The organism is Mesorhizobium sp. WSM4844, assembly GCF_055811775.1.
The window spans coordinates 1-41,233 of sequence record NZ_JBVVQB010000056.1 but is presented as its reverse complement, the minus strand read 5'-3'; the positions used below and the strand labels follow the sequence as shown (position 1 = coordinate 41,233).

Annotated in this window: 35 protein-coding genes and 1 tRNA gene; 23 read left to right on the top strand and 13 right to left on the bottom strand. The window is 63.2% G+C overall.

The window, feature by feature from the left end; genetic code table 11:
- Positions 1-118 precede the first annotated feature (118 nt).
- Positions 119-994: a tRNA glutamyl-Q(34) synthetase GluQRS gene (gene gluQRS, locus AC0L2A_RS29630; protein WP_473611817.1), complete on the bottom strand. Its 876-nt coding sequence runs from the start codon at positions 992-994 to the stop codon at positions 119-121.
- Positions 995-1,085: 91 nt separating this feature from the next.
- On the opposite strand from gluQRS, the gene AC0L2A_RS29625 reads away from it, so the two are divergent.
- Together AC0L2A_RS29625 and AC0L2A_RS29620 are read left to right on the top strand one after the other, a co-directional pair.
- The gene (locus tag AC0L2A_RS29625) at positions 1,086-1,727 is read left to right on the top strand and encodes a DNA-3-methyladenine glycosylase family protein (RefSeq protein WP_473611815.1); all 642 of its coding nucleotides are present in this window, start codon (positions 1,086-1,088) and stop codon (positions 1,725-1,727) included.
- Positions 1,728-1,955: 228 nt separating this feature from the next.
- Positions 1,956-2,513 carry an HNH endonuclease gene (locus AC0L2A_RS29620; RefSeq protein WP_023797250.1) on the top strand — a complete coding sequence of 186 codons (558 nt, stop codon included), beginning with the start codon at positions 1,956-1,958 and terminating at the stop codon, positions 2,511-2,513.
- A 163-nt stretch (positions 2,514-2,676) separates the two neighbouring features.
- Here AC0L2A_RS29620 and AC0L2A_RS29615 read toward each other — a convergent pair whose 3' ends face one another.
- Positions 2,677-3,195, bottom strand: coding sequence for a disulfide bond formation protein B (locus AC0L2A_RS29615; protein WP_419697156.1), 519 nt, complete (start codon positions 3,193-3,195; stop codon positions 2,677-2,679).
- Positions 3,196-3,287: 92 nt separating this feature from the next.
- On the bottom strand, positions 3,288-3,875 hold the full coding sequence (locus tag AC0L2A_RS29610) for a YqaA family protein (protein ID WP_473611814.1): 588 nt from the start codon (positions 3,873-3,875) through the stop codon (positions 3,288-3,290).
- 287 nt (positions 3,876-4,162) lie between these two features.
- Between AC0L2A_RS29610 and AC0L2A_RS29605 the strand changes: the two genes are divergently transcribed.
- Positions 4,163-4,247 (top strand) — tRNA-Leu (locus tag AC0L2A_RS29605).
- A 135-nt stretch (positions 4,248-4,382) separates the two neighbouring features.
- Here the strand turns inward: AC0L2A_RS29605 and AC0L2A_RS29600 are convergent.
- The 5 genes from AC0L2A_RS29600 to secA form a co-directional block, all read right to left on the bottom strand.
- The gene (locus tag AC0L2A_RS29600) at positions 4,383-6,023 is read right to left on the bottom strand and encodes a P-loop ATPase, Sll1717 family (protein ID WP_473611813.1); all 1,641 of its coding nucleotides are present in this window, start codon (positions 6,021-6,023) and stop codon (positions 4,383-4,385) included.
- Positions 6,024-6,696: 673 nt separating this feature from the next.
- Entirely contained in the window at positions 6,697-7,305 is a 609-nt protein-coding gene (locus AC0L2A_RS29595; protein WP_473611811.1) for a hypothetical protein, read from the bottom strand.
- 542 nt (positions 7,306-7,847) lie between these two features.
- Positions 7,848-9,128 carry a GNAT family N-acetyltransferase gene (locus AC0L2A_RS29590; RefSeq protein WP_473611810.1) on the bottom strand — a complete coding sequence of 427 codons (1,281 nt, stop codon included), beginning with the start codon at positions 9,126-9,128 and terminating at the stop codon, positions 7,848-7,850.
- The gene (locus tag AC0L2A_RS29585) at positions 9,128-10,528 is read right to left on the bottom strand and encodes a lipopolysaccharide biosynthesis protein (protein ID WP_473611818.1); all 1,401 of its coding nucleotides are present in this window, start codon (positions 10,526-10,528) and stop codon (positions 9,128-9,130) included. The genes AC0L2A_RS29590 and AC0L2A_RS29585 overlap by 1 nt, the downstream gene beginning before the upstream one ends.
- Positions 10,529-10,938: 410 nt before the next feature.
- Positions 10,939-13,671: a preprotein translocase subunit SecA gene (gene secA / locus AC0L2A_RS29580; RefSeq protein ID WP_473611809.1), complete on the bottom strand. Its 2,733-nt coding sequence runs from the start codon at positions 13,669-13,671 to the stop codon at positions 10,939-10,941.
- Between the two features lie 252 nt (positions 13,672-13,923).
- On the opposite strand from secA, the gene AC0L2A_RS29575 reads away from it, so the two are divergent.
- On the top strand, positions 13,924-14,856 hold the full coding sequence (locus tag AC0L2A_RS29575; protein ID WP_473611807.1) for a peptidylprolyl isomerase: 933 nt from the start codon (positions 13,924-13,926) through the stop codon (positions 14,854-14,856).
- 200 nt (positions 14,857-15,056) lie between these two features.
- Here AC0L2A_RS29575 and AC0L2A_RS29570 read toward each other — a convergent pair whose 3' ends face one another.
- A complete protein-coding gene (locus tag AC0L2A_RS29570; protein ID WP_473611806.1) occupies positions 15,057-15,698 on the bottom strand; it encodes a TetR/AcrR family transcriptional regulator in 642 nt (213 codons plus the stop codon).
- 194 nt (positions 15,699-15,892) lie between these two features.
- Here AC0L2A_RS29570 and argJ point away from each other — a divergent pair, with 194 nt between their 5' ends.
- The 5 genes from argJ to AC0L2A_RS29545 all read left to right on the top strand — a co-directional run bounded on the left by argJ (position 15,893) and on the right by AC0L2A_RS29545 (position 19,064).
- Positions 15,893-17,134: a bifunctional glutamate N-acetyltransferase/amino-acid acetyltransferase ArgJ gene (argJ, locus tag AC0L2A_RS29565; protein ID WP_473611805.1), complete on the top strand. Its 1,242-nt coding sequence runs from the start codon at positions 15,893-15,895 to the stop codon at positions 17,132-17,134.
- Positions 17,134-17,913: a GNAT family N-acetyltransferase gene (locus tag AC0L2A_RS29560; RefSeq protein ID WP_208602559.1), complete on the top strand. Its 780-nt coding sequence runs from the start codon at positions 17,134-17,136 to the stop codon at positions 17,911-17,913. The genes argJ and AC0L2A_RS29560 overlap by 1 nt, the downstream gene beginning before the upstream one ends.
- The gene (locus AC0L2A_RS29555) at positions 17,910-18,332 is read left to right on the top strand and encodes a (deoxy)nucleoside triphosphate pyrophosphohydrolase (RefSeq protein WP_023797288.1); all 423 of its coding nucleotides are present in this window, start codon (positions 17,910-17,912) and stop codon (positions 18,330-18,332) included. The genes AC0L2A_RS29560 and AC0L2A_RS29555 overlap by 4 nt, the downstream gene beginning before the upstream one ends.
- A 112-nt stretch (positions 18,333-18,444) precedes the next feature.
- Positions 18,445-18,786, top strand: coding sequence for a hypothetical protein (locus tag AC0L2A_RS29550; protein WP_473611803.1), 342 nt, complete (start codon positions 18,445-18,447; stop codon positions 18,784-18,786).
- Between the two features lie 98 nt (positions 18,787-18,884).
- Positions 18,885-19,064 carry a Flp family type IVb pilin gene (locus AC0L2A_RS29545; RefSeq protein WP_023797290.1) on the top strand — a complete coding sequence of 60 codons (180 nt, stop codon included), beginning with the start codon at positions 18,885-18,887 and terminating at the stop codon, positions 19,062-19,064.
- Between the two features lie 28 nt (positions 19,065-19,092).
- Here AC0L2A_RS29545 and AC0L2A_RS29540 read toward each other — a convergent pair whose 3' ends face one another.
- Complete coding sequence (locus tag AC0L2A_RS29540) at positions 19,093-19,995, bottom strand: methyltransferase domain-containing protein (RefSeq protein WP_473611802.1); 903 nt, start codon at positions 19,993-19,995, stop codon at positions 19,093-19,095.
- 53 nt (positions 19,996-20,048) lie between these two features.
- Between AC0L2A_RS29540 and AC0L2A_RS29535 the strand changes: the two genes are divergently transcribed.
- The 4 genes from AC0L2A_RS29535 to AC0L2A_RS29520 are packed head-to-tail and all read left to right on the top strand — an operon-like array spanning position 20,049 to position 22,445.
- Positions 20,049-20,834, top strand: coding sequence for a ComF family protein (locus tag AC0L2A_RS29535; protein ID WP_023797292.1), 786 nt, complete (start codon positions 20,049-20,051; stop codon positions 20,832-20,834).
- 27 nt (positions 20,835-20,861) lie between these two features.
- A complete protein-coding gene (grxC, locus tag AC0L2A_RS29530) occupies positions 20,862-21,131 on the top strand; it encodes a glutaredoxin 3 (RefSeq protein ID WP_473611801.1) in 270 nt (89 codons plus the stop codon).
- A 10-nt stretch (positions 21,132-21,141) separates the two neighbouring features.
- A complete protein-coding gene (locus AC0L2A_RS29525) occupies positions 21,142-22,023 on the top strand; it encodes a carbon-nitrogen hydrolase family protein (RefSeq protein ID WP_473611799.1) in 882 nt (293 codons plus the stop codon).
- Positions 22,020-22,445, top strand: coding sequence for a DUF1178 family protein (locus tag AC0L2A_RS29520; RefSeq protein ID WP_473611798.1), 426 nt, complete (start codon positions 22,020-22,022; stop codon positions 22,443-22,445). The genes AC0L2A_RS29525 and AC0L2A_RS29520 overlap by 4 nt, the downstream gene beginning before the upstream one ends.
- Before the next feature lie 4 nt (positions 22,446-22,449).
- On the opposite strand, the gene AC0L2A_RS29515 is transcribed toward AC0L2A_RS29520, so the two are convergent.
- Positions 22,450-22,935, bottom strand: a complete 486-nt coding sequence (locus AC0L2A_RS29515) for a MarR family winged helix-turn-helix transcriptional regulator (RefSeq protein WP_473611797.1) — start codon at positions 22,933-22,935, stop codon at positions 22,450-22,452.
- 114 nt (positions 22,936-23,049) lie between these two features.
- On the opposite strand from AC0L2A_RS29515, the gene AC0L2A_RS29510 reads away from it, so the two are divergent.
- Positions 23,050-23,979 carry a DMT family transporter gene (locus AC0L2A_RS29510; RefSeq protein ID WP_473611795.1) on the top strand — a complete coding sequence of 310 codons (930 nt, stop codon included), beginning with the start codon at positions 23,050-23,052 and terminating at the stop codon, positions 23,977-23,979.
- 19 nt (positions 23,980-23,998) lie between these two features.
- Here the strand turns inward: AC0L2A_RS29510 and ubiG are convergent, their stop codons facing one another.
- Positions 23,999-24,748, bottom strand: a complete 750-nt coding sequence (gene ubiG / locus AC0L2A_RS29505) for a bifunctional 2-polyprenyl-6-hydroxyphenol methylase/3-demethylubiquinol 3-O-methyltransferase UbiG (protein ID WP_091600073.1) — start codon at positions 24,746-24,748, stop codon at positions 23,999-24,001.
- Between the two features lie 358 nt (positions 24,749-25,106).
- Here ubiG and AC0L2A_RS29500 point away from each other — a divergent pair, with 358 nt between their 5' ends.
- From AC0L2A_RS29500 to AC0L2A_RS29460, 9 genes are all read left to right on the top strand, one after another.
- Complete coding sequence (locus tag AC0L2A_RS29500; protein WP_091600071.1) at positions 25,107-26,360, top strand: aspartate kinase; 1,254 nt, start codon at positions 25,107-25,109, stop codon at positions 26,358-26,360.
- Positions 26,361-26,541: 181 nt separating this feature from the next.
- A complete protein-coding gene (gene ptsP, locus AC0L2A_RS29495; protein ID WP_023797302.1) occupies positions 26,542-28,812 on the top strand; it encodes a phosphoenolpyruvate--protein phosphotransferase in 2,271 nt (756 codons plus the stop codon).
- A gap of 139 nt (positions 28,813-28,951) precedes the next feature.
- Positions 28,952-30,031 (top strand): peptide chain release factor 1, encoded by a 1,080-nt coding sequence (gene prfA / locus AC0L2A_RS29490; protein WP_473611794.1) that lies wholly within the window; start codon positions 28,952-28,954, stop codon positions 30,029-30,031.
- Positions 30,024-30,902: a peptide chain release factor N(5)-glutamine methyltransferase gene (prmC, locus tag AC0L2A_RS29485; protein WP_091600069.1), complete on the top strand. Its 879-nt coding sequence runs from the start codon at positions 30,024-30,026 to the stop codon at positions 30,900-30,902. The genes prfA and prmC overlap by 8 nt, the downstream gene beginning before the upstream one ends.
- A gap of 303 nt (positions 30,903-31,205) precedes the next feature.
- Positions 31,206-32,165, top strand: coding sequence for a DUF4167 domain-containing protein (locus AC0L2A_RS29480; RefSeq protein ID WP_473611792.1), 960 nt, complete (start codon positions 31,206-31,208; stop codon positions 32,163-32,165).
- A 224-nt stretch (positions 32,166-32,389) separates the two neighbouring features.
- Positions 32,390-34,996, top strand: coding sequence for an ATP-dependent chaperone ClpB (clpB, locus tag AC0L2A_RS29475; protein WP_473611791.1), 2,607 nt, complete (start codon positions 32,390-32,392; stop codon positions 34,994-34,996).
- Positions 34,997-35,040: 44 nt separating this feature from the next.
- Positions 35,041-35,406: an MmcQ/YjbR family DNA-binding protein gene (locus AC0L2A_RS29470; protein ID WP_027153335.1), complete on the top strand. Its 366-nt coding sequence runs from the start codon at positions 35,041-35,043 to the stop codon at positions 35,404-35,406.
- Positions 35,407-35,658: 252 nt separating this feature from the next.
- Positions 35,659-37,137 carry a L,D-transpeptidase family protein gene (locus AC0L2A_RS29465; protein WP_091600064.1) on the top strand — a complete coding sequence of 493 codons (1,479 nt, stop codon included), beginning with the start codon at positions 35,659-35,661 and terminating at the stop codon, positions 37,135-37,137.
- 137 nt (positions 37,138-37,274) lie between these two features.
- Positions 37,275-38,825 (top strand): MFS transporter, encoded by a 1,551-nt coding sequence (locus AC0L2A_RS29460; protein ID WP_473611789.1) that lies wholly within the window; start codon positions 37,275-37,277, stop codon positions 38,823-38,825.
- 25 nt (positions 38,826-38,850) lie between these two features.
- Here the strand turns inward: AC0L2A_RS29460 and AC0L2A_RS29455 are convergent, their stop codons facing one another.
- Positions 38,851-40,812, bottom strand: a complete 1,962-nt coding sequence (locus AC0L2A_RS29455; protein ID WP_023797309.1) for a M23 family metallopeptidase — start codon at positions 40,810-40,812, stop codon at positions 38,851-38,853.
- Positions 40,813-41,233 lie beyond the last annotated feature (421 nt).

The window sequence follows — 41,233 nt, the reverse complement described above, 5'->3', positions numbered from 1 at the left end:
CCCCCCTTGTGGGGGAGATGTCCGGCAGGACAGAGGGGGCGCGAAGGATCGCTACAGAGCACTTTTATTTTGAGCCGTTCGCTGCCAGATCGGCTCGACCTGTCAAAAACGTCTGGGACTAAATCCCAACCAGTCGCCGGACGTCTTCCGGTGATGCGCCGGCCTCGCGCAAGGCGGCAAGGCCGGTATCGGCAAAACTCTTCGACAGCTTTCGTCCGTCCGGGCCCAGGACCAGACGATGGTGGAAGTAGCCTGATTGCGGCAGGCCGAGGAGTTCCTGGAGCAGGCGCTGCACGCCGGTGGCGGAATAGAGGTCCTGGCCGCGCACCACATGGCTGACGCCTTGCAGCGCGTCGTCGACGACAACGGCGAGATGATAGCTTGTCGGGATTTCACGGCGCGCCACGATCACGTCGCCCCAGTCCTGCGGCCGGGCTTCTATCGTGCGTGTCGCGGAAAGGCTTTCATCGGAAAATTCCAGCCATGACAGACCCGCGCCGACGCGCGCCACCGCAGCATCGACGTCGAGCCGCCAGGCGAAGGGCACATTCTCAGCCATTCGTTGCTGGCGTTCGTTCATGGTCAGCGCCTTGTCGACGGCGGGATAGAGCGGCACCCCGTCCGGGTCGCGCGGCCAGTCGCGGCCGCGCCTTTCGCGGTCGGCAATGAAGGCGCGGATTTCGCCACGGCTCATGAAGGCCGGGTAGACGAGTTCCTCGCTGATCAGCCGATCGAGCACCGCCTGATAGTCCGAAAAATGCTCGGACTGACGGCGCACCGGTTGTTCCCAGCCAAGCCCGAGCCATTCCAGGTCGCGAAAAATACCGGCCTCGAATTCCGGTGTGCAGCGCGTCATATCGATGTCCTCGATGCGCAGCAACAGCCGCCCGCCGGTTGCGCTGGCCAACTTTTGATTGAGCAGCGCCGAATAGGCATGGCCGAGATGCAGTTCGCCATTCGGGCTCGGCGCGAAGCGGAATGTCAGGAGTGTCATCGTTCGGCGGCAATCGGGTTGTGCGGCGCTTTCGCCAGTTGCTATTTTGCGCCTGATTACATCTGCCACTTTGCGCCGGGAACAAGCAGACATGCAACGCATCGCCACGCTCGACGACGTCTCGCAAGGGCTCGACGCGCTCTGCCTGCTCGACCCGCGCCTGGAAAAGGTGCGCGGCATGGCCGGCGAGGTGCCGCTTCGGCTGTCCGAGCCGGGGTTCAGAAGCCTTGCCTCGATCATCGTCTCGCAGCAGGTATCCCGCGCCAGCGCCGACGCGATCTTCGGGCGGCTGACAAAACTCGTCGATCCGCTGACGCCGCAAGCCATCCTTGCCGCTGACGAAGCCATCTTTCGCGAAGCCGGACTGTCGCGGCCGAAACAGCGCGGGCTGATCGCCGTCGCCCAGGCGGTGGTCGATGGGCTCGACCTCGATCATCTCTGTTTGCTCGACGCCGCGGAGGCGGTCGCGGCGATGACCAAGGTGTCAGGCATCGGTCCGTGGACGGCGGAAGTCTATCTTCTGTTCGCCGCCGGCCACCCCGACGTCTTCCCGGCACGCGACGTTGCCCTGCAGAGCGCGGTCGGCCACGCGCTCGGCATCGACCCGCGTCCGCCCGAGAAAACGCTGATCAAGCTCGCCGAATCATGGAGCCCGTGGCGCGGTGTCGCATCACGGCTTTTTTGGGCGTATTATCGTGAAACCCGGGGCAGGGACGCCGCGCCGCCTGGCTGAATCCGCAAAAAAGCATGAAAATCATGCATTTTTAGCGCTGCGATTGATCGACAAGCCGCTTCACATCCCTGTCATGTCGGGCTTACAGTATCCGCGCCGACAGGCTACAGCGCCGCGCATCCAGTTGGATGCGCAAAGACGCTGTAGGACTTTTTGAAGCTGCGCATGATCCCTTCCGAAAATCGAACCGATTTCGGGGTCATGCGCTGAACCAAGGAGGTCAATGACGTGACGGTTGCCGTATCTCCGGATGGGCTTCCAGCACTGGTGCTGAACGCGGATTACCGTCCGCTCAGCTATTACCCCCTGTCGCTCTGGTCGTGGCAGGACGCCATCAAGGCGGTGTTCCTCGAGCGGGTCAACATCGTCGCCGAATACGAGCACGCGGTGTCGTCGCCGACCTTCTCGATGAAGCTGCCGAGCGTCGTCAGCCTGAAAGCTTATGTGAAGCCATCGCGGCATCCGGCCTTCACCCGCTTCAACGTCTTCCTGCGCGACCGTTTCCAGTGCCAGTATTGCGGCACGCCGGAGGATCTGACCTTCGACCATGTCGTTCCCCGCCATCGCGGCGGCGCAACGACGTGGGAGAATGTCGTCGCCGCCTGCTCGCCCTGCAATCTGAGGAAGGGCGGCATGATGCCGGCGCACGCCAAGATGTGGCCGCTGCAGAAACCTTTTCAGCCGACGGTGCACGACCTGCACAACAATGGCCGCTTGTTCCCGCCGAACCATCTGCATGAAAGCTGGATGGATTATCTCTACTGGGATGTCGAACTGGAGCCTTGAGATCATTCGATAATTCGGGAGGCTGGCCGTCTGAAGCGATTTTCTGCGCTTCCGGTGCTCACGTACTTTAGTACGCTCCGCTCCGGTTCTCGAAAATCACTTCATACGACTCAGCCTGCCGAATTCTTGAATGATCTCGCGTCGGCCCAAAAGGGTGAAGCGCTCAGTCGCGGGCAAAGGCGCCGCGGAAGGCGATGACGGCCAGGACAAAACTGGCGATGGCGTTCCAGCCGGCCAGCGACAGGCCAAGGATGCGCACGGCCGCCTTGTCGCAGGAGGGCGGGACGAATCTGTCGAGCGCATCGAGCACGCCCTTGCCGCCGGTATCGACCGGACCGGCAGCCGCTGCACAGTCGGTCGGCCCCGGCCACCACGCCCATTCGACACCGGAGTGATAGACACCGAGATAGACGCCGTAGACCATCAGCAGGCCGCCGACGGCCAGCAGGCCGCGTGTCAGCCACGCGGGGGCGCGCAATGTCGACGCAGCCGCCGCCAGCAGCATCAGCGGCACGCCGATGTAATAGGGGGTGCGTTGCTCCAGGCAGAGCTTGCAGGGGATGTAGCCGCCGAGATGCTGGAAGGCCAGCGCTGAGCCGACGGTGGCGGCCATGGCGGCGGCGAGGAACAACGCCGTCCGCATGCGCTGGCGTCCAGGGTCGGCATTCACGGTCGCTGTCATCGATCTGCCGTTCGCCTTGTTGTTGAGCATGATCTTTTCCGAAAGCCGGCGCCCACTTTTTGCTACGCTGACCTTCGGTTCGGGATCATGTTCTAAAACGCGTATTTGGCGACGATATAGAGCGAAATCAGGGCAGCAGCGCCAGCGCCGGCGATCATGCCAAGGCGTTTTTCGATGAACTCGCGGATCGGTTCGCCATAGCGGCGCAGCAGCCAGGCGAGGAACAGGAAGCGGGCGCCGCGCGCTACGATCGCCAGCACGATGAACAGCAGCAAAGGCGTGCCGATGACGCCGGACAGGATCGTCACCACCTTGATCGGCGGCAGATGGGCGAGGCCGGAGGTGATCAGCATCAGGACGATGAATCCGGTGCCCGCCGAGACGCGCAGTGTCTCGAAGTCGTCATACTTGCCGTAGAATTCAAGGATCGGCCGCGCCACCGAGTCATAGGCGTAGTGGCCGATGTACCAGCCGGCTATGCCACCCAGAACGGAGGCCAGCGTGGCGACCAGCGCGTAGCGATAGGCGCGATCCGGCCGCGACAGCGCCATAGGCAGATAGAGCACGTCGGCCGGCACGAGAAACACCGAGCTTTCGACGAAAGCGATGAAGGCCAGCCACCATTCGGCGGATTTCTTCGCCGCCAGCGATAAGGTCCAGTCGTAAAGTCCGCGAAGCATCGGCACTCCTGATGCACGTCGCCCAAAATGCGCAGCGCCTTTGGGACAACAATGCATAAAAACCAAGACCAAAAGCGCGCCAGATGAATCTCTCCAGACGCGACGCGCTTCAATGCGCTGCCTGTCTAGAAAGATTTTTCGCGCCGCACAATGGCCGTAGCTTCACGAAATCGAAAGGCCGCGGCCGAGCGAAAGCCACATGCCCGGAATTGGCCACCCCGATTTGGCCAGTTGACGAACAGGCCCCCAACCGTATAGTCCGCGCCCATCCAGGCCGCCCGGCCTGAGCCCCTATGGCGGAATTGGTAGACGCGCTCGACTCAAAATCGAGTTCCGCAAGGAGTGCTGGTTCGATCCCGGCTAGGGGCACCATTTCCCACCCGAACTGAAGCGGAGCGTATGGGAGCGACGAGGCGCGACTTAGGGTGTCGATGGGGCCCATGCTGGCTTTGGGACGCCACAAGTGCGCCTTGGCAGAACAAACCATCAGGGTCCGCCAATAGGGCGCTACGCACGCGACTTCACGCGAGGCTTTTCATTGATACGGAAAAAGGAGTGCAGCATCTTGACAACTCTAACACCGGTCTCCTCGCCAACCTCTTGTACACCGATGATGGGGCGGCCGCGATGAGAATACATCACGGGCTCATCAGGAGAGAGTTTTAGCCCTATGGCCCCGACCCTGTACAAGACCGCGGCAACAGTCCTCACAAATTGCTTCCGGCTGAACACCGTGTAGGCATCACAGTGGCCCGCTGCCGATCTTGTGAGGGGGTCCGTAGCCGTCTTTCCCTGTCCCACCGCCTCCAGTGCTATGTGGTCAACTTCGGCGTCGTCTAGGCCCGATAGTTTGAACGAGACCTCTTTGGCGCGAAGTATCTCAAGCGTCGCAGCCAAAGATGGAAAGGCAACTCTCCATTCGTCCACCAAGGCTTCATACCTGAATTGAGAGTAGCTAATTTCAGCGGAGTAGACATCGCTTGGCGAGATGCTGCTTTTGTTTTCCGCCACTTTGAAACATTCGTTTACAAACGATATTAAGTCTCTCGGCCGCAAGAGTGTTCGATCCAGTATATAGTCGTATGGTATCTGGCCACGAATTTTATCCGAAAATATGTCATCAAAAAGAACCTGTCGCTGCGGCGAATATTTCCGCCGGAAGGTCAGACCTATGCGCTTGTCAATAAGTTCCTTAAGCTTCTTTTCATCCCATTCTATGGCGACCACATAGTCTCGGAACTTCTCCCTTTGAAATCCGCTGTCCGCGTTTTCTTGGATCGACCTTTCTATCACATCCGACCTAAGGGCCACTATGACCTTCAGGTTTCGTATCGTCCTAAATTTGGTAAGGGCCTCGACAAGCGAGTTAATCATCCGGTATTTCAGGCTATCGTCTATCCACCGCTCATCCAGATGATCCACCAGTATGTAGTAATTGTCATTATCGGTCCGTTCGGCAAGCAGCGCTATAACCCTCGATAGGTCTTGCAGCTGCTCGGAGTTCATGATTTTTCTAACCCGTGCTATATACTCGCTCTTATTCTGTTGGCTTAAGTTTGCGCCGTAGCCTGCTTTTGTTGCGAATTTCGAAATGTCGATGCCCAACTCTGCCAGAAATCGCTTCTCGTAGGTCTGGGTGAATTGGCGAACGTTCTCGTCCATCTCAATCCAAAGACTTCCAGCATATTCGCGAAGGTATTCTATTGCGCGTCCCTTGCTCCTGTCGCCTTTTACGCGATCGATAATCAACGAAAACCAGTTTCGAGACTGTTGCTCATCCTTGATTTTGTAGCGCAACCTAATGAATTCTACCAAAAGCGCATGCTTCCATACGGCCTGGAAGAAAAGGTTTAAATCTGCCCCTATGTCGTGGAGAAACCTTAGTACATCAGAATTCGCGATATGGGTCATCGCCATCTCACTTGGCGATATAAAGGCGGAATTCTTACTTCGTGTTATATACTGGACAATGGCGCTTTTCCCGGACCCAGTTCTTCCCGATAGTATCGAGGCATTCCTTGTGACGTCGAGCGCCTCGGTCAAAGCCGTGTTACCTACAAAACACTCATACAGAAGGTCCTCGTCTTCTTCGGCTGCATTTTTTCCAACTCGGATGTCTCTCGTTATGAGATGATTATTTCGTGCCACTGCCCATCACTCCGCCCAAACGAGCATAATGCACCTGAGCTGTTAGGGGGGGCAACTGTCCCGGTTACTTCCGCACACCCTTTTCACTCCCAGCCGTAGTATCTTGTTTCAAACTGACGGAAAAATCCGAGAGGTCGAACTCGACGGTTGTTGATCGCGCGGACCCCCCGTAGGGTCGGGCTTTCAGGGGAGGGGATGGAATGAGAATACTGGGAATGATTTTGCTCTTGGCTCTTAGCGGCCCGGCATCCGCGGCGGTCTATTTGTCAGACCATGCCAACGCCGCAGCCGATGTGTGGGCCATAGTCACGGACAATCCGGGGGCGGTGGACTGTTGGTTGCTCCGATCCGACATCACCTCCGTTCCGTCGCCTGGGGACGTATGGGCACAGATCACCGACGCTCCCGCCGCTGCGGACAAGTGGGTTATCATAACCGACAACCCAGGTATCGCCGACCCTATAGAATGCCTGATGAGAAAGGACTAGGAACTGTCCGTTAGGGGTTTACTTCTACTAACGGACACCGTGATCAGCGTACATCACGCTAACGGACACCCGAGAGACCTTGAAAGCTCGGTGGGAGGTTATCCCAGGCGCACCCGGGATAACACCAATTGAAGGCCCGGGCCGGTCCTTCCTGATTAGATCGGACTCCGTAGCTCAGGTCGCCCTTACATCGGCCCCGGCACCATCTTGGTCGGCTGCTCCGGCATCGGAAACGCGTAATTGTCGCATTTCACGTCGGGGTTCGTCGGGCTGAACATTCCAAGTGGGTTGTCTTTGAACAGCCAGACGTGAAGATCGTAATGGTAGAACTCCACCGGAATAAGCGGATAATGCCCCTCCATCGGCCCCTGGAACGTCTGTCCAAACAGTTTCGGCGGCTCCTTGGTGTCGGGCGTCAGCGGAACAAGCCATTCCACGGCCACCAGGCGCAAGCCGCCGTCGACCGGCTCATAGATAAGGACATTGGGGCGCGTCGGATCTGGTGTCGGGCTGACGCTCGCGACGTTGACGAAATGAATGCCCATCGCGCCCTTCGGGTAATCCATAGCTCCAGCCACTTTTTCGCCGCTGTAATAAACGCATCCGACCGTCGACAGGTAGAGGTCGCGAATGGCGGCCTTGTAGTCTTCGTACTTCGAAAGCGATTGTTTCAGGGCATCGATCTCGACCTTGCCGGGCTCGGCGGCCTGACCCGCGGCCGCAGTCAGGCAGGCGCCGATGAGGCCAGTCAAAGCGAGAATACTGCGTCGCCTGAAGTAAGTTGTTTTCGTCATGCATTCCTCCCAGTTTTTTTGTTCTGGCCGTGCAGGACTGAGGCGGCAATGATGCTGGTTGCGCGGCCGAGATTATCGCCGATGCTAATCCTTTCCGCTGGTTGGGAGAATTAAACCTGATGACCTAGGCCTTCGACACAGTTCTTCGACCGAGTCTGAAAGGGACTGTGGACGGTCGCTGCCGTCCGGCCTGCAGCTGCCAATTTCCAGCGCTGGTGATTAGCGTAAGCCCCTGCGCCTTCGTCATTCCCGGGCCGGAGCAAGGAGCGAAGCGACGCGGTGGCGCGGTAGACCAGGCGATGGTACTGGATGATGCGCCGCGACCACCAGCCGTCGCTGCCCCTCTCTGCCTTCTCCCCATGTCGGGCCCGAAGGGCGGGCGAGGCCCGTGACTCGCCCCGGGCGATGGATTGGCGCGCAGCGCCAAGACGGTTACTGGACGGAGCGCTGTTGGGTGCCACTGGAGCACCCCCTCATCCGACCTCGCTTCGCGAGGCCACCTTCTCCCACAAGAAGGGGAGAAAGAAGAGCCGCACTTTGCCCTACCGTCGTCCCAGCAAGCTCTTCACCCGGTTGCGCAGCAGGCGCGCCATGTTGCGGGTTTCGCGGTAGAGGTGGATTTGCGACGCCGCCTGGCGGGCGAGGCGGTCGGCGTCCGGCGTCAGGCCGAGGACCAGCGTGCCGATCGGCCGGCGCTCCGTCCATAGCCGGCTCATCACCGGATGGTCGGGCACGGCGCAGGAATCGGTCATCATGATGTTGGGATCGTCGAGATGCTGCCTGGTCACCTCGATCATCAGCAGCGTGCCCGGCGAATAGGCGGCGAGCGTCTCGTCATAGGCCGTCTTCCAGGTGTAGGCGACGCCGGCCTCGACGAAGACGACCAGGCAAGCGATGGTGCGGTCATCGAGCGTCAGTGAATGGATGCGGCACAGGTCCCGTTCGGCCAGCCGGTGCACGGCCTCGCGGGCAAAGGCGGCGCGGTAGCGGTCGATGGCCATGGCGGTGCGCTCGCGGCCTTTCCAGCCGGCGGCCTCGATCGTCAAAAAACGCTCGATGGCGTGGCGGATGTTTTCCGGTCCGCGCGCCACCTGATGCTCCAGCCTGCCCAGGTCGGCGAGGCGGCGCTTCAGGCGGCGGAACTCGCGATAATGGTGCGAGCGCAGCGAGGCCTTCAGATACTCATCGCCGTCGATCTCGCTTTCGAGCATCGGGCGTTCGGCCTTGCCGGTGGTGACCAGCGTCAGGCCACGCGTCTCGGCGACGGTCGCCAGCAGGCTGGCCACCGGGCCGTCGAGCCGGATGTCGGGCAGCACGAAGACTTTTGGCAGCTTGAGATGCGGCCGCGACAGCATCGCGAAGAAATCCTCCATGACGCCGACGGGATCGTCACGGTCGACCAGCGGCGTGCCGATCGGCCCGAACGGGCTCGACCATGTGCGCATCACCCGCACGCCGAGCGGCGTCGCCGGCCGCTCCACCGAGAACGGCACCAGCAAGCGCAGCCGGTTGCGGTATTCGTCGCCGTCGCGGATGACCGCCAGCCGCACCTCGCGGTCTTCCAGTCGCGGCATGGCGGGTGCCAGGAAGCGCGGGTTGAAGAACACGTTGGGCTCGATCGTGCGGGCGCAGAGATAGTCGAGTTCCTCGACCAGGTCGAAGCCGGCGGAGGCGGCGTAAATTGCCAGTTTGCGCTGGGGCCGGCCGTTGGCCAACAATTCGATATGGGCGGGATCGGCTTCGCGGGCGAGCCCGGCGAGGCCCGACACCAGGGCGCCGGCCGGGCCGCCGCTGGTTTCCTCGAGCAACGGGATGGCAGCCATCACGCGGCTCCTTTGGCGGCTACGAAAATGACCATGACGATGCCGAGCCTGCGCCAGACCGTGAAGGACAGCGCGCCGGCTTCGAAGATCATCGCGAAGGCTGTGGCCATCGCCGCGCCCCACAGGCCGAAAAGCGGGATCAGCACCAGATTGAGGCCGATGTTGAAGGCCAGCGTCATGGCGTAGACGGCGGCGCAGATATTCTGGTTGCCGCTCATGGTGAGCAGGCTTTCGCAGGGGCCGACGGCGGCGCGGGCGACGACGCCGAAGACCAGCAGGAACAACAGCGGGTAGCCGGCAACGAATTCAGGCCCGAATAAGCTCAGCATCGGCTCGCCCAGCACCAGCACCAGCAGCGCCATCAACAGCGATGGCCAGAACGTCCACGACACGGTTTCGCGGGCGAAGGCGGCGAGCTTTTCCGGCTCGCCATGGGTGAATTGCGCGTAGCGCTGGGCAACGCCCGCCTTGACCGCAAAATAGACGAAATGCACCAGCGCCAGCGTCTTGACCGTGGCGAAATAGACGGCGACGTCGTTGGGATTCATATAGGCGCCGACCATCAGCACGTCGGCATTGGTGAGCAGGAAGAAGAAGCCTTCGACCAGGAAGATCGGCAGCGACACGAGGAACCATTGCGCGAAATGCAGCTTCCTCGGCCCGGCTGGGATTTTTTTGCCGATGCGCGCAGTGATGCCGATGAGTTGGCCGAGCGTGGTGGCATAGGCAGCGGCGATCGAGGCGAAAATCGCCGTCCTGGCATCGGGCGCAAAGCCGACCAGAAGCATCAGCGCCATCAGCGCCAGGATCAGCACCGGCCGCACCAGGTAAGTCGGCGCCAGCGCAAACAGCGCCCACGAGTTGGCCCGCGCCAGCCCCTGCAGCAGATCGGACATGGCGATCATCGGCATGCAGATGAGGCCGAGAATGAACGGCACGACATAGTAGTTCTCGATAAAGGGCGAGAGCAGCCAGACGCCGAGCGCGCCCAGCCCGGCGATCGTCGTCGAGGCGACCAGCACGAACAGGCGGCTGGTCAGCACGATGCCGCGCAGTTCGGCCAGCATGTTGCGCTCGCGATATTCGGGAATGAAGCGGATGACCGAGGTGTGGAAGCCGAGGCAGGCGAGGTTGCCGACGATGACCATCGTCACCCAGACAAGGACAAAAATGCCATACTCGAACGAGCCCATCCAGCGCGCCATCAGCACCTGGCTGACAAAAGCGATGACGGCGCTGACGATGCGGATGGAAAAGGCGATCAGCGACATGCGGCTGGCTTCGCCGCGCTCGTCGGCGGTGAACAGCACGGCATCGATGCGGCCAAGCAGCGGCTTTGCGCGCAGCGCAAGGCGCTGCGGCAGAAACCGCCCGGCTGTCGTCGCCGCGGAAAAGCGCACCCTGATCACACTCCGTTTTCGGCTTCTTTTCGGGTCTGGGTGTAGTCAAAACACATTAAGAAACGGTTGGGTGGGAGGTGGGAGTGCGTCCTTCTCCCCGTTCACGGCGAGAAGGTGCCGGTAGGCGGATGAGGCGCGGCGCCGGCTTTGTGCCATGTTCACCGTTCGCGGCAGGCCCATTTCCGGTGTCGGCGGGACAGCGCCCCCCTCTCGCCAGCCGACCATCCCCCCACGGGTGGGGAGATTGGCTAATCGTGGGCGTTGGCGTCGCCCCTCATCCGCCCTTCGGGCACCCAGGCCCTTCGCTGTCGCTACGGGCGTTCGTCGTTCGGAAAGCCAAGCAATTGGCTTTCCGTCCGCTTCGCGGACCACTTCTCGCCCCCGTGAATGGGGAGAAGGGAAGTGGGTGCTTACGCGAACGCCCCGTGGCAATGCTTGTACTTTTTCCCTGACCCGCACGGGCAGGCCTCGTTGCGGCCGACCTTGCCCCAGGTGGCGGGGTTTTGCGGGTCGCGGTTTTCGGGGGCGACGGTGGCGTGGGTCTCCTGGCGAACCAGAAGGCCGGTCTCGCCGCCATCAAAATCGTCCTCGCCGGTGGTGCCGTCGAGATGACTGCCGAACATGTCGGGCGCCTCGGGCGGCGGCGCTTCGGCGGCCTGGCGGACCAGCTCGACGCGCATCAATTGCGCGGTGACGGCCTGGCGCAGATTGCCCAGCATCGCCTGGAACAGCTCGAACGCCTCGCCCTTGTATTCCTGCAGCGGATCGCGCTGGGCGTAGCCGCGGAAGCCGACGACCGAGCGCAGGTGGTCGAGGTTGACGATGTGCTCGCGCCACAGATGGTCGAGCGTCTGCAGCACCACGGAGCGCTCGACATAGGCCATCACGTCGGGGCCGAAGCGCTCTGCACGCTCCTTGGCAGCGGTCCCGGCGGCCTGGCTGATGCGCTCGCGGATGTCGTCCTCGGCAATGCCCTCTTCCTTGACCCAATCCTCGATGGGCAGGTCGAGATTGAGGAATTCGGCGACCTCGGCCTTGAGCCCGGCGACGTTCCACTGCTCGGCATAGGCGTTTTCGGGAATGGCCTTGGCGACGACCTCCTCGATGACGCCCTCGCGCATTTCGGCGATGGTCTCGGACAGGCCTTCACCGTCCATCAGCTCGAGGCGCTGCTCGAACACCACCTTGCGCTGGTCGTTCGAGACGTCGTCATATTTCAGCAGGTTCTTGCGGATGTCGAAGTTGCGCGCCTCGACCTTCTTCTGCGCCTTTTCCAGCGCCTTGTTGATCCAGGGGTGGATGATCGCCTCGTCTTCCTTGAGGCCAAGCTTCTGCAGCATGCCGTCCATGCGCTCGGAGCCGAAGATGCGCATCAGATCGTCCTGCAGCGACAGGAAGAATTTTGAGCGCCCGGGATCGCCCTGGCGGCCTGAGCGGCCGCGCAACTGGTTGTCGATGCGGCGCGATTCATGGCGTTCGGTGGCGAGCACGTAGAGGCCGCCGGCGGCGAGCGCCTTCTCCTTCAGCCGGGCGACGTCGTCGCGGATGGCCTTTTCCCTGGCGTCGCGCTCGGGGCCGGCCGGCATGTCGCCAAGCTCCTCGGCGATGCGCATGTCGGCATTGCCGCCGAGCTGGATGTCGGTGCCGCGGCCGGCCATGTTGGTGGCAATGGTAATGGCGCCGGGTTTACCCGCCTGGGCGACGATCGCCGCCTCACGCTCATGGTGGCGGGCGTTCAGCACCTCGAAATCGGCAAAACCTTCCTTGCGCAGGCGTGCGGCCAGCAGCTCGGATTTCTCGATCGAGGTGGTGCCGACCAAGGTAGGCTGGCCTTTTTCGCGGGCTTCCTTGATCTCCCTGACGATCGCCTTGTACTTCTCCTCGACGGTCCGGTAGACCTCGTCGTCCTCGTCAATACGGATGACCGGCAGATTAGTCGGGATCTCGGTGACGTCGAGATTGTAGATGTTGGCGAATTCCTCTGCCTCGGTCAGCGCCGTGCCGGTCATGCCGGCGAGCTTCTTGTAGAGGCGGAAATAGTTCTGGAAGGTGACGGAGGCGAGCGTCTGGTTCTCCGGCTGGATCGCCACATGCTCCTTGGCCTCGAGCGCCTGGTGCAGGCCTTCCGAATAGCGGCGGCCCGGCATCATGCGGCCGGTGAATTCGTCGATGATGACGATCTCGCCGTTGCGCACGATGTAGTCCTTGTCCTTCTGGAACAGCTGGTGCGCCTTGAGCGCATTGTTGACGTGGTGGACGATGGCGACGTTCTCGACGTCGTAGAGCGACTCACCCTTGAGCAGGCCGGCGTCGCGCAAAAGGTTTTCCAGCTTCTCGGTGCCGTCCTCGGTGAAGATCGAGGTCTTCTGCTTCTCGTCGATCTCATAGTCGGCCGGCTCGAGCTTCAGCATGAAGGCGTCGATGGTATTGTACATTTCCGAGCGGTCCTCGAGCGGACCGGAAATGATCAGCGGCGTGCGCGCCTCGTCGACCAGAATGGAATCGACCTCGTCGACTATCGCGTAGCTATGGCCGCGCTGCACCATCTGGGCGCGCTCGTATTTCATGTTGTCGCGCAGATAGTCGAAGCCGAGCTCGTTGTTGGTGGCGTAGGTGACGTCGGCGGCATAGGCGGCGTGGCGTTCCTCGTCGGACAGGCCATGGACGATGACGCCGACCGTAAGGCCGAGGAATTTGTAGACGCGGCCCATCCATTCGGAGTCGCGTGTGGCAAGATAGTCGTTGACGGTGACGACATGGACGCCTTTGCCGGCGAGCGCGTTGAGATAGACGGGCAGCGTGGCGACCAGCGTCTTGCCCTCGCCGGTGCGCATCTCGGCGATGCCGCCATTATGCAGCACCATGCCGCCGATCAGCTGCACGTCGAACGGGCGCATGCCGAGCACGCGGCGCGCCGCTTCGCGCACGGTGGCAAAGGCCGGCACCAGGAGATCGTCGAGACTGGCGCCGTTGGCGACGTCCTGGCGGAATTTTTCCGTGCGGGCCGTCAGTTCGGCGTCGGAGAGCGCCCGCATCTCGTTTTCCATGGCGTTGATCGCTTCGACGCGCGGTCGGGTCGACTTGACCCGGCGATCGTTGGAGGAGCCGAAAACCTTACGGGCGAGACCGCCAAAACTGACCATTCAATGGTCCTTTCGATAGCATTCCAAGTCGTTGCGACGGGTGCCGGCCGGCCCCATCAAATCCACGTGAAACGCGGACAAACGCAAAAAGCGCCCGGAAAACGGTTCTGGACGCAAAGTCGTTGGACAGATAAGAGGGGGCTCAATCGATGTCAACGGCGCGCTGGCCCTGACGACCGTGCCAAATTCCGCCACAATCCGGCTGGTCTGGAAGCCATCCCGCCCTAGCTATCCCCCATTGGAGTTAATTGTATGTCCTTATTGTTCCGCCGCGCGTCGCTCGCCAGCCTTGGCCTGGCATTCGGGCTGACGGCGCTGTCGCTGTCGCCAGCGATGGCGCAGGACACCGCGCCCGCCCAACCAGCCCCCGCCCAACCGGGCGCACCCGCCCAGCCGGCCGCGCCGGTCGATCCGAACGCCGTGGTCGCCACGATCAACGGCCAGTCGCTGACCGAGGCCGACCTTGCGCTTGCCGAAGGCGAGCTGTCGCAGCAGTTCGCGCAGATGCCGCCCGAACAGCGCCGCGCCGCAGCCCTTTCGGCAGCGATCGAAATCAAGGTCATGGCCGCCCAGGCGATCACCACCGGCCTCGACAAGGATCCCGACTTCCAGCGCCGCATGGCGTTCCTGCAGCAGCGCGCCCTGCATGGCGAAATGGTCGAGAAGGATGTCGTCGGCAAGATCACCGATGCCGAGGTTCGCGCCCGCTACGACCAGGAAATCGCCAACACGCCGCCGGCCAACGAGGTCCATGCCCGTCACATCCTCGTGAAGACGAAGGACGAGGCCGATGCGATCATCAAGCAGCTCGATGGCGGCGCCGATTTCCAGAAACTCGCCAACGAGCACACCAGCGATCCGAGCGGCAAGACCAGCGGCGGCGATCTCGGCTGGTTCGGACCCGGCCAGATGGTGCCGGAATTCGACAAGGCGGTGTTCGCGCTGGCGGTCGGCAAGTACACCGAGCAGCCGGTGCAGTCGCAGTTCGGCTGGCACGTCATCCAGGTCGAGGACAAGCGCGCCAAGCAGCCGCCGGCCTTCGACCAGGTCAAGGATCAGGCCCGCCAGGCAGTCATCCGCGACAAATACATCGCGCTGGTCAAGTCGCTGCGCTCCCAGGCCAAGGTCGAGATCCCGGACGAGAAGCTGAAGAAGACGGTCGACGCGCTGGAAAACACCAAGTAGGCGAGGGCAAGCAGGGCAGGCGGTTCTTCCCTTCTCCCCTTGTGGGAGAAAGGTGGCCGAGCGAAGCTCGGTCGGATGAGGGGTGTTCCAGCTTGACACCGACAGCGCTCCGGCCAACACCCCTCAACCGTCTTGGCGCTGCGCGCCAATCCACCTTCTCCCACAAGGGGAGAAGGAAGAAGGGCGGCGCCGAGATCGCCCTATCCTACGATGCGTCGACGCCTTGAACGCTGCCGGATCGCGGGCGGCGCGTTCGCCGGTGAAGCTATGCCCTTCAACAGATAGCCAACCGCCTTGCGCAGCGTCGTTTCGTCTTCGTCGAGGCGATTGGTCAAAAGATGCGTCCAGGCAAACGAGGCGACCAGGTCGGCGACGAGCGTGGAATCGACGTCGGCCGCGACTTCGCCTCTTGCCTTGGCGCGTTCGATCATCTGGCCGGAATGGGCATGGCGTCCTTTGGTGTATTCGGCAAGCACGGCGGCCACGGTCGCGTCCGACTGCGCCTCGGCGATCAGCGATCTGAAGATGCTGCCTGACGACGTTTCGCGCCAGTGCGAGAACAGGCTTTTGAGGAAGCCGACGAGATCGTCCTCGAGGTTGCCGGTATCGGGATAATCGACGCGCTTTAGCCGCTGATAGACGTCGAACAGCAAGGCGGCCTTGCTCGGCCACCAGCGATAGATTGTCGGCTTTCCCGCACGCGCCCGCCGCGCCACCGCTTCGATCGAGAAGCCGGAATAACCGGCCTCGACCAGAACTGCCTCGGCGGCGTCGAGAATGGCGTCGGCGCTGTCGGGGTTGCGCCGCGCGCCGATCGACCTGCGCCCCCGATCCAGCCCCATCCTGTTTTCCTTCGATGCTTTTTCGTCGGCAGATCGTACACGCTCTCGCGACGAAACGAAACGGTCCGTTTCGCGCAACTGAACGTTTCGTTTCGATGAGAAAGGGCATGTGCCCAACATCAATCGCCCTTGCGCCGGCGCCCGCTATCGGGCAAACCGGCGTTCCCCTTGCGTTTTTCCCGCCCGAGGTCCTCATGTCAGCCACGATTTCGCCGCTCGCGCCGAAGAAATATCCCAAAATGCCTGACATCGAGGGCGTCCGCATCGCCACAGCCGAGGCCGGGATAAAGTACAAGAACCGCACCGACCTGCTGACCATGGTCTTCGATGCCGGCACCACGGTCGCCGGCGTTTTCACCAAGTCGAAATGTCCGTCGGCGCCGGTCGATTTCTGCCGGCAGAATCTCGGGCAGGGCAAGGCGCGCGTTCTGGTCGTCAATTCCGGCAACGCCAATGCCTTCACCGGCAGCAAGGGCCGAGCCTCCACGGCAACGACCGGCGAGGCTGCGGCCAAGGCTGCGGGCTGCACGCCGGACGAGGTGTTTCTGGCCTCGACCGGCGTCATCGGCGAGCCGCTCGATGCCGGCAAGTTCGGCCATTTGCTCGCCGGACTGGTCAAGGACGGCAGGCCGGACTTGTGGACCGAAGCCGCCAAGGCGATCATGACCACCGACACCTATCCGAAACTGGCGACCGCGACGGTAAAACTCGGCGACGCCGACGTCATCATCAACGGCATTGCCAAGGGCGCCGGCATGATCGCGCCCGACATGGCGACGATGCTCTCCTTCATCGCTACCGACGCGCCGATCGCAGCCCCCGTGCTGCAGGATCTTTTGTCGCGCGGCACCGCCAAGACGTTCAATGCGGTCACCGTCGACAGCGACACCTCGACCAGCGACACGCTGCTGATGTTCGCCACCGGCACGGCCGCCCGGCGCGGCGCGCCTGATATCACGAATGCCGGCGATGCGCGCCTCGGCGCCTTCCGCCGCGCGCTCGGCAAGGTGCTGAAAGCGCTGGCACTGCAAGTGGTGCGCGACGGCGAGGGCGCGCGAAAACAGGTCGAGGTCACCGTGACCGGCGCGAAATCGGCCCGCTCGGCCAAGCGCATCGCGCTGTCGATCGCCAATTCGCCGCTGGTCAAGACGGCGGTCGCCGGCGAAGACGCCAATTGGGGCCGCGTCGTCATGGCCGTCGGCAAGGCCGGCGAACCGGCCGACCGCGACCTTCTGTCGATCTGGTTCGGCGACACCAGGCTGGCGCATCAGGGCGAGCGCGACGCCGCCTACTCCGAGGAGGCGACGTCGGCCTACATGAAGCGCGACGAGATCCGCATCCGTGCCGATATCGGCATCGGCCGCGGCAAGGCGACGGTGTGGACTTGCGACCTCACCAAGGAGTATGTCGCCATCAACGGCGATTATCGGAGTTGATGGCATTGGTTTCCAGACATCCGGCAAGCGTGCTTGCCATCGTGCGCCGCTACGAGGCGGCCGGCTTTCGCGCCTGGCCGGCGGCGGCCGTGCATTATGACGGCACCTGGGTGGTGCGGCTGACGGCGGGCCATCCGGCCAAGCGGCTGAATTCGGTCAACCCGCTCGATCCGGGTGACATCCAGCACATTGCCGATCGCATCGGCCGCGCCAGCCGCCGTTTCGACGCCTATGGCCGGCCGCTGACCTTCCGCATATCGCCGCTGTCGGGGCCGATCCTTGCCAAACATCTCGACAGCGAGGGCTGGAGCACATTCGACGAATCGCTGGTGATGCGGCTGCCGCTGGCGGACGCCCAGCTCGATGCCGCCATGGACCAGATCCCGCTGAAGGACATCAGCCGCTTCATCGGCGCGGCGCTCAAGGTAAGCGGCTCGGATGTGTCGCTGCGGCCGGGCCTGTCGGAGATCATCGGCGCCATCCAGCCGGAAGCCGGGCTGTTCGCGCTCGAAGACGGCACCGAACCGCTGGCGACGCTGATCTGCGTCCATGACGGCGATCTTGCCGGGCTGTTCGAGATCGCCACCGACAGATCGGTGCGCAACCAGGGCCATGGCCGCCACCTCATCCTGTCGGCGCTGAAATGGGCACGGCTGCGCGGCGCCCGGGAAGCCTGGCTGCAGGTCGAGGCCGACAACGCGCCGGCGCTGGCGCTCTATCGTTCGCTCGGGTTCGACGAAGTCTATCGCTACCATTATCGCCGGCCGCCCGGCGCATGACCGGCCCGCACCCTGTCGGCAAGCGCCTGCTCCTGGTCGCAGCCTGCGCGCTGGTCGATACCGACGGCCGCGTGCTTCTGGCGCAGCGCCCCGAAGGCAAGCAGCTGGCCGGCCTGTGGGAGTTTCCGGGCGGCAAGGTCGAGCCCGGCGAGACGCCGGAAGAATGCCTCATCCGCGAATTGTACGAGGAGATCGGCATCGAAACCGATATTCCCTGCCTGGCGCCGTTCACCTTCGCCAGCCATTCCTACGATGATTTTCACCTGCTGATGCCGCTGTTCGTCTGCCGTCGCTTCCGCGGCATTGCGCAGCCGAAGGAGGGGCAGGTGCTGAAATGGGTGAGGCCGCGCCAGATGCGCGATTTTCCGATGCCGCCGGCCGACGCGCCGCTGATCCAGTTCCTCATCGATCTTCTGTGATTTTGCCCTCCGAGACCTAGACAACGTTAATGGAAGATTTATCTGGCCGTGAAAAAATGACGCCAGAAATCGAAGGAAGGTCATGTCCAGGCCTTCGCCGGAGGGCGGTTGCATGAGCCTCGACAGGGACTGGGATTCGATCCGACCCGACCGCAGCTTTAAGGCTGCCGGCATGGGAATATTGCGGATCACGCTTTTGTTCGGCTCAGCCGCGGTGGCGCTGGCCCTGATCGCCACGCCCTTGCTCGACAACCGGACGCGATCAGCCCGCGACGATTTTGCCGGCGGCCTCGACAGGATGAGCACAGGGTCGGTTGAAAGCACGGGTTCGATTGGGAGCACGGGCTCGACCGGCCGTCGTGATACCTACACGCTGCGCAGGAGCGTGCTGCAGCCGCTGCCCACTTCGATCTGCGTGATACGCGACAATGGCCAGCGCAGCGGCGACTGCTGACACCGGCCAAAGCGGTGCTTTCATCGCCTGTTAAGCCTGTGTTATTAACCTTTCTTAACAGGTCCGCGCTAGGGTTCCGGCAAGCGGGATCGACGGCCATGAAAACATTGCTGCAACGATTTTGGGAAGACAAGACCGGCGCGACGGCTGTCGAATATGGGCTGATCGTGGCCGTGCTGTCGCTTACCATCGTAGGCGGCGTCGGCAAGGTCGCCGACGCAATCACGTGGCTGTTCAGCGACAATGCCAGCAAGCTTGTGAAGGCTTTCGCGCAGTAACCGACCAGCCGCGTCCATAATAAACCGGTCAGCGCCGGCCGGGATTTTCCAGGATTGTCTTCAGCGACAGTTTTGCCGAGCCCGGTTTCAGCGGTTTTTGCTGCGAGGCGTCGGGCGCCCAGCCTGACATCCAGACGATCGGAAAACTCGCCCTGACGCGGCCATCGGCATCCGAAAATCGTTCGGCATAGATTTCGGCGGCGCGGGCAAACAGCTTTCGTGTGGCCGGTCGCCTGCTGCGGTCGATGAGCGCGCTGGTCTCGCCCATCGCCCGCAGGTCCGCCATCAGGCCGAACAGGGAATCGTAGCGCACCGTCACCGTCTCGACATCGGCGACGGGCAAGGCCAGACCGGCGCGTTGCAAAAGCGCGCCGGCGTCGCGCACATCGGTGAACGGGATGACGCGCGGGCTGGCGCCGCCATAAAGCTCGGTCTCGGCGGCGAGCAGGCATTCGCGCAGCTCGGAAAGCGTGCCGGCGCCGGCAAAAGCGCCTAGGAAAAGACCGTCCGGCTTCAGTGCGCGGCGGATCTGCACCAGCATGCCGGGAATGTCGTTCATTGCCTGAAGCGACAAAAGCGACACCGCGAGGTCGAGGCTTTCCGGCTCGAACGGCACGGTTTCCAGCGGCGCCACCAGTCCCGCGGCATCGCCCCCCGCTCCATCGCCCCCCGCTCCGTCACCCAGGAACGCCGCATCCGCCTCGACGCGCACGATGTCCGCCACCTTGCCGCTTGTCGCGAGCACGTCGACCGCCGCCGGCGTCTGGCAAAACAGGACGGCCGCCCTGTCGAATTTGCGTTCCACCGCGCCCAGCCGGTCGGCGAGTTCCTCGGCGGCCCGACGCATCAGGAAGTCCGCGCCGGCAGCCGGGCTGGCGAGGGCCCGGCGCTTGTGCGCCAGCCAGAGAGAGGTATCGACTATAGGTTGCAACTGACAGTTCCTGGTTTCCGCACTCTGATATAGGGTGGCGGAGAAAGAACCACGTGGCCGATCCAATGCCGGATATCAAGAGTGTCGCTCGAAAGGCGTTGGACTGGCCGGCGCGCATCCTGTTTCCGCCGGTTTGCGCCGGTTGCCGACGGCATGTCTCGCAGCCCGGCGTGCTGTGCGGCGCCTGCTGGCCGAAACTCAGGCTTCTGGAGCGGCCATGGTGCCCTGTGATGGGCACGCCGTTCACCCATCACATGGGCGAGGGGTTCCTGTCGGCCGAGGCGATCGCCGACCCGCCGCCCTTCGAGCGGGCACGGGCCGCGGTCGCTTACTCCGGTGTCGCCCGCCAGATGGTGCAAGGGTTGAAATACCAGGACCGCACTGATCTGGCGCCATGGATGGCTCGCTGGATGCTGCGCGCCGGTGCCGAACTGATCGCGGAAGCCGATGTGGTCGTGCCGGTGCCGCTGCACTGGCGGCGCTTTTTCAGGCGTCAGTTCAACCAGTCGGCGGAACTGGCAAGGGCGGTATCGCAGCTTGGCGGGCTGCCTTTTGCGCCCTCCGCGGTCAGGCGCGTCAAACTCACCCGCCAGCAGGTCGGGCTGGAGCGGCGGGAACGCGAGGAGAATGTGCGTGCCGCCTTCAGAGTGCCGGAGGAGGCCGAGATCGAGATCGCCGGCCGCCGGGTGCTCCTGATCGACGATGTCTATACCACCGGCGCCACTGTCCGCGCCGTCGCCAAGGCGCTGAAGAAGGGCGGTGCCGGGACGGTCGACGTGCTGACCTTTGCGCGCGTGCTGCCGGGGGACTTTCGGGCTGACGAGTCCGCGACTATATAGATTGGGAAAAGGCAGGATTGCTGACCGATGGTCGACGTGACGATCTATACACGGATGATGTGCGGCTATTGCGTGGCGGCCAAGCGGCTGCTCGAGCGCAAGGGTGTCGCCTACACCGAGCATGACGCCTCCTTCTCGCCGGAACTGCGCCGGGAAATGATTTCCCGCGCGCATGGCCGCTCGACCTTTCCGCAGATATTCATCGGCGATACGCATGTCGGCGGCTGTGACGATCTCCACGAACTGGAGGCGGAGGGCCGGCTGGACCGTCTGCTCGCCAATGGCTCGACAAATTGAGGACATGACGATGGGTGCTTTCAAGGCGGCGGCGATCCAGATGCGTTCGGGCACCAGCCCCGAGCGCAACGCGGTTGATCTGGAGCGGCTGGTGCGCGAGGCCGCGGGCCAGGGTGCGACCTATATCCAGTCGCCGGAAATGACCGGTGCGCTGGTCCGCGACAGCCAGGCGCGGGCCGCCGCCTTCACGTCCGAGGACAAGGACATCATCGTCTCGACCGCGCGAAAGCTGGCGAAAGACCTTGGCGTCTTCCTGCAGATCGGCTCGACCGCCATCCTGCGCGCCGACGGTAAGCTCGCCAACCGCGCGCTTCTGTTCGGGCCGGATGGCGCGACACTAGCCATCTACGACAAGATCCACATGTTCGACGTCGACCTCGACAATGGCGAAAGCTGGCGCGAATCCGCCGCCTATGAGCCAGGCACCGAGGCCGTCGTCACCGAGATCAGCGGCGCCGGGATCGATGGGGCGAAGCTGGGTTTCGCCGTCTGCTACGATTTGCGCTTTCCGCAGCTGTTCCGCGCCGAGGCGCTGGCCGGCGCTGACCTGCTGTCGGTGCCAGCCGCCTTCACCCGCCAGACCGGCGAGGCGCATTGGCATGTGCTGCTGCGGGCGCGCGCCATCGAGAACGGCGCCTATGTCGTTGCCGCGGCGCAAGGCGGCCTGCACGAGGACGGCCGCGAGACCTATGGCCATTCGCTGATCGTCGATCCTTGGGGCCGTATCGTCGCCGAAGCGGCGCATGACGAACCGGCGGTGATCATCGCCGAGATCGACCCGGCGCAGTCGGCCGCCGCGCGCAAGAAGATCCCGAATCTGAAAAATTCACGCGACTTCGCCGTGAACGCCACTCCGGTCGAGGCGCAAAGTCTCAGGGGTGCGGCGTCTTGATTCGCTTTTCAATGATCTGTGACCACGAGCATGAATTCGAAGGCTGGTTTCGCAGCAACGACGATTTCGACACCCAGAAGAAGCGTGGCTTCGTCGATTGCCCGACCTGCGGCTCGCACAAGGTCGAGAAGGCGTTGATGGCGCCGGCCGTCTCCACCGGGCGCAGCCGAGAAAAGATCGCGCTCGCCATGGGCGAGGCCCAGAAGCAGGCGTTGGCGCAATTGAAGGCGATGGCCGAGAAGGTGCGCGAGAACGCCGACTATGTCGGCGACAAGTTTGCCGAGGAGGCGCGCAAGATCCATTTCGGCGAGAGCGATCCGCGCGGCATCTATGGCGAGGCGACGCTGGAGGAGGCCAAGAGTCTGGCCGAGGACGGCGTCGAATTCATGCCGATCCCAAGTTTCCCCGACGACCGCAACTGACTGACTAGGTTACGCTGCCGATCAATTTCTCAAGCAGGCGAGCAAGTGTGTCCTGTTCGGCGCGCGTCAGGCCGGAAAGTATCTCGTGTTCGTTGGCGACATGGGCGGCAACCGCTTCATCGACCAGTGCCAGCCCTTTATCGGTCAGTTGCACGACAACCCCACGCCGGTCGTTGGGATGCGGCCCGCGTTTGATCAATCCGGATTTCTCAAGCCGGTCGAGCCGATTGGTCATGGCGCCCGACGTCACCATCGTCGCCTCATAGAGGGCGGTTGGCGTCAGCGCGTAAGGTGATCCGGAACGGCGCAGCGTCGCCAACACGTCGAATTCCCCGGATTGCAGTCCGAAACGGGCAAACAGCGGAGCGAGGCGTTCTCGCGCTATCAGCGACGAGGCTTCGTTCAACCGTCCGAGCACGGCCATCGGCGAGACATCCAGGTCCGGCCGTTGTCTTTTCCACTGCTCGATCGCTTTCGCGGCGCGATCCATCTATCTCACCGTTAAATATCTTGATGTCAAGAATCTTTGTATTATCTTAGCTTGAGTCACAGTGCTGGCCAAGGGCCCGCAAAGACGAGAGCCGCAAGGACAATAAGGTTCGTTATGAAATTTCTCTGGGATTCAGCGCTCGGTCTTTTGCTCGTCACCGGCGGCCTGCTCGGCCTGACGCTGCCGTTCGGCAAGATCGCCACGGCGGCCGGCGTTTCGGCCATGGTCTGGGCCCTCGTCATCTCGCTCGGCGCCGGCGGCGTGCTTTTGTGCGTCCTGCTGCTGCGCGGGCAGCGCATCCGGCTCACCCCGCACCGGCTGCGCTATTTCTTCGTCACCGCAGCGGTGTCCTACGCCTTCCCCAATCTGTTGATGTTCTCGGCCATTCCGCATCTCGGCGCCGGCTACACCGGTATCATGTTCACGCTGTCGCCGGTGGTTACACTGGTGTTTTCGATCCTGCTCGGCGTCCGGCGTCCCAATCTGCTTGGGGTCGTCGGCATTGCCGTCGGCTTCGTTGGTGCTGTCATGGTGGCGGTGACGCGCGGCGAGGCTGGCCAGCCGGCCGAATTTTTCTGGGTGGCGGCGGGGCTGCTCATTCCGGTCAGCCTTGCCGCCGGCAATATCTACCGCACGGTCGACTGGCCGCTAGGGACCGGACCGATCGAGCTTGCCGTCGGCAGCCATCTGGCATCGGCCGCGCTGCTTGTTTGCGGCATCTTCACGCTGCAGGGCGGCGGTTCGTTCGCCCTGCTCGCCGGCGTGCCGCTGGTCGTCGTCGGGCAGGTCGCATCAGCCGCGGCGATGTTCGCTTTCTTCTTCCGGCTACAGGCGGTCGGCGGCCCGGTCTATCTCAGCCAGATCGGCTATGTCGCGGCGGCGGTCGGATTGTTTGCCGGGACGATGTTTCTCGGCGAGCACTATCAATTGCTGACCTGGGCCGGCGCTGCCATCATTGTCGCCGGCGTGTTCATCACCACCAAGGCGCAAAGCCCGATCGCCCCGAAGACGCAAAGTCAGACGGGTGAGAAGGTGGCGGCGTGAAAAGGCGTCGTGAGAAAGTTCAGGCGGGTGCCTTCTCTGCCAGAACCATGTAGTTGACGTCCATGTCCTTCGAACGCTGCCAGCGGTCGGCGAGCGGATTGTAGGTGACGCCGGTGCGGTCGATGATGGTCAGGCCAGCGCCGGCAAGCGCCTTTTCCAACTCGTCTGGCCGCACCAGCTTGCCGAACTGGTGGGTGCCGCGCGGCAACCAGCGCAGCACATATTCGGCGCCGATAATGGCCAGACCGAGCGCCTTCAGCGTGCGGTTGATGGTGGCGACGACCATGATGCCGCCGGGCTTGAGCATCTCGCCGCATTTGGCCACGAACAGGTCGATGTCGGCAACATGCTCGACCACTTCCATGTTGAGGATGACGTCGAATTTCTCACCGGCGTCAGCCAGGTCCTCTGCTGTCGTGGCACGGTAATCCACCGTCACGCCGACCTCCGCCGCATGCAACCTGGCCACTTCGATGTTGGTGGCGGATGCGTCGGCGCCGACCACTTCGGCGCCAAGCCGCGCCATCGGCTCGCACAACAGCCCGCCGCCGCAGCCGATGTCGAGGATGCGCAGGCCCTCGAACGGCCGCGCCGCGCGCGGGTCGCGGCCGAAGCGCGCCGCCACCTGGTCGCGTATATAGGCAAGCCGGATCGGATTGAACTTGTGCAGCGGGCGGAATTTGCCGTTCGGATTCCACCATTCGGCGGCAAGAGCGGAAAAACGCTCCACTTCTCCGGCATCGATCGTCGATCGTCGGGGTTCTGGCATCGTGTGGTCTCCCGCAGACTCAAAAATTCAGAGCGCGATCGGGCGCAAAACCGGATACCACTTTTGCTGATCGCGCTCTGGTGCGCTAGGAAGTCGGTCGAGAGCCGGCGAATGTCAAGGCAGCAAATTTCGGCTGTTGCCAGCTGCGCCTCTGCGACAGGCGTTCGGGTAGGCGCGTTGCGTTCGTATGTCGCCTTCGTCGCCTAAGGGGGCAAGCAGGGGGCAAGCGGTGGCACGCCTTGCGAAACCCAAAGCATTTGGCTAAGGAGGCCGCGAATTCAGCGGCTGGCCCAGCCCGACGCTCCGTTTCCATTTTTCGGCCGCCGTTTCGGCACCCAGTCAAAGGCATTTCGCTTCCATGGCGCGCATCGTGATGAAATTCGGCGGGACCTCCGTCGCCGACATCGTCCGCATCCGCAATGTGGCGCGCCATGTCAAACGCGAGGTCGATGCCGGCCATGAGGTCGCGGTGGTCGTCTCGGCGATGGCCGGCAAGACCAACGAGCTCGTGCAGTGGACGCGCGAAGCCTCGCCGATGCACGATGCCCGCGAATATGACGCCGTCGTTGCCTCCGGCGAGCAGGTGACTGCCGGCCTGCTGGCGATCGCGCTGCAGAACATGGGCGTCCATGCCCGTTCCTGGCAAGGCTGGCAGATCCCGATCAAGACCGACAATGCGCATGGCGCGGCGCGCATTCTCGACATCGACGGCGCATTCCTGATCAAGCGCTTCGGCGAGGGCCAGGTGGCGGTGATCGCCGGCTTCCAGGGCATCGGGCCGGACAACCGCATCGCGACGCTCGGCCGCGGCGGTTCCGACACCAGTGCTGTCGCCATCGCGGCGGCGGTCAAGGCAGACCGCTGCGACATCTACACCGACGTCGACGGGGTCTACACCACCGACCCGCGCATCGAGCCGAAGGCGCGGCGGCTGGCCAAGATTTCCTTCGAGGAAATGCTTGAAATGGCCTCGCTCGGCGCCAAGGTCCTGCAGGTACGCTCGGTCGAGCTTGCCATGGTGCACAGGGTGCGTACTTTCGTGCGGTCGTCCTTCGACGATCCCGACGCGCCCGGAATGGGGGATTTGCTCAATCCGCCCGGAACGCTTATTTGCGACGAGGAAGAGATCGTGGAACAGCAGGTCGTCACCGGAATTGCCTACGCCAAGGACGAAGCGCAGATTTCGTTGCGCCGTGTCGGTGACCGGCCCGGCGTCGCCGCCGGCATTTTCGGGCCGCTGGCCGAAGCCAACATCAATGTCGACATGATTGTCCAGAACATTTCCGAGGACGGCAAGTTCACCGACATGACCTTCACCGTGCCGTCCGGCGATGTCGACAAGGCGCTTGCCGTGCTCGAGCGGCTGAAGACCACGATCGGCTACGACGTCGTGCAGTCGGAAGCCGGCATGTCGAAAGTCTCGGTCATCGGCATCGGCATGAGGAGCCATGCCGGCGTCGCTGCCACCGCCTTCAAGGCGCTGGCCGACAAATCGATCAACATCCGTGCGATCACCACATCCGAGATCAAGATTTCGATCCTGATCGACGGTCCCTACACAGAACTTGCTGTTCGCACTTTGCATTCCATCTACGGTCTGGATAAGCAGTAGCAGACTGCTCGGTCCGGAAATCGGAGGTCGATCTTCGGAAAGCACGATGCAGCAGTTCGAAGTCTTGGAGCGTCCTTTGTGGGTCCAATTGGACCGACGCCGCTCTATTTGAGTTGTTGCGTGAGCGCCGGCCGCGGGAGAAACTGCGGCGGGCATAATGTCCATTGGAGAACAAGCCGCGATGCGTGATACGGCCAGTGGCCCGCGCGTTTTGCTGAAACGGCTCCGCGAGCTCATGCAGGAGCCGCTGGAGCCGCAGGAGCGGCTCGACCGCATCGTGCGCGACATCGCCGCCAATATGGTCGCTGAAGTGTGCTCGCTCTACGTGCTGCGCGCCGATTCGGTGCTCGAACTCTATGCCACCGAGGGCCTGAATCCGAAGGCCGTCCATTTGGCGCAGCTCAGGCTGGGGGAAGGCCTCGTCGGCACGATCGCGGCCTCGGCACGGCCGCTCAACCTCTCCAACGCGCAGGAACATCCAGCCTTCGCCTATCTGCCGGAGACCGGGGAGGAGATCTACAATTCCTTCCTCGGCGTGCCGGTACTCAGGGCGGGGCGCACGCTCGGTGTGCTGGTCGTCCAGAACAAGACCATGCGCCACTATCGCGACGACGAAGTCGAGGCGCTGGAAACGACGGCGATGGTGATCGCCGAGATGATCGCCACCGGCGACCTTGCCCGGCTGACCCGGCCCGGCCTCGAACTCGATCTGCGCCGCCCGGTGAGCTTTACCGGCCTGTCCTTCAACGAGGGCGTCGGACTTGGCCATGTCGTGCTGCATGAGCCGCGCATCGTCGTCACCAATCTGTTCAACGAGGACAGCGATGAGGAGATCAAGCGGCTCGATGCGTCGCTCGGTTCGCTCCGGCTCTCTATCGACGACATGCTGGAACGCCGCGAAGTCGCCTTCGAGGGCGAGCACCGCCAGGTGCTCGAAGCCTATCGCATGTTCGCCAACGACAGCGGCTGGGTGCGCCGGTTAGAAGAGGCGGTACGCAACGGCCTGACGGCGGAAGCGGCGGTGGAAAAAGTGCAGAGCGACATGCGTGCCCGCATGCTGCACATGACCGATCCTTATCTGCGCGAGCGGATGAGCGATTTCGACGATCTCGCCAACCGGCTGCTGCGCCAGCTGATGGGGCGCGGGCCGGACGATGTCGCGGTCTCGCTGCCGAAGGACGCCATCATCGTCGCCCGCTCGATGGGGGCCGCCGAACTGCTCGATTATCCCAGAGACAAGCTGCGCGGGCTGGTGCTGGAGGACGGCGCAGCGACCAGCCACGTCGTTATCGTGGCGCGGGCCATGGGCATACCGGTTGCGGGCCAGATGAAGGGCGCCGTTTCCATGGCGGAAAACGGCGACGCCATCATTGTCGACGGCGAAGAAGGCGCCATCCACCTGCGCCCCCAGCCGGACCTCGAAGCCGCCTATGCCGAAAAGGTCCGCTTCCGGGCGCGGCGGCAGGAGGTCTATCGCGAGCTGCGCAAGAAGCCGTCGATGACCAAGGACGGCGTCCAGGTCGACCTTTTGATGAATGCGGGCCTGGCCGTCGATCTGCCGCAGCTTGCCGAGGCCGGCGCCGCCGGTATCGGCCTGTTCCGCACCGAGCTGCAGTTCATGGTCGCCTCGACCTTTCCGCGGGCGGAAGCCCAGGAACGGCTCTACCGTGACGTGCTCGACGCGGCGCGTGGCAAGCCGGTGACATTCCGCACCATCGATATCGGCGGCGACAAGGTGCTGCCCTACTTCAAGGACACGATCCAGGAAGAGAACCCGGCGCTCGGCTGGCGCGCCATCCGCCTGACGCTCGACCGGCCGGGCCTGTTGCGCACCCAGATCCGAGCGCTTTTGAAGGCATGCGGCGGGCGTGAACTGAAGCTGATGCTGCCGATGGTGACGGAGCTCGGCGAGATCGCCCAGGCGCGCGAAATCATCGATCGCGAAGTGCGGCATCTGTCGCGTTTTGCCCATCATCTGCCGACCAGCCTGAAGCTCGGGGCCATGCTGGAAGTGCCTTCGCTGCTGTTCCAGCTCGATGAGCTGATGAAGGCCGTCGATTTCGTCTCGGTCGGCTCGAACGATCTGTTCCAGTTCGTCATGGCGGTCGATCGCGGCAACACGCAGCTCGCCGACCGCTTCGATGTGCTGTCGACGCCGTTCCTGCGCGCGCTGAAGCAGATTGCCGACGCCGGGGTGCGCAATCAAACCCCGGTGACCTTGTGCGGCGAGCTGGCCGGCAAGCCGATCTCGGCGATGGCGCTGATCGGCCTTGGCTACCGATCGATCTCGATGTCGCCGGCCTCGATCGGTCCGGTCAAGGCGATGCTGACGGAACTGCCGCTGGCCGAGCTGGAAGCGTTCTTCGACGACAATCTCATGGCGCCGGCCCAGGGGTTGCCGATGCGGGCGCTGCTGCAGGCCTTTGCCGACGACCGCTCCATTCCGTTGTAAATTCACGTGAGGGCGGCCTGCAAATGTCGATTTTCTGCGCTTCCGGTGCTCATGTACCTAATTGTACATTCCGCTCCGGTTCTTGAAACTCGTCATTTTCGGCTCGCCCTGACGTGAATCTTATCGAAGTTCCAGGACCATGATCAACCTGCCCCGCGACCGCATGGATCAAGTCGTCAAGCGTTTCGACATGCTCGAAGCGCAAATGTCGACCGGGCCGGCGGCGGACGCCTATGTCAAGATGGCGTCGGAATATGCCGACATGCAGGAGATGGTGGCTAAGATCAGGGCGCTGCGCACCGCCGAGCATGAACAGGCCGACCTGCAGGCGATGCTCGCCGACAAAAGCACCGATGCCGAAATGCGGGCATTGGCCGAGGCCGATCTGCCGGAGGTCAAGGAACGCATCGAAGCGCTGCAGAAGGACATCCAGATCCTGCTTCTGCCCAAGGATGCCGCCGACGACAAGAATGCCATCCTCGAAATCCGCGCCGGCACCGGCGGCGACGAGGCGGCTCTCTTTGCCGGCGACCTGTTTCGCATGTACGAACGCTATGCCGCGGCACGCGGCTGGCGTTTCGAGACGGCGTCGGCCAGCGAGGGCGAGGTCGGCGGCTACAAGGAAATCATCGCCACGATTTCGGGCAAGGGGGTCTTTGCCCATCTGAAATTCGAGTCCGGCGTGCATCGTGTGCAGCGCGTGCCGGCGACCGAGGCCGGCGGGCGCATCCACACCTCGGCGGCGACGGTTGCCGTGCTGCCCGAAGCGGAAGAGGTCGACATCGACATCAGGGCCGAAGACATCCGCATCGACACGATGCGCGCCTCGGGTTCGGGCGGCCAGCACGTCAATACCACCGATTCGGCAGTGCGCATCACCCATCTGCCGACCGGCATCATGGTCGTACAGGCGGAGAAGTCGCAGCACCAGAACCGGGCCAAAGCCATGCAGATCCTGCGCGCCAGGCTTTACGACCTCGAGCGCAGCAAGGCTGACGAGGAACGCTCCGAATCGCGCAAATCTCAGGTCGGTTCGGGCGATCGCTCGGAGCGCATCCGCACCTATAATTTCCCGCAGGGCCGCGTCACCGACCATCGCATCAATCTGACGCTCTATAAGCTCGACCGGGTGATGATGGGCGAACTCGACGAGATCATCGACGCGCTGATCGCCGATCACCAGTCGAAGCTGCTCGCCGATATCGGCCTCGATGGCTGACAGTCTGCCCAGTAGGCTAGGGCTGCTGCTGAAGGCGGCGCGGGCACGCCTTGCTGCGGCCGCAGTCGCCGATCCGGCGCTGGATGCGAGGCTGATCGTCGAACATTTTTCCGGTACGACCCGCACACAAGCCATCGCCGATCCCGAATGCAGTGTCGATGCCGGCGCGATTGCCGCGATCGATGCAGCCTTGAGGCGGCGGGTTGCCGGTGAGCCGGTGCATCGCATCCTCGGCCATCGCGAGTTCTATGGCTTGCGCCTGTCGCTGTCACCGGAAACGCTGGAGCCGCGACCGGACACCGAAACGCTGGTCGAAGCGGTGCTGCCCTTCGTGAAGGCGACAGCGGAACGGCAAGGCGAGTGCCGCATCCTCGATCTCGGCACCGGCACCGGCGCCATCGCGCTGGCGCTGCTCAGCGCCGTTCCGGCGGCGGTCGCCACCGGTGTCGATATTTCGCCAGGCGCGCTGGTGACCGCCATGCGCAATGCAGGGGAATTGGGGTTGGCCGACCGGTTCCAGGTGCTCGAATCCGACTGGTTCGAAAAAGTTTTTGGCCGATACCATGTAATTGCCGCCAACCCGCCCTATATAGCGTCCATAGACATCGAAAATCTGCAGGGCGAAGTCCGCGGTTTCGATCCACGCCAAGCCCTTGATGGCGGCGTGGACGGTCTGAGTCCCTACAGGATCATCGCCGCCGAGGCGGCAGTTTTTTTGGAAGCCGAGGGCAGGATTGCGGTCGAGATCGGCCACACCCAGCGCAAAGAGGTCACGGGCGTTTTCTCCGCAGCCGGCTATATGCCGGCGGGGGTATTCCGCGACTTTGGCGGAAACGAGAGGGTTCTGATCTTTGAACTGACAAGGCCGTGATGCAGTGCAAAAAAAGCGCTTGGCAATGCCGGGGAATGCGGCTAGGGTCGCCTTAACCGGATGAGACGAAGCAGGCAGTGCTCTTAGCGATTCGGTTTCCTTGGAAATAGCTGCCTTCTTGTGCAAACGACGCCCAAGCTTCGTGCGGGGATCGTCCGGCAAGTGATGTAACCGGAACAGGATGAGACGTGGCGCCAACGCAATCGATGCGGGCGAACGCCGGTGAAGAGACGAAACGGCTGGCTGCATGAGCGCCTCCGTTCGTGAAAAGTTTTCGAAAAATTTCAAAATGAAGAGAGTCGAATGAGGCCACAACAGCAGAACAGGCGCATGCGCGGTCGCAACAACAATGGCGGCGGCAACAACAATAACAACAACCGCAAGGGTCCAAATCCCCTGACGCGCAATTACGAGAGCAACGGTCCGGACGTGAAGATCCGCGGATCGGCTCAGCAGATCGCCGAAAAATACGCAACCCTTGCCCGTGACGCGCAGAGCTCCGGCGACCGGGTGATGGCGGAAAACTATCTCCAGCACGCCGAGCACTACAATCGCATCATCGCTGCCGCGCAGGCGCAGCTGCCGATCCAGAGCGCTCAGCAGAACCGCGACGATTTCGACGATGACGGCGACGAAGATCGCGACGAGTTCGACAATGGCGGCAACAGCAATGTCGGCGAGACTGCGGCTCCGGTGGTCAACCACGGTGCAGGCCCGCAGCCGGTCATCGACGGCACGCCGGCTGAATTGACGCTCAACCAGGAAAACGGCCGTGACAATCGTGATGCCAGTGAGCGTGATGCCAGTGGGCGCGATGCCGGCGGGCGAGACAACCGCCATCGCGACCGTCGCCCCAATGGCGGCTACGGCCAGAACGGCCAGCGCGGCGAATTTGGTGCGCGCGGCGAGCAGGGCGGACAGCGCGGCGATCAGAACCGGCGCAACGAGAGACCGGTTCAGAACGAAACCCCCGTGCAGGCGGAAGCTGTGTCTCCGAACGAGCCTGTTTCTGTGGCCGAACCCGCGCCGCAGTTCGAAAGCTTTTCGCCAGCGGCTCTGGCTGCCCGGGCCGAGATGAACGAAGCCGCCGCCGAAAGCGGCGCTGCCCGCCGCCCCAGGCGTCCGCGCCGTCCGCGCGTCAATGCTGATCAGGTGGCTGATCAGGTGGATGGCGGTAACGACAATGCTGGCGGCGATAACGTGAATGCTGCTCCGGCGGAAGACGCCGGTGGCGAGCCCACCATCGTCGACGTCAACAACTGATCGAGCAAGGCCCAGACATTCCTGGACGGCGGAGAGAAATCTCCGCCGTTTTTGTATCTGCGCCCCCCCCGGGGAATATTAAGTCCGCCGTTATCGGGACGTCTTGAGGGTCCGTGGATTGCGCCCCATATCTCGCGTGAACAGGACCCGGCTCGAACGGGCGGGTCCGTCACCGCAATCTGATCCGGTGCCGCAAAGCGGGCCGGTGACGGAAGGAGACAGATATGAACCTTGAAAAATATTCCGAGCGCGTGCGCGGCTTCATCCAGTCGGCGCAGACCTTGGCGCTCTCGCGCAACCACCAGCAATTCACCCCCGAACATATATTGAAAGTGCTCGTCGACGACGACGAGGGCCTGGCAGCGTCGTTGATCGAGCGCGCCGGCGGCAGCGTCCGCGACGTCAAGCTGGGCGTCGAGACGGCACTTGAGGCAATGCCCAAGGTGGAGGGCGGCAACGGCCAGCTCTATCTGGCGCAACCGCTGGCCAAAGTGTTCTCGACCGCCGAGGAACTGGCAAAGAAGGCCGGCGACAGCTTCGTTACGGTCGAGCGGCTGCTGACGGCGCTGGCGGTCGAGAAATCCGCCAAGACCGCCGACATCCTGACCAAGGCCGGCGTGAGGCCACAGGCACTGAACCAGGTGATCAACGACGTCCGCAAGGGTCGCACCGCCGATTCGGCGAGCGCCGAGCAGGGCTATGATGCGCTTAAGAAGTACGCGCGCGATCTCACCGCCGACGGTCGCGCCGGCAAGCTCGACCCGGTCATCGGCCGCGACGACGAGATCCGCCGCACCATCCAGGTGCTGTCGCGCCGCACCAAGAACAATCCGGTGCTGATCGGTGAACCCGGCGTCGGCAAGACGGCGATCGCCGAAGGGCTGGCGTTGCGGATCGTCAATGGCGACGTGCCGGAATCGCTCAAGGACAAGCAGTTGATGGCGCTCGATATGGGATCGCTGATCGCCGGCGCCAAATATCGCGGCGAATTCGAGGAGCGGCTGAAGGCGGTTCTTTCGGAAGTCACCGCTGCGGCCGGCGGCATCATCCTGTTCATCGATGAGATGCACACGCTGGTCGGCGCCGGCAAGGCGGATGGCGCTATGGATGCGTCGAACCTGTTGAAACCGGCGTTGGCACGCGGCGAACTCCACTGCGTCGGCGCGACGACGCTCGACGAATACCGCAAGCATGTCGAGAAGGATGCGGCCCTTGCCCGCCGCTTCCAGCCGGTCTTCGTCAATGAGCCGACGGTGGAAGACACCGTCTCCATCCTGCGCGGCCTGAAGGAGAAATACGAGCAGCACCACAAGGTGCGCATTTCGGATTCGGCGCTGGTCGCGGCAGCATCGCTGTCCAACCGCTACATCGCCGACCGCTTCCTGCCGGACAAGGCGATTGACCTTGTCGACGAGGCCGCGTCGCGGCTGCGGATGCAGGTCGATTCGAAGCCCGAAGCGCTGGACGAGATCGACCGCCGCATCATGCAGCTCAAGATCGAGCGTGAGGCGCTGAAGGTCGAGAAGGACGACGCGTCGAAGGACCGGCTCGCCCGGCTCGAAAAGGATCTTTCCGCCCTGGAAGAGGAATCGACCGAACTGACCTCGAAGTGGCAGGCCGAGAAGCAGAAGCTCGGGCTCGCCGCCGACCTGAAGAAACAGCTCGATGAAGCGCGCAACGAGCTCGCCATCGCCCAGCGCAAAGGTGAATTCCAGCGCGCCGGCGAGCTTGCCTATGGCAAGATTCCGGAACTCGAAAAGAAGCTGACGCAGGCCGAGGCACAAGACGGCAAGGTCGGCATGGTCGAAGAGGTGGTCACCCCCGATCACGTCGCCCACATCGTGTCGCGCTGGACCGGCATTCCCGTCGACAAGATGCTGCAAGGCGAGCGTGACAAGCTGCTGCGCATGGAAGACGAAATCGGCAAGCGTGTCGTTGGCCAGGGCGAGGCGGTGCAGGCCGTGTCGAAAGCGGTGCGCCGCGCACGCGCCGGCCTGCAGGATCCGAATCGGCCGATCGGTTCGTTCATGTTCCTCGGACCGACGGGCGTCGGCAAGACCGAACTGACCAAGGCGCTTGCCAGCTTCCTGTTCGACGACGAGAGCGCCATGGTGCGCATCGACATGTCGGAATTCATGGAGAAGCACTCGGTCGCCCGGCTGATCGGCGCGCCTCCCGGCTATGTCGGCTATGAGGAGGGCGGCGCGCTGACTGAAGCGGTGCGACGCCGGCCCTATCAGGTCGTGCTGTTCGACGAGATCGAGAAAGCGCATCCGGACGTGTTCAACATGCTGCTGCAGGTGCTCGATGATGGCCGCCTGACCGACGGGCAGGGCCGCACGGTCGATTTCCGCAACACGCTGATCATCATGACGTCGAACCTCGGCGCCGAATATCTGGTCAACCTCGGCGAGAACCAGGACGTCGATGTCGTGCGCGACGAGGTGATGGGAGTCGTCAGGGCGTCGTTCCGGCCGGAGTTCCTCAACCGCGTCGACGAGGTGATCCTGTTCCACCGGCTGCGCCGGCAGGATATGGGCCGCATCGTCGAGATCCAGCTCAAGCGGCTGGAAAGCCTGCTCGCAGATCGCAAGATCACGCTTTCGCTGGATCAGGAGGCGATCGACTGGCTGGCCGCCAAGGGCTACGATCCGGCCTATGGCGCGCGGCCGTTGAAGCGGGTGATGCAGAAGGACCTTCAGGATCCGCTTGCGGAGAAGATCCTGCTCGGCGACATCCTCGACAGTTCGACCGTCAAGGTCACCGCTGGTTCCGACCGGTTGAACTTCCGGTCGAAGCCGACGATCGTAGCGACCGAGGCGGCGGCCTGATTTTCGAGGCCGCCGCACAATCAAAAAATTAAACGGGGGCGCAGATGACGTTGGACGACTACAACAGCTTCTGCGCCTCGCTGCCGTCGGCGACCCATGTCGTCCAGTGGGGCGGTGCTCATGTCTGGAAAGTCGGAGCCAAGGTCTTTGCGATCGGCGGTTGGAGCGATGGCAAGGAGCCGTTCGTCACCTTCAAATGCTCCGACATCGCTTATGACATCTTGAAGGAACAGCCGGGCCTTCGGCCCGCGCCCTATCTTGCCTCACGCGGCATGAAATGGATCCAGCGCCAGACAAGCCAAAGCATGGACGATGACGCGCTAAAGGACTATCTGCGCGAAAGCCACCGCCTTGTCGTGCTCAAGCTGACGAAGCAGGCGCGCAAGGAATTGGGATTCGCCGCCAGCTAGTGTTCTTGCTCCAGCCCGCCAGAAATCCGCCATCTTCATGCCCGGTTCATGTTGGAACCTTATGGTTGGCAACTGATTTGCTGGCGAAGGGTTCGCCTGCCGCAAAGGCCCGAAAATCGAATTGGATTTTCGGAAAGCATGATGCGGAGTTTTTTACGTGTTAGAGCGTCCCTGCGCGTCCGAAGGGACGCGCGGCGCTCTAAAGAGACAACGCCGGGCGGCGGCAATTACGGACCGGAGAATTTGGCCAGCATGTTCCGCACGATCTTCACCCTTTCGGCGTTCGCCGCCGGGCTGCTTTCTTCGAGTGTAATGGCCGCGCCGACGCAGGACATCGCGCCGCGATCTGCCCGCGCCGCGGATGCCCGAGCCGCGGATAGCCATGCTGTGCTGGTCGCCCAGAACGGCGATTTCGACGTCTACTACGACGCCAGAGGAAACCGCGTCATCGTCGATACGGAAACCGGCAAGGTGCTCGCCATCCAGCCGCCGCAGGCCAGGTTCGATCGCCGCGCACTCCGCCGCGAGGGCTTGCGCAATCTCGGACCGGTCGAGGACGACCGCTATTATCTCGACGATCCGGAGGACCAGGCGCGCTTGCGCCGCAGGCAATTGGAAGAGGAGGGCCTGATCGTCGTACCGCCGGTCGACGAGTATGATGCCTACGGCGATCCGGTGGACGCTTTTCCCGAAGCACCGCTGGATGGTGGCAACTATGGCAACAATTATCCGGAAGCGCCGCAGCCGGTAAAGCCGCGCACCGTCATGCGCCAGCCGCTCAACGAGGCTGCGATCGAACCGGTCGAGCCGATGGAGCCGGGCGACCAGGCGGCACTGCCGCCAAAGATCGACGGTAAGATTGTCGTCGATCCGTCGCTTTCACTCGGTGCACGCCAAGAGGTCGCGGCGCTGCAAGTGCTGCTCGACCGCGCCGGCGCTTCGCCCGGCGTCGTCGACGGGCGCTTCGGCTCGAATGTCGACAAGGCGCTCGCCGCCTACAACGAGATCACCGGCAGCAATCTGCGGTCGACCGATGTGGTCGGCATCCAGGCGGCGCTTGAGCAGTCCGGCGGCGATGCCTTCGCCTCCTACAGCATCACGCCCGAGGATGCTGCCGGCCCCTATGTCGCATCGGTGCCGGAAGACTACGGCCAGAAGGCGCAACTCGAACGGCTGAGCTATACCTCAGTCACCGAAGCGCTGGCCGAGCGGTTCCACATGGACGAGAACTATCTGAAGGCGCTCAATCCGGAAGCCAATTTCAACCGTCCCGGCACGATCATCAAGGTCGCCAATTTCGGCAGGCTGGTGGCCACGCCGGTGGCACGCATCATCGCCGACAAGGGCAAAAAGCAGGCCCGCGCCTATGACGCGTCGGGCAAGCTGATCGCGGCCTATCCAGCCACCATCGGCTCGGCTGACACGCCTTCACCCACCGGCACGCATGCGGTGTCGCGGGTCGCTCTCGACCCGAACTACACCTACAATCCGAACATCAATTTCAAGCAGGGCGAAAACAACAAGATCCTGACCATCCCGCCGGGCCCGAACGGCCCCGTCGGCTCGGTCTGGATTGCGCTGGACAAGCCGACCTACGGCATTCACGGCACACCCGACCCCTCCAAGATCGGCAAGACCGAAAGTCATGGCTGCGTGCGGCTGACCAATTGGGACGCGCGCGAACTGGCAAAAATCGTGTCGCCGGGCGTCACGGTGGAATTCATCGACTGAGCCCTATCCCAAATCATCGCGCAGTCCTGGGTCAACCCGGGAGCAGGCTCTTTGGGCGACGTGATCCTGTTCTGGTTTCAACGACAGCAACCCTCTGGCCGGTTGTTGCCGGCGCATAGGAGGTCTAAGCAGGCTTCATGCGTTCTCCAAGCGAAGTCGGCGCCGAAGCCGTCCCCCTGGTCAGGCCGCTGCCGGCCGATACGTTCTGCCCGCAATCGCGCCGCAGGTTCGTGCTGATCGCGGCGATCCTGGCTTCCGCGCTCGGCTTCATCGACGGCTCGATCCTGGCCATCGCCACGCCGGCGATCCGCGTCGATCTTGGCGCCAGTTTCGCCGAGGCGCAGTGGATTTCAAACGCCTATGCGCTGACGCTTTCGGCACTCATCCTTGTTGGCGGCGCCGCCGGCGACCGTTTTGGCCTGCGGCATGCTTTCGTGGCAGGCATCGCGCTGTTCATTGCCGCCTCGCTTGCCTGCGCGGTGGCGCCGAACCCGCCAATGCTCATTGCGTTTCGCGCCATCCAGGGCATCGGTGCTGCCATCATGGTGCCAGGCAGCCTCGCCATTATCGCCAAGGCCTATCCGAAGAAGGAGCGCGGCAGGGCGATCGGCATCTGGGCGGCAGCCTCGGCGCTGACGACGGCGCTTGGCCCGGTGCTGGGCGGCGTTGTCTTGTCGGCCTTCGGCGACGGCATCTGGCGGGTGATCTTCGCGGTCAATCTGCCGCTTGGTCTTGTCTCGATCTATCTTCTGCTCGCCAAGGTTCCGGCCGACGCACCGACCGAATGGCGCAGCCTCGATCTCGGCGGCGCTGCACTCGCCACCTTGGCGTTCGGAGCGCTTGCCTACGGCTTGACTTCGATGAGCGCAGAGGGCGAGGGGCAAATGTCCGGCCCGAGCATTGCCGCCGGCGCGGTGCTGCTCATCGTGTTCATTGTCTTTGAGCGCCGGCAGCGCGAACCGATGATCGATCTCTCGCTGTTTCGGGTCGGCGCCTTCGCCGGCGCCAATGTGGCGACCTTCTTCCTCTATTTCGCACTGTCGGCCAACCTGTTCTATCTGCCGATGCTGCTCATCGCCGGATGGGGGCTGAGCGCCGCCGAGGTCGGCTTCATCTTCCTGCCGCTGTCGGTCTTGATCGCGCTGTTGTCGGGGCCGGTCGGCCAGTGGTCCGACCGGATCGGTCCGCGTTTTCCGATCGCCAGCGGCAGTCTCGTCGTCGCTGTCGCCTTTGCCGGGCTTGCCGTGCTGGCCTATGCTGGCATCCACAGTTTCTGGTGGGGGGTGTTTCCGCTGATGGCGCTGATGGGGCTCGGCATGGCGCTGGTGGTGTCGCCGCTGTCGACGGCGGTGATGACGGCGGTCGAGGACAAGGATACCGGTGCTGCCTCGGGAATCAACAATGCCGTCTCGCGCATTGGCGGCCTGATCGCAGTGGCGGCGATGGGGTCACTGGCGGCCTGGGTCTATGCAGCAGCGCTGAACAGCGGTGCCGCATCCGGCATTCCGGGTTTCGGCGAACCGGCGCCGGATGTCGATGCAGCAAGGCTTGCCGCCAGCGACGCAGCGTTCGCAGCAGTCGCCTTGGTGACCGCGCTGCTTTGCCTGCTCTCGGCGATCGTGGCGTGGACGACTGTTTCCGGCGAGCGACTGCCATGGCCGCGTGGATCCGAGGCTCCGCAGCGCTGAGCAGCCGGCAAAGGCCCAACTCGGCTCAGCCTTCGATCTTGGCGCTCGCGACCTTCAGCGAATCATTGTCTTCCTGCTTGAGCAGATCATCGATGCGCCCGCGCTCGCGCTTGAAGGCGACGAGGTCGTCGCCCTTCAGCACCTTGCCGACCGGCAGGCGAACGCGCATCGGGTCGACCTTGGTGCCGTTGACGATCAGCTCGTAGTGGAGGTGCGGACCGGTGGCGAGGCCGGTCTGGCCGAGAAAGCCGATGGTCTGGCCTTGGCGGACGCGCACGCCCGGCGCGATGCCTTTGGCAAATGCGCTCTGGTGATTGTAGGAGGTCTCGTAGCCATTGGCGTGACGGAGGATGATCTGTTTGCCATAGCCTCCGGCCCAGCCGGCCTTCTCGACGACACCGTTGCCGGCGGCGATGATCGGCGTGCCGATGGCGGCTGACCAATCAACGCCGGTATGCAAGCGCACATAGCCGAGGATCGGATGCCTGCGGGCACCGAAGCCGGAGCGGAATTTTCCTGCGGGCAGGGGATTGCGCAGCAGGAATTGCTGGGCGCTGCGGCCGTCCTCGTCGAAATAGTCGGTGCTGCCGTCCTGCATCTGGAACCGGTAGAAATTGCGCGTCGTGCCGCCGAAGCTCGCCGAGACATAGAGCAGCTCGGATTCGTCGGATGCCCGGTCGTCGCCATCCGGCTGCGAGAACAGCACCTCGATGCGGTCCGACGGATTGAGCCGCGACTGGAAATCGACGCCGGACGCCAGGAGCTTGATCAGCCGCTTGGTCATCGCCTTGGACATGCCGTAGGAGTAGGCGGCGCGGTAGATGCCGTCATAGACGTTCGGCAGATTGCCGCGCACCACCACCGGCGGCGAATCATCGAACGCGGTCAGCAATTCGGGATTGGGCTCCGGCTCCTGCGCCGGCACATATTGGCCGTGATCATCGAGCGCGATGGTGACTATATGCTGGGCCCTGTCGTAGATGCCGGTGCGAACGACCTTGGCGGCGTCGCCATGGATCTCGAGGCCGACGCGCAGCACGGTTCCCGCCTTGAGCGCTGTCGCATTCAGCAATTTGGCGATCGCCTCGGCCATACCGGTGGCGTCCTCGCCGGTATAGCCCGAATCGGCGAAGGCCTCGACGATGTTGCGGTCCCTGGTGAAGGGGATGATCTCCTCGGCGAAGGCCGGCGCTTGATCGTCGGGGGCAGCACGCGGCGACACCGAGACGTTTTCCGGAACGATCCTGACGTCGTAGGAGCCGGCCATGCTCTCGGCGAATGCATCGCCGAATCGCTGCGGGTCGACATAATGCAGCGACGCGACCTGCACGGCGCCGTCGCTCAGACCCGTGCCGGCCTCGCGCACCACCTTTTCCACCTCGTCGGCGGACAAGTCACTCTTTTCGTCGAACGCTGCTGTCTCGATTGGGAAATCGACCGTTTTCAGGCTCAACTCGCTTTCGACCTTGGCGCCATAGATCTGGCCTGCGGCGGCGGTCGCCGGCTGACCGGCATTGCCGTCGCGGTCGTCGCCAAACACCTGCATCGGATTGAAAGGCGGATAGGCGCGGCTGGTCGTGTGCCCGGCGGCAAGCGCCATCTTGATCTGCACGAAAGGCATGGTGTGGATGACATCGCGGTCGCCGACCTTGGTCACCATCGGCACTTCCATTCGCCGGCGGTCCTTGGCCTTGGCGATCTGGCGCGGCGCCACCAGCCTGGTGGTCTTGGCGATCTCGCCGGAATCGTCGCCTCTCGCAAGGCTGATCAGTTCGGCGATTTCGGGCGGCGTCGCCAATTGCTGACGGCCGTCGAGGGCTGCGAACAGCGCCACACCCATCAGCACGCTCGACGTCACGCCGGTAAGAAAAGTGCCCGACAGCCAGCGCGCCGAAACCTCGCGCCGGTCGGGCGGGCCACTGCGACCGTCCGCAATCAGCGGCGGCTCGTTGCCGAGTTCGGCTATGACATTTTCCGTATCTGGCATCCAGAAAGGCTGCTTCTTCCCCGGGCGGGACGGCTTGTCGCTTTTGTTGTGGCCATGACATTTGCCTGTCACGGCGGGCGAAGTCAACGAAGCGGCTGGCTTCGGCCGAGATCCCCAGTCATACTTCTCTCTTAGTGGCTCTCTTAGTGACTCTCTTACAGTCTCTTATAAGGCGCCGCGCCAGTGGTGCTGCGCCAGCTTCGTTGGCGTTGGTGTCAAACCGCAATGCGGCGGCAATAGGGCTCCGTGGCGGTGTTCGGCTTTGTTATCCCCATGCCGCCGCGGAAGTCGGCTACCGAAAATCGGCGCCGCAATCTTTCGTCGCAAAAAATTCAAAAAAGACCGAAATCGTTGTTGACACTTTGGATGGGCGCCGACTATATACGCCTCACCAACGAGGGCGGCGCGCCGCTGGCGACGA

Coding starts and splice junctions, on each gene's coding strand:
- gluQRS (WP_473611817.1), bottom strand. CDS start 994: ATGACACTCCTGACATTCCGCTTCGCGCCGAGCCCGAATGGCGAACTG.
- AC0L2A_RS29625 (WP_473611815.1), top strand. CDS start 1,086: ATGCAACGCATCGCCACGCTCGACGACGTCTCGCAAGGGCTCGACGCG.
- AC0L2A_RS29615 (WP_419697156.1), bottom strand. CDS start 3,195: ATGACAGCGACCGTGAATGCCGACCCTGGACGCCAGCGCATGCGGACG.
- AC0L2A_RS29610 (WP_473611814.1), bottom strand. CDS start 3,875: ATGCTTCGCGGACTTTACGACTGGACCTTATCGCTGGCGGCGAAGAAA.
- AC0L2A_RS29595 (WP_473611811.1), bottom strand. CDS start 7,305: ATGACGAAAACAACTTACTTCAGGCGACGCAGTATTCTCGCTTTGACT.
- AC0L2A_RS29590 (WP_473611810.1), bottom strand. CDS start 9,128: ATGGCTGCCATCCCGTTGCTCGAGGAAACCAGCGGCGGCCCGGCCGGC.
- secA (WP_473611809.1), bottom strand. CDS start 13,671: ATGGTCAGTTTTGGCGGTCTCGCCCGTAAGGTTTTCGGCTCCTCCAAC.
- AC0L2A_RS29575 (WP_473611807.1), top strand. CDS start 13,924: ATGTCCTTATTGTTCCGCCGCGCGTCGCTCGCCAGCCTTGGCCTGGCA.
- AC0L2A_RS29570 (WP_473611806.1), bottom strand. CDS start 15,698: ATGGGGCTGGATCGGGGGCGCAGGTCGATCGGCGCGCGGCGCAACCCC.
- argJ (WP_473611805.1), top strand. CDS start 15,893: ATGTCAGCCACGATTTCGCCGCTCGCGCCGAAGAAATATCCCAAAATG.
- AC0L2A_RS29560 (WP_208602559.1), top strand. CDS start 17,134: ATGGCATTGGTTTCCAGACATCCGGCAAGCGTGCTTGCCATCGTGCGC.
- AC0L2A_RS29555 (WP_023797288.1), top strand. CDS start 17,910: ATGACCGGCCCGCACCCTGTCGGCAAGCGCCTGCTCCTGGTCGCAGCC.
- AC0L2A_RS29550 (WP_473611803.1), top strand. CDS start 18,445: ATGAGCCTCGACAGGGACTGGGATTCGATCCGACCCGACCGCAGCTTT.
- AC0L2A_RS29545 (WP_023797290.1), top strand. CDS start 18,885: ATGAAAACATTGCTGCAACGATTTTGGGAAGACAAGACCGGCGCGACG.
- grxC (WP_473611801.1), top strand. CDS start 20,862: ATGGTCGACGTGACGATCTATACACGGATGATGTGCGGCTATTGCGTG.
- AC0L2A_RS29525 (WP_473611799.1), top strand. CDS start 21,142: ATGGGTGCTTTCAAGGCGGCGGCGATCCAGATGCGTTCGGGCACCAGC.
- AC0L2A_RS29515 (WP_473611797.1), bottom strand. CDS start 22,935: ATGGATCGCGCCGCGAAAGCGATCGAGCAGTGGAAAAGACAACGGCCG.
- AC0L2A_RS29510 (WP_473611795.1), top strand. CDS start 23,050: ATGAAATTTCTCTGGGATTCAGCGCTCGGTCTTTTGCTCGTCACCGGC.
- ubiG (WP_091600073.1), bottom strand. CDS start 24,748: ATGCCAGAACCCCGACGATCGACGATCGATGCCGGAGAAGTGGAGCGT.
- AC0L2A_RS29500 (WP_091600071.1), top strand. CDS start 25,107: ATGGCGCGCATCGTGATGAAATTCGGCGGGACCTCCGTCGCCGACATC.
- ptsP (WP_023797302.1), top strand. CDS start 26,542: ATGCGTGATACGGCCAGTGGCCCGCGCGTTTTGCTGAAACGGCTCCGC.
- prfA (WP_473611794.1), top strand. CDS start 28,952: ATGATCAACCTGCCCCGCGACCGCATGGATCAAGTCGTCAAGCGTTTC.
- prmC (WP_091600069.1), top strand. CDS start 30,024: ATGGCTGACAGTCTGCCCAGTAGGCTAGGGCTGCTGCTGAAGGCGGCG.
- AC0L2A_RS29480 (WP_473611792.1), top strand. CDS start 31,206: ATGAGGCCACAACAGCAGAACAGGCGCATGCGCGGTCGCAACAACAAT.
- clpB (WP_473611791.1), top strand. CDS start 32,390: ATGAACCTTGAAAAATATTCCGAGCGCGTGCGCGGCTTCATCCAGTCG.
- AC0L2A_RS29470 (WP_027153335.1), top strand. CDS start 35,041: ATGACGTTGGACGACTACAACAGCTTCTGCGCCTCGCTGCCGTCGGCG.
- AC0L2A_RS29465 (WP_091600064.1), top strand. CDS start 35,659: ATGTTCCGCACGATCTTCACCCTTTCGGCGTTCGCCGCCGGGCTGCTT.
- AC0L2A_RS29460 (WP_473611789.1), top strand. CDS start 37,275: ATGCGTTCTCCAAGCGAAGTCGGCGCCGAAGCCGTCCCCCTGGTCAGG.
- AC0L2A_RS29455 (WP_023797309.1), bottom strand. CDS start 40,812: ATGCCAGATACGGAAAATGTCATAGCCGAACTCGGCAACGAGCCGCCG.